Consider the following 56,790-nt stretch of genomic DNA (forward strand, 5'->3'; position numbering starts at 1 on the left):
ATACAAAATAAACAAAAAAAATAAAAGCTAGCCCAAAGCTGGGCTAGCCGTATTGATGTACCATGGATGCGATGGATCGTTACTGGCTCGAAACCTAATCGATTTTTTAAGCTGATCACAGAGGTTTTTATATTCAGAGTTATCTCTATTTATCAGGCTTTCGATATTTGAATAAGTATTTTGTATCTCATCAAAGAAGATACTATACTCTAGCTCATTTGGCCTGACCGATAGCAGAACTTGCAAGATTCGCATATTCTCTTTGATATTTTGAGACCTCTGAATGTCTGCAATCAAATTGCGAATCGCCATAAGCTGTACTTCGGTCGTGTAAATTTCAATAACTCTGGGCAGGATTTCTGTATCGCACAGACTATTCTTGAATTTATTTTTGCAGTATAGCCTAGCATATAGCATCGGCTTAATTAAGGAATTATCTATCCTTTTTTCTAGCTCTCTAGCGACTGAAATAGGGGAGAGCCTATGTAGGTTTCTCATATCCCAAATATCCTGCTCGATAGATGCTAGTATTTTAGCTGCAAAGCGCCGGCGTTTTTGCATCGAGCCCGCACTTACACCTTCATTGGCAATTTGAGCATCAAGCCTGCTTGCCATGGCGGTGAATTTTGCATTCGCCGCACCCGGGTTTAGCTTGCCAGTGCTATCCGTAAATCTAGGAATCGTCTCGAAAACTTCTTTTATCGGTTGAGTCTCACGGTGCTCGATTGCCGCTCTTAGCCTGGTAATCGAATCCTGTATCTCATTAATATTATCCTCCGAAAGCCTTAGCTCTTTCCAGTTATTAAGCACTTTATGGCGAGTATTGAGAATAAAATCTAGGTAGTAGATGTATTCAACTCGAGTAGCTTCAATCCTGGACGCTGCCTGAAGACCACTAGTAAAAAGAGTGGGGAGGTATAGTGACGAGGTATAAGGTTTTTTGCCTTTCGGCATAACAAGGGTTATGATTTCGCCAATGATATTAGGATTATCGCACCTTGTTACGACTTCGAATTTCCAGCCGCTTCCAGGCTCACCAATACAGTGAATAGCCCTAGAAGATATATGCATATTTGCATATTCACTTCCCGGCGTAATTATGGCTCTCTCATCGCCAAACCAAATCGTTGAATTTTCCAATTGATATCCTTTTGTAGGGAACGTTTGCAGACGCAAAACTATATTATTGTACAATATTTTATTACTTTTTACAAATAAAAAGCTCCGATGATCCGGAGCTCTAACCGAAACTTAATTCGGTCGATATTTTCTGATATTCTTTCTTTGTCTGTCGCTAGTGCCACCCCAGACCCCAATTTCGTAGTTTTCGAGAGCAAATCTCAGGCAAATATTAATTACTGGGCAGTGTGAACACATCGCTTTAGCAATATTTTGGTCTTTTGTGCTGCTCGAAAAAAATATTTCTGTACCTGAGCTTCTGCAAGCACCCATTTCCATCCATTGAGAAATTAGGTTTTCGTCATAAGGTATTGGTTTGGTCGACATTCCTCCTCCTTGGTACTTAAGCAGCTTAGAAAAAAAGCTGAATTTCATTTAATATATTAAAACAAATATTTGTATTAGTCAAGAATTTAAATCTTGACCAAATTAATCTCAACAGATATAATCACTTGGTATATATGAATATTCCGGAGTAGCTCAGTGGTAGAGCAGTTGACTGTTAATCAATTGGCCGCTGGTTCGAATCCAGTCTCCGGAGCCAAGAAAAAAGACGAGATTTTCCTCGTCTTTTTTCTTTGTCCTGTAGCCCTGGATTCGAACCAGGAATAGAGCGAAGCGGTGGTCGGTAGAACGATACAGCGCACAGAAACTTGTTTCGAGCACTGTTGAGTGGCGGTGGCTTTAGCCACTATCCAGTCTCCGGAGCCAAGAAAAAACACCAGATGATTCTGGTGTTTTTTCTTTGTTCGAGAACTGGCTCGAACCAGGCTTTTTGTGTAAGCAAAAAGTAGTTCGGTGAAGTAAGGCAACGCACAGAAGCTTGCTTCGAGCATTGCCGAAACGAAAAAGGCTTTAGCCACAATCCAGTCTCCGGGCTCAGCAAAAAATCCAGATAGAACACCAATTGCCCCAACTTGTATGTACCAACTATAAAGACCCAGCATAGGGTCTTTTTTTGGTATGATATATCTATGAAAGATGCACTTGGAATTCTGGCGGTTGTAATTGGCTTTATAGGCTATGTGCCGTACTTTCAAACGATATTTAGCGGTAAAACAAAACCCCATGCCTTTACTTGGTTGGTATGGGGCACACTTACTGCCATTGCTACTGCTGGCCAGGTTGCAGGTGGCGGTGGAGCAGGAGCGTGGGTGACTGGCTTCACGGCCTTAATTAGCTTCATAATCTTTGGATTGGCGCTGGTAAGGGGAGTGAAAGACTTTCCATTATCAGATTGGCTATGTCTTGCGGGCTGTATTCTTGCAGCAGTATTGTGGCTTGTTACTGATGATCCACTAACTGCGGTCTTATTGGTTACTATTATTGATGCAGTAGCCTTTATTCCAACGATTCGTAAATCGTACTCTAAACCCAATAGCGAGCCAGTATTCACATATGCGATGAGTGGACTCAAGTTCGTTATAGGTATACTCGCACTTCAGCAGCTATCGCTAATTACCGTTCTATACCCTGCTTCATTAGTGCTAGCAAACGGCGGGTTTGTTATAATGCTGTGGGTTCGGAAGAGAAGCCTGAATAAATAGACAGATTTTAGTTGGCTTCTATTGCTTTTAGTAACCAAAAAAGCATAGAAGGCTTTAGCCGCTATCCAGTCTCCGGAGCCAAGGAGCCATGCTCAAAACGCTAGAGTTCTTTTGTGTTATTATAAAACTATACATTTTATAACTTGAAAGAAGGAACAATGCCTCTTATACGATGCGACTACTCAGAACATCACTTTAGTGACGAAAATCTTAAAATCTTGGTTAAAAAACTTTTTGATGTAAGTGCAGATTTGTGCAACTACAGCGAACAGGACGCTCAAAATAAAATATCTGTATTCAGCAAGCCATTTGGGAAATTTGATCACTCGACTGCATCAGCCGAAGTAGAAGTACTAGCTAAGATCACTGAATTTGATCAATCAGGCAAAACTCGCCAAGATGTTCGTGCCGAGTGGCTAAAGGCATACGAGTCTGCATTGATTCCCTTGGCTTTGCAAGCTAAGCTTTCTGCACCAATAATTTTTACAGTCACATTCCAGGACTGGGAAGTAGTAGTAGTTAGCTCGCAGGGCTCCGTACCTAATTAAGCTAGTTCTACCCCCCCCATTCGCTGGCCAGCGAACTAACCGGCCATCAATAATTCCAGATAGAACACCAACTACCCCAAAGTGGGCTCTTATCTAAAGAGGCCCGAAAGGGTCTTTTTTGATATAATTAGCAGATGCTAGACGAATATCATCAAAAATATGCAAACCGCTCTGATGAGGAAATGAGCGACCGAATTGCCGAGAAAGAAAAAGAACTTATTTTAATTCGTGATGCCGTTAGTCCTAAATTCTCATCGGGTATTCTAAATATCGCAGTGATGGGCTGTGGCGAGAAGCGGTTTGTTGCAGGGCATAGAGAAATATTTTCAAAAGTTTTTGAGAAACCGGTGAATATTACTACTTTTGATATTACAATTAATCACTTAGCCGGTGAAGAAAATATCATCCAGCACGACTGTACGCAGCCATTGCCGGGTGGACCATATGACATTACCTTTGCTCATGTATTATTACGATTTATTCCAAAAGAAAAACAATGGGATTTATTTAAAAATTCATTCAATGCACTTAAAGATGGCGGTATTGCGATACATGTTCTTGACCCAGAAGATTATGAGACAACAGAATTAGTCGACTTACCAGCAATAGAAGAAAACCTCAAAAAAGAAGGTATATCTTCAGCAACAGTGAAATTGCCTATTGGGCAAGCACTTGTGCTGATTAAATAGTTACATTTCAATTCGCTGGCCAGCGAACTAGCCGGCCAGCAATGATTCCAGACAGAACGCAAACGACCTAAAGTGGTCGCTCGAGCAAAAAAGACCCTATCCTGGGTCTTTTTTGGTATGATAGCAATATGAAGATACCAGGAATTATAGGCGGTCTTGGCCCCGAAACAACAGCCAACTTTTATTTGCAGATGAACCAGCTCGCTATTAAAAATAATTTTTCTATTAGGCCGGCTTGTCTTATATGGAATACCCCAATTCCTTACAATATTGAACAGCAATTACTTTTGGGTAATACTGGGATCGAAAAATATGAACCGTATTTAGTCGATGCTGCTAAACATCTAGAAAGTGGTGGGGCTGACTTTATAGTTATCCCCTGCAATACAGTACACTTGCTGATAGAAAAAGTACGCCAGGCAACAAGTTTGCCGGTAATTAGTATTATTGACGAAACAGCTCTAGTCTTACAGCTAAATGGCGTGAAAAGAGTTCTCGTACTAGCTACAGAACAAACCGTATCTAGTAATTTATATAGCAAGCAATTAAAAAGTAGGGGCGTGGAAGAGATCAATATTACACAGCCACAACAGGCCGAAATTAATGAAATAATTTTGAGACTGGTACATAGTAAGCAAACCGATACAGACAAGCAAAAGCTAATAGAGATTATTCAGAGCTACAAAACAAATGCAGACGCCACCGTATTTGCTTGCTCTGATTTACATAGTTTAGTAGCACCAAGCGAAAAGGCAAAAGTCTTTGACAGTATGGAAATATTAGCCGAAGCAACTATTAGAGAAATTCAAAAAGACTAGTTCTGACTTCCATTCGCAGGCCAGCGAACTAACCGGCCATCAATAATACCAGATAGAACGACAACCACCCAAAGTGAACGTTCGAACTAAAGCGACACAGGTTGGTCTTTTTTGATATGATAAAGCTATGAAGCCAAGATTGTATTTTATTGCCGGTATTTCGGGTTCGGGTAAAACGACAGTAGGTCGTAGGATAGAGCAATTAGGCGAAGTTGCTTTCGATAGCAAAATTCAAAAAGGCTTGTTTCGCTTTGCAGACAAAGATGGCAATCAGCCAGATGACTATCAGCCAAACGATAGCGACTGGATGGAAAAATATCATTGGGTATTAAATAAACCCATGCTTGATAACTTAATGGAACAAAATAAGACTGCAAAAAGAGTGTTTCTTTGTGGTGGTGCAGATGATTTAATGCAGTACTGGCCACTGGGTGAAAAAGTGTTCTTACTAAAAGTTGACGGCGAAACAATGCTAAAAAGGCTTCGAGAAGAAAAAAGAGATAATAGTTTTGGCAAAGATAAACAAACCCAAGACAGATTGTTAGAACGACTTGACCGTTATCAAGACAAGACGGTGCGTCTTGGTGCTATCCCGATAGATGCAAAAAAGTCAGTTAATGAGATTATCAAGAATATATTAGAGCAATCCAAATAAGTTTGTTCTAACTCACATCACCACGCGGCAATAGTACCTATGCCTAAAAGACTCGACGGGTCTTTTTTAGCATGATATATCCATGAAAGATGCACTTGTAATTCTGGCGGTTGTAACCAAAGTAGCACCATGGGCTGATATATTGTGTTAGTAACTAAATAATTTTAACAATAGGTATAATTAATATGAAAAAAGAAGAAGCTAAAAAACCAGAAAATCAAAAAGAGCCAAAAGTGAATAATAGCGAAACTAGCCAAAATACACCTCCTGTAGCTACATCCGGCACTCAAAAAGACTTTATGGCAGCAGCAATGCTGTCACTTTTTTTAGGATGGTTTGGGATAGATAGATTTTACCTTGGATATGTCGGTTCAGGAATACTTAAACTAATAACTTTTGGTGGTTGTGGTTTATGGTATCTTATCGATTTAATATTAATTCTCACCGGGTCGCTAAAGTCTGTAGATAAACAAGATTTAAAGGATAGACAAAAGAACATAAAATTGGCTTTAATTATCACAGCCGTTGTATTTGGTATTGGCCTACTGATGAGTATTGTTTCTAGTGCCACAAGACCACCTACAACATCAAACACTCAACCGCAACAACAGGTACAGAAGACAGAAGAAGCCAAGAAAGATGAACCAAAAAAGGAAGAACCTAAACAGCCTGAAGTACCTACAGAATATAAATCCGCACTTTCTAAGGCAACTTCGTATGCTAACAACCAACACATGTCAAAACTAGCTGTTTATGACCAGCTTACATCAGAGTATGGTGAAAAGTTCTCTGCTGCTGCGGCACAGTATGCTGTAGATAATGTTAAAGCCGATTGGAATGCTAATGCTCTGGTAAAAGCAAAAAGTTATCAAAGTATACAGAATATGTCGCCAGAAGCAATTCGTGACCAACTAACATCTCAGTATGGAGAGAAATTTACACCAGCAGAGGCAGATTACGCTATCCAAAACCTTAACAATTAGGTAAATTATGGTATTAATTTCGTCAAGTTATGAAGAATAGGATACTAAATATTATTGGTCTACAAACACCAATGGCTCGCCTTACGGTATTCACCGGAACAACCATTTGTCTATATAGTATTAGTTACTCTTCACTTCTGCAAACCCCAACTCTCTCACTATTCTCTAGGCTAAACATACCTTCGCCATCAATAGGTTTAACTAGGGCATATTGGTTATTAATCCACGGCGATTTGAATGGTGCATGGCAAATGAATAAGCTAGTGTATCTTGTCGCGTTAGTCTTAGCTGGAATAATAGTAGTCGATGGCATAGCACTTTTAAGAAAAGTAGCTAGTACCAAGGATGGTAAATTATCATTAAATAATAGTTTGTAAAAAGGCAATCATCCTAAATCGTATATTCCAACTAAAGCGACACAGGTTGATCTTTTTTGATATGATAGTCAGATGAATTACAAAATTATTATTTTAGCCCCATCTTGTGGCGGCAAATCGTCATTAATGCGCTATCTTCGTGAGCACACAGACTTACATATTGCCGAAACCGATGAAGAAGTTATGAAAGCGAACAATGGCGTTTGGCCAGACAACGAATTAAAGAATAAAGTACTTGTACCCAAAACCACAAATGAAATTATTACTCGTGAAAATGTTATTTATTTTGCAAGCTATATACCAACCGAACTTTTGCAAAAAGCAAAAGAGAAGGGCTTCAAAATTATTGTTTTAGAAACACCCCTTGAAGTTCTAAATAAAAGAAACACTAATAGAATGAAAGTAGAGGGTTATGATGATGTTTCGCAGTGGTTTAAAGGACAGCTGGATAACTATCAATCACTTGCCGAGAATCACATAGTAGACCAAGTAGTAAACGGCAACCAGACCGTTGAAAAAGTTGCCGATGAAGTTAAGAACTTAACACAGTAGCAGTACTAACTTCCGGTCGTTGGACTCAAAAAGTACCTGCCATTTTAAATAAACAAAACCTATATTTTTTTAAGTGGTCCGCTAGTTTTGTCGCCAATAATGCGCTTGTAGAGCAGCTCGGCGCTAATAAGTGTGATAGGCATGCCAATACCAGGATTTGTTCCAGCCCCAACATAGTAGAGGTCGGCAACTTTCTTGCTGATATTCTTAGGTCTAAATATAGCTGTTTGTCGTAATGTGTGGGCTAGACCAAGAGCGGTTCCTTGGTAGCTGTTATAGCGAGCCTTAAAGTCTTTAACAGAAAAGTTTTTCTGGTAAATTATATGCTTACGAAGATCAGGCAGATCCATTTCTTTTTCCATTGTTGCAAGAATTTTATCTGCGTAGGCATCAAGCTGTTTTTCTGTGTAATCAAGGCCAGCTGCTATTGGTACAAGTACAAACATATTTTCCATTCCTTTTGGAGCAACAGAAGGGTCTGTTTTGCTTGGAGCACAAATGTACACGCTTGGGTCGTCTGGCCACTGAGGCTGATCAAATATATCTGCAAAGTTCTTTTTCCAATCCTTACTAAAGAGCAGGTTATGATGCGTTAATGAATCATATTGCCTGTCGACACCCAAGTAAATAATTAAAGCGCTTGGAGCCAGCGTTCGTTTTTTCCAATACGACTCAGAATATTGGCGATATTTTTCGTCTAGCAATTTTTGCTCTGTGTGCTGGATGTCGGCATTGCTTATGACGATATCGCCTCGAAGCTCTTTGCCGTTAACTTTTACACCAACTGCTTTGCCATCTTCGACAATTATTTTCTGGACATCACTATCAGTCTTGAATGTAACGCCGTATTTCTTGGCAACTGCCACGAGAGCATTGGTAATTTCGTAGATGCCACCTTGGGGATAATACACGCCCATATCAAAATCAATATGACTCATAATATTATAAATTGCCGGGGTGTTATAAGGACTTGAGCCAAGAAATATTAGCGGGTACTGCATAATCTTTTGAAGCTGTTCGGTCTTAAAGTAGCCACTTACATACCGATCCATATTCTTAAAAGCTGACAGTTTACGGCCTTCAGTTGCAACTTCTTTGGTAAAGAAGTCACGAAAAGAGTCATAGTTTTTGTACATAAAGCGGTCTTTGGCAACTTCATATTGGTAGCCAGCTTGATCTAGGTATTTTTCAAGTTGTGCACCTGCTCCTTTTTCAATCTTCTCAAATGTTGGAATATCTTTCTTTAGATCAGAGTAAATATCTACTTTTTCATCTAGGTCTTTATAGAATATTCGATAGCTCGGCATTAATTTTTTAAGTTTCAGGAGCTTAGTGATATCTTCATCGAAAAGTTCAAAAAAGTGCTCAAAGACATCGGGCATTAAATACCAGCTTGGCCCGCGATCGAAGGTAAAGCCCTTAGCCTTGAAGGTAGTGGCACGACCACCAATAGATTCATTTTTTTCTAGAACTGTAACTTTCCACCCAGCTTTACCTAGTATGCAGGCACTTCCAAGAGCCCCAAAGCCAGCCCCAATAATAATTGCGTGTTTTTTCATATGCCTATATTCTACTATTTTTCAGTGGCAATTGGTATGAAATAGCAAAATTAAGCCTCAGATAGCCGATGGATTTTAGGGGTTTTTTCTGTAATTTATTGCTACAATCAATGCATATGATTCGTTGGCTAATCAAAATTTCTCGACCTCGTTTCTGGGTATATATCACCGGACCATTTTTAATTGGAGTTGTTGCAGCTAGTCCAGTACAGAGCTGGCCATTGATTATCTTGCTTGGTGTTTACTTCACTTTTCCAGCTAACCTTTTAATTTACGGAATTAATGACATCTTTGATTATGAAACTGACAAGCATAATCCGAAAAAAATAGCTTACGAAACATTAGTAAGGCCAAAAGAGCAGAAACAACTGTGGCGCTGGATAGCAATTACTAATGCACCGTTTCTTCTACTTCTTCCGCTACTTGGCAATAACGGAAGGTGGGCGATAGCGGGCTTCTTGTTCTTTGGTGTCTTTTACTCAATGCCACCTATTCGTGCCAAGGTAAGACCACTTTTAGATTCTATTTTTAATGTTCTTTATATTTTTCCGGGTATTGTTGGCTATGCGGTGGTTTCAAAAACATTGCCATCATTATATCTTTGCCTTGCAGCAGCATTTTGGTGCGTGGCGATGCATGCCTACTCAGCAGTGCCAGATATCGGGGCCGATAGAAAAGCAAAAATTGATACGATTGCAACCAAGCTTGGAAAAACTGGCACGCTGCTGTTTTGCCTCGCGTGCTACGGGCTTGCCGCAGGCCTCACGATATCGGTATTAGGGCAGTTTTCAATTGCAGCAGGATTACTATATGGCTTCATGATGATCATTACAGTGCGGGCTAAAAATGCCAACTCGGTCATGCAGCTCTATAGTCTGTTTCCGTATATCAATATGGGGGTAGGAATGGCTCTATTTTTATGGGTCCTGTTTGTTCTAAAATAATCATATCAAGGCACAATTTGGATATTGATAAAACCCACTTTCGCCTTATGAAGTTCGTCGATTATTGTTTGTACATCATCTTTTTTGATATAATTTAGTTATGAATAAACCAAGAGTTATTTTGCTTCACGGAAATGGTGGCGGTAGTGGTTCTGACAATTGGCTACCTTATATTAAGCGTGAGCTAGAAAAGCTTAATATTGTCTGCCTTGCACCAGACATGCCTGACCCTGTGCTAGCTAGGGCAGAGTATTGGCTACCTTTTTTGAAGATTGATATGAGTGTAGATGAAAATACTATTTTAGTTGGCCATTCTTCTGGGGCAATAGCTGCAATGCGATTTGCCGAACAGAACAAGATTCTAGGTTGCGTGCTTGTTGGCGGCTACCATACCGACCTAGGCATGGAGGCAGAAAAGAAGAGCGGTTATTTTGATAAACCGTGGGACTGGAAAGCCATTAAGGCGAACGAAAAATGGGCAGTTGTCTTTGCATCTATCGATGATCCGTGGATTCCGATAGCTGAAGCTCGCTACATCAAGAATAAGCTTGATGCTGAATATCACGAATTCACCAATCAAGGACATTTTGGCGGAGACAGAGAAAAAAAAGATTTTATTGAGCTACTCGACGTGCTCAAACAAAAACTTTTCGATTAAATTAGTACTTACTTCCACTTACTACTGTTAATACACCTAGACTGTGTCAATTGGATTATATTAAGCCTTTTGGTATTATTTATTTATGAGAAAAATATACATCATAGGCACTTCGCATCAAAAAATAGATGCAAAACTAAGGCTCGAATTTTATGATCTATTTTTGAAAATAAATCCAGACCAAATTTTTATTGAAAAATTAAGTACTGAGGTGGCCACAAAGAATTTTAGAAATGACAGGCCCGAGATGGCATTGGCGTATCAATGGGCCATAGACAATAATAAAATCGCCACAGCTTTTGACTACAAGCTAAACTTTATAAAGAGAAGTGTTAGCAAACTAGAGTTAGATAATATAAATTTTGAGTTAACTAAAATAACCCAAGAAATTGGCTGGAAGGAGCTTAATAAATTTAAAAATATCCAGCTATTAGAGGTAGCATTAGGGAGAGTCATCGATAGGGGAAAGTATAACAAGCGGGAAACCAGAATGCTTGATAAGATAAACAAAAATATCTTAAAAGAGGGGAATATACTTGTATTGTGTGGAACACTTCATGTTCCATTTTTGAAAAAAAATATGAAGGAAGCTTTTTTGCTTGCGGATATACGATAAAATATTTATTTTTAAGCAGTGCATTATTAGAATAAGAGTATAATTATATTATGCAAAATAATCCAAGTACTATAACCGGCCAAATAAACCAAAAAGCTATTGAGCTACTAGAAAAACACCCAGAAGGTATTCGCTGGAGTGAAATGCTAAGCTTGATCCAAGAAGCCTTTCCAGATTTCCACCCCAAAACTATCAATGGAGTAGTATGGAAGCTAGTAGAAAATTTCCCCGATAAAGTCTATAAGCCAGAAAAAGGTTTATTTAAAATAAAGAGAGCTGAGTAGGTAGCACTAGTAAAACCATTACCCTTACTATTGTATTTCCTAAAAACCAAATAGAGCTGCTGTATAAATAGGACAAAACTTTAGCTGTATTTTTTAATCTTTAGGCATGAAAAGTTGTACAATATTTGTGTAATGACAAACAATAGCTTACAACAAGACATAGACGACCAGACCAAAGAACATTTTGCTAATGCATTGTGGATGAGTAAGTATGACGAATCTAAAATTCCACCTGCTATTCTAAAGAAATTCAAAGACCCAAAAAATACTAATAGTGCTATTGGCCAGCGAACCAATGCCCACCTAGACTGGCTACTGCAAAGACCCCAGTCTTTTAATCCAGACTATACCAAGCGGTACAAGATGCTCAAAAAGCACTGCCAGAGCCTTTCGCCAAGACAAGCCTATGTTTTTGCCAGTAAGTTTTTGGGCCTAAATGGCTCTCAGGGCTTTGATAAGGTACCCGCAGAAGCAAGCCTAGAATTTATGCGGGACCATATGCCCAAGCCTAGAAGTCAGGTTGGCTGGCACTTTTTTATAGGCTCAGCCTGGGGTGAAGATGGCCAAGAGTATGGCATAGAGTGTATGTTTTTTAGATTTGCACTTTTGCCGCCTAGGCTAGCCAAAGAGCTTGGTCTAAGTGAGCAAGATAATCAAGTTGTAGAGCTGCAGCTTAGTATTAGTGTAGCCGGCAAGCTACACTACCAGGCTGACCCAGTTGTGGTATCTGGTACAAGTGGCCTTATTGACTGGAAGAGTAAGCCTTTTAGCTACAGTCTAGGAAAAAATACAATTTCCTCTAGCAGTAAAGACAAACTTTGGCCGTTAAGTGTTCAGGCCTGGGGTATAGACAAAAACCCAGAAAAAAATATTGAGCTTAGTATTGATCTTGAGTTTGCTAGCGGCAAAGAATTTCTTCTGCAGGGAGATAACGGCGCCATGCCAAGTCTAGATGGCTGGGGAACGCTGTATTATTCTATTCCAAATATTATCTTAAAAGCTGGTAGCAGTATTAGTGTGGCTGGCAAGAAGATAAAACTAAAAAAAGGTACATTTTGGTTCGATCATCAATGGGGTTTTTTAACTGGTAACACTAGGCTGCCTGTCTTGCGAGCCTCTGGAAACATTGGTAAGCCCTTAGCTACGGGCTGGGATTGGTACATGGCTCAATTTGACGGCGATCGGCAAATAACAATGTTCGCAGGCCATACTAAGGCCCTAAAAGATTTTTATTTTAGAGATGGCGCTAAGCCACCAGGCTTGATGCAGGTAGATGTAGCGGGCAAGTATATGGACGAGAATAAGAAGCTGCACAATACCTGGGGTACTCTCAAGGTGACACGCTGGATAAGAGCCGAAAAAACTCCAAACCCCAATATTTACCCAGCTACACATACCTGGCACCCTTGCAGATGGGAATTTAGTTTTGATGATACTATGCCAAAAGACATTCGTAAATTCAGCATGACACCTGTAGTAGAGGGTGGCCAAATAAATTTCTTTGCCAATGGCTCCCAGTACAACGAAGGCGCGGTTATTATAAAAAACAGAAACAATATTGACATTGGCAGAGGCTTTGCTGAGGCAGTGCAATATGCAGACACTATCAAAAATTCTTATGCCATTGCTGGCATTACAGACGCTCAAGATCAAAAGCTTCTAGAAAATAATGGAGACAGCTTGTTTGGTAGAGCCCTTAGCCTTATTTATGTTGTTATGCATCAAAAAGAGCTTAAGAGCGCACTATCTAAATCTAGAGGCCTAGAGTTTTTTAGTAAACCAAAATCTAAAAAGTAGCTGCTATCTAGTTAGGGGTTTTTTAAGTATGATTGATCTATGATTATAAGTAATGACTATAATAAACTTATTGCAGACCCGCAAAGATTTGCAGAGCTAATGAAATATAACGAGTCTAGCCCGGTCTACTCAGAATGGGAGCAAAAACGTCGATTTATTGCAGATACTATCACTGGAGATGGCACCATTCTAGACATTGGCTGTGCCGGCGGGTTCTTTTTGAAAAGTCTACAGGAGTGGTCTGGTCACAAGCTCGTGCCTTATGGCGTAGACATTATAGATGACTATATTCGAGCCGCAAAAGATTTATTCCATGATCAAAAAAATAACTTTGCAGTTTTAGATGTAAAAAATATTGCCAAAATAGAAGAGGTTGGCCTACCCAAACATTTTGATTTTGTATTTTGGAATTTTCTTGGCCCAAAATATTTTAATGACCCAAATCTAGAACAGACAGTAAGTAGCATTATTGCGCTAGCAAACAAGCGAGTAATTATAGGGTTTTATCGAGGCAATCCACCAGGTGCTACCGAGCAACAAAGACTAGAAGATAGAAAAAAGCTAAAAGAACGCGTTGATAGCTTTGCCAAAGACAGGCCAGTGAGCGGTATTGAGTACAACCCAAGCAAATTTAATCAAGCGGTTGTCTGGATAGATAAATAATTATAAGTAACAGTCTTATAGAGTTGATAAATATACATATTGAGTATTAGTGATTTTGGACATTTTGCCTTGAGCAATATACCGTACTGGGGTAAGCTTGGATTAAATCAATAAATTTATGGAGGTATACTATGGATTCAAATAAAACACCTGAAACAAAAAAGATATCAAGCGAAGATACAGCTAGCTCTAATAATGACAATAAAACCAGCGGCCTAGCAGTAGCGGCCTTAGTAATGGCATTTATTGTGCCTCCATTAGGCCTGGTGTTAGCAATAGTTGCCCTAGTACAACTAAAAAAAAGCAAGGAATCAGGCAAGGGCATAGCGACTGCTGCGCTAGTGGTGTCTTCTTTACTTATTTTGGTATTTATAATGGTATGGGCACTATTTATAGGACTATTATTTTCAGTCGACAAAGCGGCTAAGGACAGCGTAGGCACTACTACTAACAAGGCAGAAGTAACAGTCAAAAACAATGATACACAATCATCAGTAAAGAGTAATGCCGGACTACCAGAAGGATTTCCAAGCGACTTCCCAATTTACCCTGGCGGAAAAATCAGTGCATCAAGTAAGACAGACGGAACCTATACCGTCAGTTTTGATACAGACGACTCTAAGAGCAAGGTCGAGGCTTATTATAAGTCTTACCTAGCTAGTAATGGCTGGACAAGTGGCGAAGGCACATCTAGTAATGACTTTGGAACTAGCAGTACTACAACCCTAAAAAAAGATGACTCATATGTGAATGTAATAGTGAGAGAGTCTACCCAAGATACCCCGACTTCAGCTAGCATTATCATCTACAAAAAAATATAAATATTTAGTACCATTACTGCCTAGGTATTTTAGACATTAGATTTTTTAGCCTTACAGTTTTTGCTAGCCCGAAATGTAGATAGCCTGATTTTTAAGCGTATTCTCAGGTATTTTGGGTTAGAATAGGGCCTATGAGAATACTAGTTATTGAAGATGAGAAAAAAATAGCCAAGGCAATCAAGCGAGGTTTGACGCAAGAATCTTTTGCTGTCGGCATTTGTTTTGATAGCGAAGAGGGCATAGAACTCGACCACTACGCCAAAGAATTTATGCTTTTAGAGTATCCCATGCGTATATCCAAGCAGTAAATGTGTATTTACCAGCACCAGATTACGAAACAGCCGTTTGAGGTTGTGAATTTTTTAGTTGTCTTGGCGGACTCATTGCCTAGATCATCATATGCACTCACACCTACGCTATATGTAGTCGCTGCCCTAAGGTCGGTCAGGCCGAAGGAGTAAAAAGGAGTCTTTCCGACAAGCTTATCATCGAGATAGATATTATATCCAGATACAACGAAGTTGTCGTAGCTAGCACCCCAGGCGACGATTAAGCTGGTGTTAAATGCGTTCCTGAGAACTAAATTACTAGGTACGGTAGGTGGAGTAGAGCTAGTATTACCTACAGGAGGCGGGGTGTAAGGGGGCTCTGGGGTTGGCGGCACAACTGGCGGGGTAATAGGAGGTGGGACTGTTGGCGGCACAACTGGCGGGGTTGTGGTTGAATTCCCCCAGGCATAAGCCTTGCTACCGTCGTCCTTCCACTGAGGTTGCAATATTTTAATTTTGTCCCAAGGAATAGCTTTGAACTGGAAGAAGTCGCCGTTCGGTGCCCCAGCATTTTGGTAGACATTGCGCCCCGTTCTATCCAGCTCTACGCCAAAGCCGAACTTGGCCGAGGTATCATCTGCATAGGCACCGTATTTTTGTAGTGCTTTGGCAATTATTTTTTCCATCTTGGTAATATTAGGGATTTCGTCGACATTAACATTTGGGTCGAGCTGGATGCGCGAACCAATAGGAATACAGGTTGCCTGATCCTCAGTAGTCCCATCGCTATTTAGGGCTGGATAAATTGGCTCCCCTTTACAGGTGTTAGCAGTCGCGAATGCAATTGCGTGTTCTATCGAACCTTGTTCAATTTCGTAGGTTCTAATTACGCCGCCAGCAAGCGAAGCCACATTGGTTCCACCACCAACTCCATTGCCATCAATGCTGGCAACACCAGCTGAACCAGGGCACCAGCTGGCATTGATAAAGTTTGGTTGTAAAAAGCAGTTTTTCCACAGCCAATAATCGTATATTTTTCTGGTAGAGTTATCTATCACTGTCAGGTGATGGTCATTGCCAAGCTGTCTAATGGGGTTATCTGGGATTGGAACTGGGCTAGAGGATATGGCATCGCACGCATAAACATAGCAGAAAACAGTTGATTTGTTTGTGGTGGAATCCACATCGTAGATCGGCAAGGACCAGGTCAGAAGAGAAGTCACTGCTGGTGGCTGGGCGTCTTGGATACGAAGCTGCCCGTCCGCGCGGTATCTAACATCGGCTGGGATGATTTGGTTGAGTGGGCTATCGGCCGTAAACATCCTGCCGGACGGTTTTTTTGTGGCATTATCATAGCTATATTTCATAGTGCTAGCCATGCCTCGGTAGATTAAAAATATGCCAGCGAAAATTACCGTAGCAATAATTATTATCGCTAATACTTTAGATGTTTTGATTTTGGCCAAGCTTGTCGATGTTGCGCGGGACTTTGTACTGACTTTTTGTTTTTTTGTATTTTTCATAATATTTATGTTTATAATACACTAAAAATAATTTATCAACAATATTTTTTAAGAAAAAATATTACCGCAGCTCAGTACCTGCGCCAGCAAGAGCACTATTTATTCTTTTTTCCGAATATGAAGCGTTTTGCTGGCGCTACGCATAGCCTTGCGGGGGTCTATCGCGGGTGCTGGCGACTTAATTACTGCAAGATCTAATTTGACCTTGCTTAGGCTAATTACAAACATTCCTACTGGAGCAGCTGCAGTCAGCCAAAAGCTAGAAAACGCCGTACCCTTGCCAAAGACCTTACCAAGCCTAATCGCGATGGCAACAGAGTAGACAGTACCCGCATAGGGAACAATGGATGCTCCATACCAGGATTTAGGTAGCCCCAGTGCGTTGATAAGACTGAAGTAATTTATCATCGGTATAAAGGCTCTCCACCTTGGGGTACTAAGTTTCTTAAATACCAACGAAAGCCCTATACAGTAAACCAAGTACAGAAACATCATCGCAGCTATTACGAGGATACCAGCACTAATTATTGCTTTGATCATGTACTAATTATATATCATCGAGAGGCCTTATTGGCGTGCTTAGCTAATAATTTTCCACAGGCTGTTATAAAGTAATTTGCTGTTTTGTAGCAAAATTCTAGGCATAAGACATATGTTACTATTGTATTAATGAAAAAAGTTATCAAAACTTCTAAATCCTTCTTCATTCGCCATAAAATCATTAGCTCATTGATTATTATTTTAGCTGTGCTGGTCGTGGGCGCTACTATTATAAGCCTAATCGACAGATCTAAAACGGCCATATATCAGTCTTCGATAGCTAGCTTTTATGATACTTCCAATATTGACATTGATGGGCCAGTTGGCCAGATGGTAAGATCCGAGCCAACAGCCACTAGCCTTAAAAACGGTACGGCTACAAGGGTAATTTATAGAACTCAAAAGGCCGATGGAACCAATACCTTTAGCTCTGGCATGGTATACATACCAAGTACAAATTCACCTACCCCTAGGCCAGTAGTGGCCTGGGCTCACGGCACACTGGGGATGGGGGATGATTGTGCCCCATCAAGGCAACAAGATACTATAGCGAGCACTGGAATGGGTTGGGTCGATACAATGCTACAAAGAGGCTGGGTGGTTACCGCAACAGACTACGCTGGTTTTGGCACACCTGGCATTGAGGCATATTTAGTTGGGCAGGCAGAAGCTCATGATGTACTTAATAGCATTAGGGCACTTAGGGATTTGCCCGCAGCAAATGCTGGCAGCAGGTATGCTATTTGGGGGCATTCACAGGGAGGGCATTCGGCATTGTTTAGCTCGGATATGTCCACAGCCTACCTGCCAGAATATGAGCTAGTAGGTACCGCCGCCACGGCGCCAGCTGCTCAGCTTGAGTCGCTCTTATCCCAGCAATTTACAACTGCCGTTGCCTGGCTAATAGGCCCAGAAGTTGTGGTGTCTTGGCCCAATAATTATAGCGGCTTGAGCCCTGAACAAGTACTGACCAAGCCCGGGCTCAACAACTATAAATCTATGGCCCAAGCCTGCATCAAGTCTGTAGCCATAGATGGCATCATTAGACAGAAGATCGGACAAGATTTTTTTTCCCCCGAATTATTAAAATTGCCAGCCTGGAAGCAAGTTATTGCTGAGCAAACTGCACCAGTTCTAGGATCCAATCGGCCTCTTTTGGTAGGCGAGAGCCTGACTGATCAAGTGGTGCTGCCCAATACCACAGCTCAATACATACAGCGAGCTTGCCAATCGGGATCCGACTTGACTTCAATATGGCTAACTGGTGTCGGCCATGTACAGCTACAATCAGTTATTTCCCCGAGTGTAATTAATTGGCTGGGCGATAGATTCGCAAACATACCCACATCACCTACCTGCAATCAGCCCCTGCCTATTACCCCGTCGCAGTCTTAGCTATTTAATATGTTTTATATAAACATATATTTAGTAGTACAATATATATATGAGTTCAAATATTAATGAAATAAGCAATAATACCATTGTTAGGATTCTGGCCATCATAGTGGCCTTTGTCATAGCTGTTTTTTTGATTGTCACGCTTAGGCAGCCACTTGTCTGGGTGGGTATATCTTTCTTTTTTGCTCTCGCCCTGGAGCGTCCTGTAGATTGGCTAAGTAGCAAGCTACCTCGTAAAAGCCGAGGTTTGGCAGTACTTATCGTGGTCGCTGGGGCAATCCTCGGAATCGCATATTTCGTATCTACGATAGCACCCCCACTATTTCGGCAGTTTAGCGAGATGTTAAAAAATTTGCCAGGATACTATTCAGACTTTCTAAGTAATGATAACCCAGTTTCGGACTATCTTGCTAAGAATGATATCAGCAATACATTATCTTTAAATGGCGAACGCATAACGAATTTCTTTACAACAGCCAGCGGCGGAGTTGTTAATGTCTTTACGGGGATATTCAGTAGTATTTTTGCATTTTTCACGATTATTGTTTTTACATTTTTTATGGTTTTAGAGTGGCCTAAATTCCACGATCTATTCTGGCGATACCAAGACCCAAGCAAGCGCAGCCATCGTAAGCACCTGTATTCCCGAATGCAAAAGACAGTTAGCGGGTATATTGGTGGCAACTTACTGACTAGCTTAGTGGCAGGTGCTGTAACGCTGATATTTCTATTATTACTGAAAAACCCATATGCATTTTCGCTGGCATTTACAGTCGCTGTTCTGGACCTAATACCGATGTTCGGAGCACTGCTGGCATCTATAATAGCAGTTTCTGTGGTGCTGGTTTACGGTGGTGTCCCCCCAGCTATCGCTGCAGCTATTTTCTTTCTGGTGTACCAACAAATAGAGAATAATATTCTGCAGCCCTATGTATTTTCCAAAACCGTCAATATATCTCCGTTAATTGCCGGGATAGCGGCCTTGTTTGGCGCCAGCCTCGGCGGGCTAGTGGGGGCCTTGGTCGCAATACCAATCGCCGCATCCTCACAAATACTAATTAAGGACTACCTCGAGAGAAAGTACCCAAATAAACATAGCAAATAGTTTATTAGTTGCTTGGGATCTAGTATAATAATTATCTAATGACAACTAATAGCTCACCAAACTACCAACAACTCGCCCTAGAACTCCACAAAAAACTAAAAGGCAAAATCACTAGCCAAAGCAAGTTAGAGGTAAAAACTGAAGCTGATCTTAGCTTGGTCTACACGCCGGGGGTGAGTGCAGTATCGCAGCTATTGGCAGAGAAGCCAGAGTTGGCCCCAGATTACACCATAAAACACAATACTGTAGCAGTTATTTCAGACGGCTCAGCAGTACTTGGCCTTGGTAACATCGGCCCACTTGGTGCATTGCCTGTGATGGAAGGCAAAGCTATGCTTTTTTCTCAGCTAGCTGGGCTTAACTCTTTTCCTATAGTACTAGACACTCAAGACACAGATGAAATAGTACAAACCATTATAAACATCGCACCAGCTTTTTCTGCTATCAACCTAGAAGATATACAGGCGCCCAAATGTTTTGAGATTGAAAAACGCCTGCAAGAAGCTCTAAGTATTGCCGTTGTGCACGACGACCAGCACGCTACCGCCATAGTAGTGTTAGCCGGGCTAATAAATGCTCTCGAGGTGGTAGGCAAAGCCGCCAATACAAGTAAGGTAGTGATATTGGGTGCTGGCGCGGCTGGTGTGGGCGTGGCGAGCTTGCTTGTAGAATACGGCTTTGAAGATATTGTTGTGGTAGACAGCAAAGGAATAATATCTAGCTCACGAAATGATCTTAACAAAGAAAAACAAGTAATAGCTGGGCTAACCAACAAACATGACCAGCAGGGTGATCTAAAAGATGCACTAGAAAACAGCGATATATTTATTGGTCTTTCTAGTGGTGGCAAGTTGCCTTCAGAACTCATTAAAACTATGAATCCAAAAAGTATTATTTTTGCTCTAGCCAATCCAGAGCCAGAGATTTTGCCAGATTTGGCCCTAGAGGCTGGGGCTATGATTGTTGCGAGCGGAAGATCTGACTTTGCGAACCAAATAAATAATGTACTGGTTTTCCCAGGTCTTTTTAAGGGTCTTATAGACAATAATATAGTAAAGGTTTCTAGCAAGGTAAAGATTGAGGCCGCCGTGGCTTTAGCTGGCGTCGTAGAACAACCTACAGCGGATAATATTATACCTTCTGTATTTGACCCATCAGTTGTTGGGGCTATTGCGAAAAGTATTCTATAGTATTACCATAATAAGTAAAGTATCATCAAGATTAGTAATATAGAAAGTTAAAATAATATATGTCACCAGAAAAAGAGCCAGATAATATTTCGAAAACAGAACCAATAGAAACTCAAACTCAAGAGCCAGCAACAGTATCATCCACAAATGAAAAAACTAGCGGACTTGCCATCGCCGCTCTTGCAATGGCGTTTTTAGCTCCGGTAGTTGGCTTCATACTGGGTATCTTAGCCCTAGGCAGTATTAAGAAAAATAAAGAAGCTGGCCGAGGCTTGGCTATCTCTGCGATCGTTGTTTCAGTGGTAATTACACTTGTTACTATAGCTATAGGGCTTTTTTTCGTGATAGTAATAGGCGTAGCCAGCAACGAAGATAGCCTCCGCACAGAAAATAACAGCGTTTCAATAAGCGGGGAGAACGGCAATGAGGCCGAGATTGGTTCGTCCAAAATTCCAGATGGCTTCCCGAAAGATGTCCCTATATATCCTGGTGCCAAAGTACTGGCTTCTACTAGCATAGATGGCAACTATAGTGTCGCCCTTAGTACTCCAGACTCTAAAAGCCAGGTAGAAGCTTATTACAAAACAACCCTAGCAAATAATGGCTGGGTGTCTGAAAATGGTAGCTCAAGCGCAGAATTTGGGGGCTTTAGCTCGCTAGCATTGGTGAAGGATGGCTCTAGGGTTGGCGTAACCATTGGCGAGAGCACCGATAAAAATCAAACCACAGTAACTATTTCGGTATCCCAGATTAAAGACTAATCAGTAGAGTTATAAGCAAACTGGTGTAGATTATTTTAGAGCTCCTAAGGCCAGAAGTAAGCTTGAGCCAAATAACCAAGTATAGTAGAGTTAAGTGTATAAATAATAATGAAACATAGAGATAAAATATTAGATACAGCACAGCCCAAAAAGGCTAAAAATGCCTGATCCAGCCAAACAGGGAGCTCCGAGTTTTAGATTTATAGTGTGGCTTACTGCATTTTTGTTTGCGGGAGTACTGATAATAGCTTTTATTACTTTATTAAAACCCAATAATCAGCAAAAAGAGCTTACAGGTACAATACAAAACGGTAACAATAACAACTCTGCAAAGTCTTCGCAACAAAATAATAATAATGTCGATTCTACTAGCCTGCCAGCCGATTTTGCAAAAGACATCCCAATATACCCCGGTTCACGCGTCATAGAATATAGCAAAGAAAATAATCTGACTGGCCTTAAGCTAACTAGTAAAGATTCCAAAGAGCAGGTGGATGGTTATTATAATTCTGCACTAATAGAGAGTGGCTGGACAGCTGAGCCAGGGGCATCCACTTTTGATTTGGGCGGGCTAAAAGCTAAATCAGTGACTAAAAACAGCTCTCGGCTGACCACTATATCTGCCACAGATCCCGCAACAAAAACTACTAATATAATCATATCGGTCAATAGGCAGTAGCTAGTGAACATCACAAAGCAAGACTTACTCAGAATATTAATTCCTAGCAAGCGTGAGGCATGGATAATCATCTTTCTGGTGCTGCTTGTTTTTGTGGTTTTTGAGGGAAATTTGGTGTATTTAAGATTAACTCAGGAAACAATATTTTCTGACACAAAACTGCAGGATAGCTTTAGTGCCCAGATAGATGCGATATTCGCCGATAATAAATTTGCCAATACAGCCAGCTTGGTCGTATTTTGGGCCGGAGTCGGCCTGGTGGCTTATAGCGTAATTTGGTCCATCCATTCTTTTTTTGCGGAGGCAAGAGGGGAGGCTGAGGTAGGCCAGAAATTTATAAACCAAAGCGCCAAGCAAGATCAGCTCCATAGATCTCTAGTACAGGCAGGCGCGCTAGCTGGCATAATCGCCCTGGGCCTGCTCAGCCTTAATGTTACAGTCCCGTTCTTTATAAGTATGTGGACTGGGGGCATATTGACAGTCGGCTATGAATTGATTTTTGGCTCACTGCAGATTATCGCTGGATTTATAGGTATGTTTGTCAATTTTTATTTATTCAAGGTGTTGATGGATTGGATAATTATACTGGAGTAGCGAAAGGCTCCTAGTACTTGCGAATTAAACCAATAAGCACGCCTTGTATCTTTATTGGGGTCCCCTTTTCTACATATATTGGCTCCATAGTAGAGTTAGCCGGCTGTAGCCTGATTCTATTGGGCTCCTTATAATATCTTTTGAGCGTTGCTTCGTTATTATTGACTAGCGCTACCACGGTGTCCCCATTACTAGGAACTGATTTTTCCTGAACAACCACATAATCCCCATCGTGTATGCCATCTTCGATCATGCTTTGGCCCTTCACCTGAAGCACATAAGAGTTCTTGCTACCCACCATAAAAGCGGGGACTTCTAGGGTCTCCTTGTGGCCTGTGACAGTTTCTATGGGGCTTCCCGCGGCAATCATGCCTAAAATTGGCAACCCTATACCAGGCTCATTGATGGAGGACTGTACCTCAAGTACTGGGATAAGTGACCGAGCCGAATTTGCACCTTTCTCTAGGAAACCCTTATCTACAAGAGTATCTATATGCTGGGCCACGGTGGCTACGGAGTTGAGCTTAAGCCCGTTAGCGATCTCGCGGTAGCTAGGGGAGTATCCCTTCTGCTCTATAAAGGTCGTTATGAAGTCGAGTGTCTTGCGCTGTTTTTTGGTTAATGCTGGTTTCATTTATATTTACCTCCAAGTTTTATATCGCTTTTAATTATAGCGAACATAGAACGAACCTGTCAAGCACTATAGCATAAGTTTCTTGCGGTTAATTCAGCCCTAATCAATATTCCAGATACAGCCTTGCAGCTGTGTTTCCTCTGCGATGCCTGCAATCACCACCAGTAGCCGATAAAAATTCAGGCTCTTTCTATTGACATAAGATTGTACCTGGAATAACCTAGACTACATAGTAATATTTAATGGAGGAAACAGAACAATGGCATTTTCACATGTTAATTCAAAAGGTCAGACATATTATCTTCACTCACGAGAGGTTACTCTTAAGGGTGGACGATTGCAAAGGATATTCTTTTTTGGTCGCGAAGCCAAAGAAGGCGCAATAGATGCACTTCCAGAGGGCTATATCATTGTTGAAAATACTCGAACCGGCCTACCTATCTTGAAAAAAGACAGATAGTCTAGATAAAGTAGCACTTAGCTACTGGCAAAAAAGCACCAACGCAAGAAGGTGCTTTTTGCTTATATAGATAATTTGCGGTAATATACCAGCTGGTATTTATTAAGTTCTTTAGCTTGAAAAATATGTCAATTTACTTGATAATTATATCAAGGGCCCGTAGCTCAGTGGTTAGAGCAGTCGGCTCATAACTGATTGGCCGTTGGTTCAAATCCAACCGGGCCCACCATAGTAGAATAAGGTCGCTTATGTGATCTTTTTTTATTGTCTAAAACTTGCCCTTACAACATAAGCCCTTTACAATAAATAGTCTATGGTAAAAAAACAAAACACACGGGCAGCTTATAAGCCAGATCATCCCTACCTCAAAACGCTTAGCATACAAAAGAGCTCGGGCTTCGGCCGAAATAAGATGCTGGCCATGAGGTCTGCGGTAATTATAGCTTTATTCTTGCTGGAAGGGGTGGTGATGTTAGCCGTGGTTGATTCGAAGATCAGCCATAGCCCTATAAAGAGTGATGTAGCGGTGGTCGCTAAATCCCCCAAAGCCAAGCCTAAGACCGAAGTAAAAGCAGTTTCTGAGCCAGCCCTGCCTGCCCCAGCCTTGGCTGTATCCGATATGTCCTTAGTGATACCTAAGCTATTTATTAACGCTCCAATCGACCCTGTTGGGCTCAATACAAAAGGCGAAATGGCTACTTCACCCAGCCTTCAAAGGCTGGCTTGGTACAAGGATGGTGCAGTACCGGGCCAAATAGGCACTGCAGTTTTTGCAGGCCATTATGGCGGACCCAACGAAATAGGGGTGTTCAGATCGCTAGATCAGCTCAAAAACGGGGATGTTTTAGAGGTCAAAAGCAAGGCCGGCAAAATACAAAAGTACTCGGTCTATAATATAGGTAAATACGCCTTGGCTGATGTGCCGCTGCAAGAGCTTTTTAATAAAAATGACGGCAAATATCTTAACCTTGTGACTTGCGTGGGGACTTGGAGTAATGGCACTAGTAGTTACGACCAACGCTACATTGTTTTTTCTAGGCTAATAGAGTAGTTGACAACCCAAAGCAATTTGAATACAATTAATCATAAGCGTAATTATAAATCTAAGTAGAATAGGAAAAAATGAAAATCAACATGACTCGCCGTACAAATATACTATCCTTAGCGGTATTAAGCCTCCTTATACCAGGAATGTTCTTGCTCGCGAAGCCAGCTAGCGCGCAGTATAGTGGCACTAATGGCCGAATAGTATTTTTGCAGGAGCGATCAGCTGGATTACCAAATACCGTGGAGGTCTGGTCTGCTAACCCAGATGGTAGCGCTTTGGTTCAGCTCACTAGCGATGATGAGGCCAATGGTTACCCAGGGGTCTCTAGTGATGGCACAAAGATAATTTATACAAGCTATGACGCTACTACTTCTGGTACTTATAGAATTCGGATGATGAATATTGACGGCTCTGGCAAGGTAATATTGCAAGGTACTCAGTCGGCCCCCAATGATTATTATGGGGAGCCTAAGTTTAGCAAGGACGGCTCTAAGATTGTTTTTGTAGCAGCAGCAGTTACTGGTTTGGCTGGCAATGAAGTGTTTACCGCCAATGCCACAGTAGGTGCAACCAAAACCCAGCAAACCTCTGGCAGTTCTAGCTCCAATACATCTATGTACCCGATCTTTAATAACGCCGCAACCAATATCTACTACTCCGCCTCAAATTCTGGTACTCCTGGCCAAACCAACATATGGAGAGTTGCAGTAACTACCTCTACAATCAATTCCCCATTCCTTTTAACGCAGATAAACTTTGGTGGTGTTCAGATATCAGCGGCACCAGATTTAAGCCCGGATAATACTAAGCTCATATTCCATAAGAATACTTTTGCCGACCCCGGCATTTATCGTCTATTTTATTTAAGCAATCCAGAAACTATATCCACTACACAAAATTCAGCGACGCTTGTCACTTTTTCTACACCCCTAGGTGCAACAGACTCTGTTGCAAATCCTATCTTTTCGCCTGACGGAAATCGAATAACCTACACCCTTTCAGATAGTACAGGATCAGGGTACCAAGTTCAGTTTGCCGATTACTCTTCAGCGAATGTAGTAACTAATCGTAGAGCGTTGATTTTAGGCAATGACCTTACTGACCCGAACACTATATTATCATACTGGGGTGCAATGCCTGCAATTCTGAATTGGCGTGGTGATTATTCGGCCACACTGCTTTATGCGCCCAATGATGTTGTGTTTTATAGTGGTTCTTCCTATGTTTGTGTCACTGCAAGCTGTTCTGGTAGTACACCATCTAGCACATCTACCGATTGGGATCTTATGGCTTCGCAAGGGACCCCTGGAACCAATGGAACCAATGGAACCAATGGAACCAATGGAACCAATGGAACCAATGGAACCAATGGAACCAATGGAACCAGCTTTACATGGCTGGGGACTTTTAGCCCCACGACAATCTATACTGCCAGGCAAACGGTATTTTATAATGGGTCTTCATATGTTTGCGACCCTGTTTCTCCGGCAACTACATGCCCAGCGGGCACCACACCTACTACTGCAAACGGCTGGGACCTATTGGCTCAACAGGGTATTGCTGGCCCAACTGGCGTAGCTGGCCCAACTGGCCCACAGGGTGCGACGGGTGCAACAGGCGCAACAGGTTCTGCTGGTTCTGCTGGTTCGGGCAGTTCCGCATCTGGTTCATCTACCCCCGGCGCTCCCAACGCATCTGTGGCTACATTGGTCAGAACTAGCTCCCCGGTGGCGTTAGCAGGAGTCGCAGTAGCTATGGTTATTGGTCTAGCTGGGTTCTGGATTAGTATCGAGATCAAATCCTCTAGGTTGGCTAAGCGATAATAGCCGATAAATGGCGGTATCTCGCGACCAGGCTACCCGCCCCAATTATCAAGCACTACATTAAGTTGATAGGAGACTAAAATATCTTGAAGGATGGCAGGATTGATCTAGCACATAGCCCCCTTTCTGGTGAGTTAAATCAATCACAGAACAAGCCTCTGGGTGCAGGATCGCAAGGCAACCAAGTGCCAGCTGGCTCGCCATCTGAAAGCCTCGGCTCGGGCAGTGACCCGGCACCAAACAGTGATGCGGCGCTGGAAGCCGAAATATCTGCGCGCGTTAGGGCTCGCGAAGCAGACAACCAAGCCAATAATGCATTTAACCCTAGCGTGAGGCGATTTAATAAGACCCCTAAAGCAAATAAAATCTTAAAGTATCTTCTTGCCGTGGTGATAACTATATCTATAGTTGCTAGCGCAGTGTTTGGAGCAATGTATTATATGAGTATTCGCAAGCCAACCCAGCCTGTGCCGGCAAACAACAAGCCCCAATCTGAAGAAAACTCATCACAGGATAATGCGGCAACTAATACCGATCCTAGCAAATATACTCCTGAACAGATCAAGGCAGTGTCGAAAAGCGAACTGTTTTTATCGTCCCTAAAGGCTCAAGAATACGACAAGGCCTTCGCCCAGCTGGCTCCAGAACTTAAAAAAGAGTACACCGATGGCATCGAGGGCTTTGCTAGTGACGCCAAGGGGGCAAACCTAAGCCTTATCGACGGTTGGCAGATCGCATCTGTGAGTACTAACGATTCAGGCGACCGAGTCGTGGTAAAGGGTACGCTTAGCTTTGCTCAATCCACACCTGATGGTAGTTTCGAATTCGGTTTCTACAAAGACGGCTCCGATTCTGTATTTCTTTTTCAGTGGCAGATAACCCCCGGGGCTTAGCTAGGTACCAGCCTAAGCCAGCTTATAGACAGCAGGGTGGGCTGTGGCTTAAAATAGCAGGATATGATAATCCAAACACTGGAATTAAAAATAAGCGAATCCGTCCGTATCTTGGTTTTGAGTGATATACATTTGATGCTGCCCACTACACCCGAGCTTGATTTGATTGAGAAATCATTAGTAGCAAGGATTGTCGACTTGTCCAAAAGCAAAGATGCGATATTAGTGCTTAACGGGGATATATTTGAGCTGTGGGAGCAGAAGGACCAAACTATCGCCGACATAATCGCTGGGTTCGAGGCCCTTGATGCTGCCATTAAGAACTTCAGTGGCGGAAGGGGGCACAGATTACTTTACTGCGTCGGTAATCATGATGAGCTTTTGGCCACCAGCGCAAATGATAGGGCGGTACTACTAAAGCAATGGGGTGCCGAGATAGCCAGCTCCATAGAGCTCAGACAGGGCCGTAGGCTTATCAGGATTGAACACGGCCATGAGCACGACCATTACAACAAGACGAGTCCAACAGGCGTGTCTTATGGCAAGAGGCTAGTTCAGCACACCCTTCCTATGCTTCAGCTATATGCCCCAACTTTATTTAAAGGTATCGGGGATGTTGTCGGTCGTGAACTTCTCCCGAGCTATGTTTTGAGCAATCTAGTGTACGGCCTAGTTGTGCCACTGCTAGTTCCACTCGTGCTGGGGTTGTCCATGGCGGCGGCACTGTATGAGCGAGACCCCAGATATTTGTTTTCAGCATTGGCTGTGCTTGTGGCGGCATGGCTAGCGACCTTACTTTTCGACAGAGTCTTGAGGCTATTAGCAGCTAGAGTTTTTGGGGGTGGGACACGATTCATGGATTCTATATTTGAATACCAGAAGCGTAATCGGTATGATGTTTTGATTTTAGGCCATACACATAGGGGAGCGGTCGTTAAGCGAGGCAAGTATTACTATGCCAATAGTGGCTGTAACGATATCATTGCAATTCCCAAAAATGGCTGGCTGGGGCTTGTAAAATTTAATCGCTTTGTGCAGATGAGCGATATCAGACTTAACAATAAGCAAAAAGAGTTCGTTAAATACCACGAAGATATTATAACTTTGCTAAAATAGGTGTATGCGTAAGTATCTAAAATCTGGAAAAATAATATTGTGGGCTGGCGCGATCGCCCTAGTCTATATGTTTGTGATCTTAGCGAGTGAAACCAGCCGTAACTATCAGCTTAGAAGTAAGGCCGACGAGCTAGATTCGCAGATTTCCAGGCTTGAAGGGCAGGTTGAAGATCTTGGCTATAAAATAACATATTATAAGACCGATTCATTCCGCGAAAAACTGGCTCGGGAAAAGCTAAATGTTGCTGGAGCCGGTGAGTCGGTCGTGATTATTAAAGATGATAAGCGCGACCGAGCCGAAGATTCGAGTCAGTCCAAGATAGAACTAAAGTCCGACGAACAGGTGCTTTCCGAAAAACCCAATTACCAGCAGTGGTCGATTTTTATTTTTGATAAATAAAATACCTCTAGATAAGTTTAGAGGTATTTTATGGTGGCTGGAGGAGGATTTGAACCTCCGACCTCAGGCTTATGAGTCCCGCGCTCTAACCAACTGAGCTACCCAGCCTAACTACCATTGATGAAAAAATCCTAAAAAAGACTGTTTTCAAGCTGTTATTATTACATATTGACCCTGTAATTTCAAGCTAGTAGGGGGCATATCGCCAAAGTAAAAACCCAACGCATAGGTTGGGTTTTTACTTTGGTAGCGGGGGCAGGATTTGAACCTGCGACCTCCAGGTTATGAGCCTGACGAGCTACCAGACTGCTCTACCCCGCGGCATTTTAGAGAATGGTAATTATTTTAGCCCAAATATAGCAATTGGTCAAGCTAGTTAAGCTGGTCGGGGCGTTTATTATATTGCCCATATCCTCTACAATAGAAGCATGCTAAGTAATTTACATAAACACTTGCAGGATCGTAAACTCCTACCCAAGCATAGCAAGATATTGGTAGCCGTTTCTGGTGGTGTCGATTCGGTTGTTTTACTCGATCTTATTAACGGCCTTAGAGCAGAATATGGCTGGAAGCTGGCTGTCGCTCACTATAACCACGGCATGAGGCCTGATGCTAGCCAGGATGCCATGCTTGTAGGGGAGCTAGCCGACAAGTACGGCATTCCTTATTATATGGGCAAGTATGAATATACTAATTTCACCGAAGCCACCCTGCGCAAGTATAGGTATGAGTTCTTAGAAGAAATTCGCCGTGACTTAGCCTTTGACTATATTATCACCGCCCACCATAATAACGACTTCATAGAAACTGCAATATTTAATACCATTAGAGGCTCAGATAGGGAGGGCATGGTGGCCTTGAAGCCAAGGAGAGGCTCGATTATTAGGCCACTCCTGCCGTTTTCTAAGGCAGAGATTATAGTTTATGCCGGCCTTAAGGGCCTTAAATATCGCGAGGATAGCACCAATAGCGACCTCGGGTATAGCCGTAATTTCGTACGCAATATCCTTATCCCTCACGGTAGTATTGCGTATCGTAATTTTCACCACAACATGAATCGCAGGCTATCTAGCCTTACGGACATTAACAGGAAGGTTAACCTTGGGCTGGGCCGAGTCGCCCGAACGCTGGTGGAATATGAAGATGATAAATCTCTGCAGATATCGGCTCAAAGGTTCGGCCAGCTACCATATTCTATCCAGAAAAGCCTACTCGTTTTCCTGGTGAAGCGACTTAGGCCTGTGCACGGTCTGTCCAGTGTTGGCGTAACCAAGGCTGTTAAATTTATAAACACATCCAAGACGGGCTCGCAAATGTCCCTGCCAGATGGCTTGCAACTAATTAATACCTATGATAAGTTTGTAATCACTTCAGATAAAAAAGACTTCTCCAGTGAAGCCGATGATAGCCTTCATATCTTCAGAACAGATAGGCCATTTCACAACAAGCTGTTTCGCCTTTCCATAAGCACTAAAGGCAGTGCAGGAACGAAGATCCCAGCGCGAAAATTATATGTTAGGTATAGGCAGGCAGGGGATAGGGTTAGGCCCATGGGCATGTCTGGCTCAAAGAAGCTCCAGGATGTTTTCGTGGATGCTAAAGTGCCTAGGCACCTGAGGGCTATTTGGCCAGTCGTCGTGACTGCTTCAAACGAAATCGTATGGGTCCCTAATGTAGTCAAGGATAGAAGATTTTTTGATGTATCAACCGATAATTATCAGTATTTAAATTGCGAGGTAGTATGAAAAAAGTTCCAAAAAATGTCTGGTATGCAGTTGCGGCTTTTGTAGTACTAGTGGTGCTTGTTTTGAGTATGGGCAATGGCTCTTTACTGACCAAGGCCCCAGAAGAAGTGCCTTTTAGCACTGTTCTAGATGAAACCAAGCAAGACAAGGTAGAAAAAATCCAAGTATCCGGTGATGAGATAATCGTTACACTTAAGGATGGAACAAAGCAAAAATCTTACAAGGAATCATTCAAGAGTCTTAGTGATTTTGGCGTGGACTATAACAAGGTAAAGGTAGAGGCTAAGAACCCAGACGCAGGCGGCGGCAGATGGCTGGACGTGCTACTAGCTATTATTCCTATTGTGCTAATAGCAGGATTCTTTTATGTCATTATGCGTCAAGCTCAAGGCAGTAATAGCCAGGCTATGAGCTTTGGCAAATCTAAGGCCAGGGTATTTGGTATGGAAAAAAACAAGGTTAAGTTCAAGGATGTTGCAGGCGTACAGGAGGCCAAGCTGGAACTAGAAGAGATAGTGGAATTCTTGAAGTTTCCGGCTAAGTTCGAAGCCTTAGGGGCCAAGATACCCAAAGGGGTCCTGCTTTTCGGACGCCCCGGCACAGGTAAGACCTTGCTGGCTCGAGCAGTAGCAGGAGAGGCCGATGTACCATTTTTTAGCATCTCTGGATCAGAGTTCGTGGAGATGTTTGTGGGTGTGGGGGCGAGTCGCGTAAGGGATCTATTTGCCCGCGCAAAAAAGAACTCCCCCTGTATTATATTTATAGACGAAATCGACGCAGTTGGTCGGCAGCGCGGAGCTGGAATGGGGGGCGGAAACGACGAAAGAGAACAGACTCTAAACCAAATCCTTGTAGAGATGGATGGGTTCGAGCAGGGCACGAATGTAATAGTAATTGCCGCTACTAACCGACCCGATGTATTAGACCCAGCCCTACTTCGACCAGGCAGATTTGACAGGAGAGTTACCCTAGATGTGCCAGACATGAAGTCTCGGCAGGAGATTTTGGAGGTTCATACCAGGAAAAAGCCACTAGAGAAAGGCATAGATTTCAAGGAAGTTGCTCGAAAGACCCCAGGCGTATCTGGTGCTGATTTGGCTAATATAGCTAATGAGGCAGCTATATTTGCAGCTCGCTCCAACCGTAAAAAGATATCCCTAGCCGACTTCCATGAAGCAGTCGAAAAGATAGCATTAGGGCCAGAGCGCAGAAGTCATATTTTGAGCGATAAGGAAAAGAAGGTGACTGCATATCATGAAGCTGGCCATGCACTTATTGGCTATTTGCTACCTAACTGCCACCCAGTACATAAGGTATCTATTGTTAGTAGAGGGATGGCAGGGGGTGTAACCTGGAGTCTTCCTATTGAAGACAAGCACCTTCATTCACTGGCTGATTTCAAGGATGATATCGCCATGTCGCTAGGTGGCCGAACAGCAGAGAAGATTGTCTTCGGCGAACAAAATATCACTACGGGAGCAGAGAGCGATCTTAAGCACGCCAATGGTCTTGCTAGGCGTATGGTGACAGAGTATGGCATGAGTAAGTCTTTGCAGAATAGATTTTTTGGGGACGATCAAGGCTCAATGTTCATGGGCCGAGCAATGCCACAAGAGCGAGGCTACTCCGAAGATATGGCGCGAAAGATAGATAGCGAAATAGAAAAAATCATTAATGAAGCAACCAAGCTTGCCGAATCGACTATATTAAAGTACCGAAGTGAGCTAGATATTATTGCCACCACCCTGCTTAAAAAGGAAACTATTGAAGGCAAGGACTTCGATAAGTTGCTAACATCGGTTAAGAACCAAATCAAAAAAGAGACCGCAGCAACCAAAAAACCTAAGAATAAGACCACCTAAGGAGCTAGTAGGACTATCTCGGACAATCTAACACAATCGAGCCAGCAAGGGGCTTGTTCGGCTATTGTAGGTTATATTGCACTCCCATCTGGTAGTATAATAAACTATCGTGAATAATTTATTAAACAAAATCAACAAATCGCGGACCATGGGAATGGCCGCATTTGTTATCTCGTTTTCTTATTTTCTGAGTAGGGTCCTGGGGCTTGTCAGGGATAGATTGCTAGCTAGTAATTTTGGAGTTAGCCCGCAAACCGATGCCTATACGGCAGCCTTTAAGATCCCCGACCTCCTATTCACGCTGATCGTTTCTGGGGCCTTTGCAGTATCCTTTATACCAGTATTTATTGGTTATCTGGAAAAAAAGCAAGAGCGAGAGGCTTGGGTGGTGGCCAACTCGGTACTAAACATACTTCTACTGACTGTGGGCTTTGCCAGCATCCTGGCCTTTATTTTCGCTAGCCCACTCGTAACACTCTTGACCCCAGGATTTGATACTTACAGGCACGATTTGACAGTTAATATTACCAGGATGATGCTTGCAGCACCGTTGTTTTTTGTGATATCGAGTGTGTTTGGAGCAATCCAGCAATCCTATAATCGTTTCTTGATTTACGCTATGTCGAGTGTGTTTTATAATTTCGGAATAATTATCGGTATCATATTCTTTAGTAGGTTCTTTGCAGGGGAGCCGATATATGGCGTAGCGATCGGCGTGGTCGCCGGAACCGCAATGCAGGCAGTATTACAATTTATTGGTGCATTTGGGTTAGGTTATAAATACAAGCTTACCATGCAGTATAAAAACAAGGGTGTGATTAAGATAATTAAGCTGATGATACCAAGATCATTAGATCTTGCAATAGATCAGATCAATTGGATAGTCCAGACAGCAATAGCTTCCAACCTAGCTTCAGGCAGTTTGTCATCATACTATTACGCCAATAACCTTAAAAATGTACCTGTGGCATTATTCGGCGCCGCAATGAGCACTGCTTTTTTCCCTTCTTTGGTAAGGGCCGCTGGGAACAAGGATAAATCTAAGCTGGCATCGGCTATTGTTAAGGACCTCAGCATCCTGATGTTTTTTGTAGTGCCATCAGCCTTTATCGCTATAGTGATGAGAGGCTACATAGTGCGCATTTTATTTGGCTTTAGCGATCAAGTCACCGCAGATACACTAGGCTTACTAGCTGGCTCAATAATTGCCACTAGTTTGTTTTTTATGGTAGCCAGAGTGTTCTATGCTTTGGAGGACACCAAAACTCCTCTGTTCGTTAGTTTGGCATCGATTATATTAAATGTATCTATCAGTATTCCACTCTCCAGGATGTATGGGGTCGCGGGCCTTGGGCTGGCGCTATCTATAACTGGTTTTGCTGAACTAATAATATTGCTGGCGCTACTAAGGCGCAAAATAGGCGATTATGGCCTATCTTCTATTTTTAAGTCAGCATTAAAAATAACTACAGCTTCCCTTGCTATGTCGACCCTGATGTATCTGATGGTGAGGTACTTGTTCCCGCTGAATAAATCCGATATTGGGTTCTCTCAGCTCGCACCGCAGTTTACCCTAATTTGTTTAATCGGCTTAATATTGTTTTATATTTCAGCCCGATCTCTGGGTGTTCCCGAAATACAGACCGTAACTAAGATTGTGCGTAAAAATATCAATAAGGTGGTGCATCGTGGATAAGATTAGGAATTTTTGCATTATAGCTCATATTGATCATGGCAAATCCACTTTGGCAGATCGCCTACTTGAGATTACAGGAACCGTAGCCAAACGCGACATGAAGGCCCAGCTACTCGACACTATGGAGCTGGAACGAGAAAAAGGAATAACCATCAAGCTGCAGCCTGCTCGCATGAATTGGAAGGGACACGAGTTAAATCTAATTGACACCCCTGGGCATGTTGATTTTAGCTATGAGGTAAGCCGATCGCTTGAGGCCGTCGAAGGAGCAATCCTAGTGGTGGATGCAAGCCAAGGTATACAAGCCCAGACCTTAGCAAATGTGTATATGGCTATTGAGGCTGGGTTACATATAATCCCGGTAATGAACAAAATCGATCTTCCTGCGGCTGAGCCAGAAAGGGTTGCGCAAGAAATTGGTAATCTTTTAGGGGTAGATCCACTGAGCGTTAGCAGTATATCTGCAAAGACCGGAGAGGGAGTAGATGATCTTCTCGACAGAATAATAAAAGATGTCCCGGCACCTACACACGAAGAAGGTCCAACCAGAGCTTTAATATTTGACTCAATCTATGATGGCTATCGAGGGGTAATACTCTATGTGCGAGTAGTTAGTGGTACTATTTTTACCAATTCCGAGATCACTCTGATGCAGTCTGAAAGCGATTCTCTGGCCTTGGAGGTTGGTCATTTATCGCCAGCTAGAGTCGAGGATCCCGAGATAGGCCCCGGTCAGATAGGATTTATCACCACCAATATTAAGTCGGTACAGTTCGCTAGGGTTGGAGACACTGTGACCTTGGCCGAGAATAGAGCAACCGAGCCTTTGCCGGGCTATAAAAAAGTTCAGCCTTTAATCTTTGCTAGCTTCTACCCAATTAGCCAAGAGGAGTTTCCTAAGCTCAAAGACTCGCTTGAAAAACTCTCGCTAAATGATGCCTCGCTATCCTATACTACTGAAAACTCAGCTGCCCTGGGTTTTGGCGTGAGGATCGGTTTTCTTGGGCTGCTGCACTTAGAGATAATTAAAGAGCGACTGGACAGGGAGTTTGATCTGGATCTAATCGTCACAAGTCCAAGTGTTAGCTATGAGGTTTCGTTGACCAACGGAAGCAAGGAGAGGGTCGAGCAAGCCAGTGCTCTGCCAGATGAATCCCAAATACTGAGCATTGCAGAACCTTGGGTAAGAGGGGAGATCGTAACTCCCTCGGAATATATTGGCCCTGTACTAGGGCTTATTATTGATGCTAGAGGCAAGCAGACCAAGCTCGAATACTTCGACCAATCGCGCGCCGTAATCGGTTTCGAAGCCCCATTGGCTGAAGTTATAACTGATTTTTATGATGTCCTTAAGAGCCAATCTTCTGGCTTCGCATCGCTGACCTATGAATGGGACAGATACGAAACTGGTGATCTTGTAAAAGTAGATATTCTGCTGGCGGGGGAGAAAGTTGATTCCCTCGGTGTAATTATTGCTCGAGCCAAAGCAGAAAACTATGGCCGAGATCTTTGCGAAAGATTAAAAAAGTTGATCCCCCGTCAAAATTTTGAAGTGGCCGTGCAGGCCGCAATTGGAGCAAAATTCATCGCCCGCGAAACAATCTCGGCAGTCCGAAAGGATGTCACGGCAAAGCTCTACGGAGGCGATATTAGCCGCAAAAAGAAGCTTTTACAAAAGCAGAAGAAGGGTAAGGCCCGCATGAAACAAATAGGCAAGGTTTCTATACCATCTAGTGTTTTTATGGACCTTATTAAGAAAGCTTAATTGCGATAGAGGCTGAACTCTTTTATAATTACTAATCAAAGGAGGTATAAATGGAAGATCAAAACTTAGACAATACTACTGAAACAAACATAGCCGAGCGAAAGGTCGATAAGAAAACAGTGATCACACTCGTGGTTTTATTGGTGCTAGTTGTAATGGGTGGAGTTGGGTCGTGGTTTTGGCAACAGAGAATTATCAATTCCCAGAAGGCTAGTTCCCAAAAACAAATAGATGATCTTAGCGCAGAACTGAAAGCTGTACAGGCAGAGCAAGCCAACGACACTAAAAAAGACCAAGTGCTGGCCGAGGTGGATCAAAAAGCCATAACAGATCAAGTTCAGGCTATCTATAAGTACTGGATAGATAATAAGGACAAAGATATTAATTATCTATTAAAAAATAATCTTATTACGCCTGCACTTGTGGAGCAATATAACTCTGGCTTGTCTTACGACCTAATATCGTGTAGCCAAAACACATTAGACAAATCTAGCGACTATACCTTTAGCCTGCCCACAATTACATCCCCAACCTCCGCTTCGATGCAAATAAGCGGTGAGTACCCGGGCGCAGGTACCCCATCTACACTCATAATAAATCTCGATATGAAAAAGGATAGCCAAGTATGGAAGCTTAATAAGGTCTCTTGCCCCAAAAGCTAGAAAAACAGAATAAATTATTTCTTATTAGCACTCTTGACATTAGAGTGCTAATTTATTATTATGGTTATACATTAGCACTCTAATGTGTTGACTGCCAATAGTACAAGTACTATTATTAACATTATGACAGATAGACAAAGCAGCATCCTAGCCGAAATAGTAAGGCTTTACGCTGATAGTGCCGAACCAGTTAGTTCCCGTGAGCTGGCCAGCCACTTCGGCCTTAGTTCTGCTACGCTTCGATCTGATATGTCGACGCTAGAGGATTCGGGGTATATTTACCAGCCTCATGTGTCTTCTGGGCGTGTTCCCACCGACGCCGGCTATCGACATTTTGTAAATGAAATAGCCGATCGGCCAGCTATCAGTGGCCGTAGCATGCAGACCATATCTAAGCGGGTTGATAGCTTCAAGGACCGCACCGATGGTGCAATCAAGATCGCCGCCGAGACGCTAAGCGATATGACAGGAAATATGACCTTTGCTACACTTAGCGATTCAGTTTATTTTCACGGCATGAACCAGCTTTTTAGCCAGCCAGAATTTACCGATATAGCCCAGGTTAGCCAGGCCGCCAAATTACTTGATTCTATGCAAACCTGGCTAGCTAGTGCTGATATAGAGAACATGCAGGTATATATAGGACAAGAGAACCCCATAACCCGTAGCAGTGGCCTAACTATGGTCCTCAATCGGTTCAGAAGCCCCTATTCGGATCGAAGCTACATCGGTATCGTCGGCCCCACCAGGCAGAGTTACGAGAAAGTTCTTGACTTAGTAGAGGGCACTAGCAGAGCCCTGCAGGAAGTATTTAGCGAGTAAAGGAAGGCAATATTATGACAAAGCAAAACCCAAGCCCAAAGCCTAAAAAATCCAAGACCAAGCTAACAGTTGATTATAGACTGCGATCAGTGGAGCTGACAGAGGCTCTCCAGAGGCTCCAAGCCGAGTTCGAAAACTACAAAAAACGACAGCAGGAGGAGCAGGCTAGCACTATGTCCAGGGCAAAAGAATCCGTGCTCAATGAGCTACTTCCAGCTCTAGATAACTTTGACCTTGCATCGTCACATTTGCCAAAAGAGCTGGAGTCCAACTCTTGGGCGCAAGGTATGCAATATATTGGCCAGCAGCTCACCCAAAAGCTAGATGATCTAGGGGTTATAAAGCTTAATCCTATTAGTGAGCAATTTGATCATAATATCCACGAAGCAATCGACCATGTCCAATCTGATAAACCGGAGGGGATCATAACCGATGTGCTCACTCCGGGCTACCAGATTGGAGAAAGAGTCGTCCGCCCGGCTCGTGTAAAAGTAAGTGGCGGAAATACTAAAGCTAGTAATTAAATAGTAAAAAATAACTTAAATTAGGAGTAACTATGGGAAAAATAATTGGAATCGACTTAGGTACAACAAACTCGGCAATGGCCGTAATGGAAGGTGGGGAATCAACGATAATAGCTAACGCTGAGGGTGGCAGGACTACTCCTAGTATCGTGGCGGTTAATAAGAATGGTGAACGGCTCGTTGGCCAGACAGCCAAACGCCAGGCTGTAGTTAACCCAGACAACACCATATTTAGCGTAAAGAGGTTGGTCGGGCGATCAATAGACGACCCCGAGGTTAAGCGTGATATAGACCTTATGCCATACCAGATTATCAAGGCCGATGGGCATGTTAAGGTTAAGATGTCCGATAAGGACTACACCCCAGAAGAAGTCTCAGCCATGATCCTAAGTAAGCTCAAAGCAGATGCCGAGAAGTTCCTCGGCCAGCCTGTTACGGAGGCAGTCATTACTGTGCCAGCCTACTTCAATGATGCTCAGCGCCAAGCGACTAAAGATGCTGGAAAGATTGCTGGGCTTGAAGTAAAGCGTATTATCAACGAGCCAACCGCAGCAGCCCTTGCCTACGGACTCGATAAAAAGAAGGAAGAAAAGGTTGTTGTTTATGATCTCGGTGGCGGCACATTTGATGTGTCGGTTTTAGAGCTCGGCGATGGGGTATTTGAAGTTAAGAGCACAAATGGTGATACCCACCTTGGTGGTGATGATTTTGATGTTGTGATTATTAACTATCTCATTGATGAGTTCAAAAAAGATCAAGGGATTGATCTTAAGGCCGATAAAGCTGCTATGCAAAGGCTCAAAGAGGCCGCAGAAAAGGCTAAGATAGAGCTGTCAGCAACCAACGAGACTAGTGTTAATATCCCATTTATTACGGCCGATGCGGAAGGGCCAAAGCACTTAGACATGTCGCTCACAAGAGCTGATTTCGAGAAATTGGTGATTGAATTGGTTGATAAAACCTTAAAGCCATGCGAGGCAGCACTTAAAGATGCTAAGGTCAGCAAGCAAGAGATTAACGAAATAATACTGGTCGGAGGAATGACCAGAATGCCACTAGTACAAAAGAAAGTAGAAGAGTTTTTTGGTAAGAAGCCCCTTCAAGGCGTTAACCCAGATGAAGTAGTAGCAACGGGCGCTGCTATTCAGGGTGGCGTACTTGGCGGCGATGTAAAAGATGTACTGCTTCTAGATGTTACCCCACTTAGCCTTGGCCTGGAGACACTCGGTGGCGTCAGCACTAAGCTTATTGAGCGCAATACCACTGTCCCTACTAGTAAAAGCCAAGTCTTTAGCACAGCCGCAGACAACCAGACTAGTGTAGAGATAAATGTTCTTCAAGGCGACAGGGAGATGGCTGGTGATAATAAGTCCCTAGGTAGATTCGTTCTGGATGGCATACCTCCATCACCTAGAGGCGTACCACAAATCGAAGTGAGCTTTAATATCGATGCCAATGGTATCGTTAATGTATCGGCTAAGGATAAGGCTACTGGTAAAGAACAAAAGATAACTATCACTGGTGGTGGCAGCTTGAGCGATGAGGACATTAAGAAAATGCAGGAAGACGCCGAAACTCATGCAGAAGAAGATAAGAAGAAGAAAGATCTTGTAGAGGCCCGAAATCAAGCAGATACGCTAATATACACAGCCGAAAAAACACTTGTAGATGCTGGCGATAAGGTAAATGAAGAGGATAAAAAGGCTATCACCGATGCCGTATCTGATTTGAAGGAAAAAAAGGACTCAGATGATGTCGAAGAACTTAAGAAAATCACCGAGGATCTTAGCACCAAGCTCATGAAGGTCGGCGAAGAGATGTATAAGCAGGAAGCCGCAGACGCTAAGTCTAAGGAAGCAGAGGGAAAAGATACTGAAAAGGACAACGAAGATAGTCCTGCAGAAGAGGGTGAGATAGTTGACGATAAAAAGGATCAAGACAAAGAGCAAGACAGCAAGAAAGACCAGGCCTAGCCTTCTTAGGCTAATATAGACGCCAATGAACAAGCGTGATTACTATGAAGTACTTGGTGTAAGTAAGACAGCCACCCAAGAGGAAATTAAAAAAGCCTTTAGGAAAAAGGCAGTTGAGCTCCATCCTGACAGAGGTGGTGATGAGACTAAATTCAAAGAAGCTAATGAAGCCTACGAAGTACTCAAAGATACCTCCAAAAGACAAGCCTACGATCAGATGGGCCATGCCGCAGGCGCCGACCAGGCCGGGGGCGGTAACCCTTATTCTGGCTTCCAGGGCGGTCAAGGATTCGACCCCAATGAAATTAGATTTGATTTTGGCGGTGGCGCAGGTGGGGGTGGCCTAAATGACATATTTGATATGTTTTTCAGAGGAGGCAATGGCAACCAAACAAGAGATGTCGAGCTGTCATTGACGATAGACTTCAAAGAAGCAATTAGCGGTGCCACAAAAGAGCTCAGCCTCAGGGTTGCGGACAATAAAAATGGCGGTCGCAAACAGGAGAATATAAAAATCAAAATACCTGCAGGCATAGACACCGGCCAAGCTATTAAGCTAGAAGGTAAAGGGGAAATAAACCAACAAGGTATGCGTGGAGATTTGTATGTAAGATTTCTAGTTAGGCCCGATAGTAGGTTTGAGCGCGATGGCGATAACATTTTATCCAAGATAAAAATAGATATGGTTCAGGCCGCACTTGGAGTAGATTATCCGATCGAGACTATATGGGGGGATGTGAAGCTTAAAATACCTGCCGGTACTCAGCCGAATAAGATATTTAAGCTCACTGGCAAAGGGATGCCACTTATAAACTCAGAGCGCAAGGGAGATCATATAGTCATAGCTGAAGTGTCGATACCAACTAAGCTCAGCAGTAAGCAGAAAAGTATTCTCCAGGAATTAGCCAAAGCATCAAGCAAACATCGTTTTTGGTAGCCTTACAATATCCTGGCCGTAGGTCTATAATAAGCTTATGAACATTGGTTTTGATATTATATTTTTGTCCTTGGTAGCAGTGTCAACTGGTGCAGGATTCCTGATTGGCGACGAAAGGTCACAGCGCATGGCGGTAGGGGTTGTGATAGGTACACTAGCTGCACTGGAGTTTGCTAAGCCGATCACAGAACTGACAGCTAGCAAACTAGACTTCATTAGCCCAGCCATAGTGGCAATCTGCCTATTGGTACTGTCTGTGGCGGCCTGCCTAATAGGCAAAAATGTCCGCGACCCAAAGTGGCCAAAAAATAAGATCAAAGCCCTTGTATCTGGGTTTGTATCTAGCCTTGTAGCTGCTGGAGTAATAATATCTAGCCTCGAACCTTCGGTCAGGGAAAAGCTGGTGACTGATTATAACCTAGCGGCGCTAGCTTACGACTTAAGGCTTATCACTCTTGCGGCTCTGATAATATCGATAATAGTGGGGTATCTGGCCATCGGCAAGGCAAAAAAGTAGTTGACTAGAAGGTGTTTTGATCTGTATTATTGCTAGGTTAATTAATAAACTATATTTTATACTTATTTTGAACTAGAATTATAGATGAGTATTAAAAAGAAAGGCCAAGATGAAGATAATAGTATTAGCCCGGCCTAATCGCAAAAACGGAGCCGAACGACTACTAGAAGCTGCTACCAAGCGAGGCCATGATGCCCGAATAGTGAATTACACTAAGTGCTACTGTAATGTCGTAAAGAGCAAGCCACAGGTATATTACGAAGGCAAGCCGCTAGAGGGAATTGATGCAATCATACCTAGAATTTCGATAGCCAGCCAGGCATATGGTAGTGCAATAATTAGGCAGTTTGAGATGATGAATGTATTCTCTACGACAGGTTCACTTGCCTTCATTAGAACCAGAGATAAATTACGAAGCATGCAACTTTTAGCAAGGCACGATATCGATATCCCCAAGACAGTTGTTGCCAATAACACAGATGCGCTCGACGAGCTTATTGCGATGGTTGGCGGCGCACCCTTAATTGTCAAAGTTGCCAGGGGAAGCCAAGGAATGGGGGTTATGCTAGCTGAAACTCGCAGTGCAGCCAAAGCGATAATCCAGGCGTTTTATTCCCAGAATGTAAATATTTTGGTTCAAGAATTCATTAAAGAATCTAATGGTAGCGATGTCAGAGCTTTTGTTGTCGATGGCAAAATAGTCGCAGCCATGAAGCGACAGGGCCCAGAGGGCGAGTTTAGATCTAACATACATTTGGGCGGCGAGGGTGTACCTATAAAACTAACTAGGGCAGAGAGGCTCATATCCTTAGGCGCTGCCAAGGCTATGAATCTTAACATCGCCGGCGTGGATCTTTTACAGTCAGAGCGAGGCCCCTTGGTAATGGAGGTCAACGCATTTCCGATGTTTGGCGAAATAGAATCAGTTACTAGCCAGGATATTGCAGGGGAGATAATTGAGCATGTCGAAGACCATGTGCCTCGCAAAAGGAAGAGAGATAGAGTAGGGGCTTAAACGCTGCGGCTGGGCCAATTAACTATTCAATACTCCACCCTACAACGGCTAATATAGTTAGGTTAAAAAATTGAAGTTACTACTTATAAATAATAATACATACTACAAGAATAGGCTTAAAGACCTACTCATTAAGCATGAGCTGGATATCATAGATTATGATGAATTGGCTGGGTTTGACTTACAAAAATACGATATAGTAGTGTTGTCTGGCGGCGGGATAAAGGTTGAGGGTAAAAAGCGATCTCTCAAGAGATTTAGCCACCTTTACGAAGATCAAATTGAGCTGGTCAGAGAATCCAATAAGCCAGTTGTCGGGATTTGTTTAGGATGCCAGATCATTGGCCACAGTTATGGGGCAGAGCTGCATAGGTTTTTTACCACTCGGCGCAAGGGTTTATTCCCTATAGTAGCCATTAAGAAAAATAAGCTCATGGCTGGCAAAGATGAAGCTATGGTTTTCCAATCTAATCGCTGGATGATTACTGAATTACCCGAGGAACTAATCTGTATAGCCGCCTCCAACGAAGGCGCTGAAATAATCAAACACAAAACAAAACCCATCTATGGCGTCCAGTTCCACCCTGAGAGAGAGAAGCCAGGTGGCGAGGGGCGTAAAATATTTAATAGAATTCTCAAACAAATTTACGATGAAGAGGTTTCTTGAATTCAGCGCTTAGATGGTAGAAGTTATAAATTATCTTCTCAGCAACTTCAGGGTTATACCTCGGAGGCATATCTATGTTCGTGAACCATCTGAATGGCACTCGGTGTTTTAGCCAGCTATTGACCTTAAGTGTGCCCCGATGCGCAGTATATTCCGGGTGGAATTGCACGCCAAATATTGGCTTATATTTATGCTCATAAGCCTGGATATTTTTACCATTAGATAGAGCAGTTAATCTAAGTTCTGGGGGTAGATGAACTACATTTGAAGTGTGGCTCTCGAAAGCATAGAACTTTTTCGGGATATTCCTGAACAGTCGAGATGGGCTAGTCTGGTATATTTTAGTCCACCCAATCTCGGGGTTTTCATAGTGTTCGATGCTAGTAAAATCTGAGAGAGCCGCGACAATAGCTTGAAAGCCAAAGCATATACCTAGGATTGGTATGCCTTCTCTTTCGGCCTTTTGTATCAATGGCTTTAGCCTAGAGTATATTATGCTACTTTCGTCGACGCTGCTGCCCGAACCAGTCAGGATTATATGACTATAGCGGTCTAGCTGCTGAGGTAGTGGCCCTTCAATACTATGCAGTACGCTGGTCTTGGCACTGAAGTGCCTATGGAATTGACTGCACTTAATACACTTGTGTTTAAAGGAGTTATCAACAATGAGGATTTTTTTATTCATACATAACAATTATAGCAAGTATATTTGGCAAACACAGATTTAAGTTAGCTCGGGCTAACACTTGATTTGTATGCTCGAGAGAAGTATACTCGTTTAAATTTGTATTCTGCAAGTTTGTACCTTCAGGAGGTTAACATGATTTTTGCAAGTTATGTAGATTTGAGCTTAGACAGTGCATATCGACGCCTAGGCATCCAAGAGCCAAGCTTTGGAAACCCAAGGATTAAGATTTTAAACAACTGTAAAATTGATCGCTGGAAGTTTGTTTATTCTAGGCCGCCAGGCCTCGAGCAACAGCAGGCCACAGCCGACATCAAACCAAGCCTTGAGGACTCACTAATGGTTATGGTTATGGATATTCCCAGCACGCTTATCGATAGGCTCTGCCTTGCTAATGGGGTTTACTCTGGCTTGCGACGCTTCGATAGCGTTTATACCGAGAGTGAAGATATAGCAGTATTGCGTTTTTGCAAGCCAATCGCCTTAAAGCCATCTGTTACCTATGTAGCTAACCTGGTGGCAAATCTTTTAGAGGCTGGGATAACCCCGAGCTATGTAGAGACCATTATTTCTAATGCTGGTTTCGATAAATCCGACATAGAAACAATGTTTTCCGAAACCAACTACAAAGATACTGCCGAGTCTGGTAGTTTTATGCGCGAATGGGCGCTCAAAAATCTGTGCTAATTCTTTAGCCCAGCCAAATCACCTTGGCTGGGCTAAAAAAATATTATAATTTAGTAGGTTTTAAAAAAATACCCAGCCTGAGTATCGGCGTAACAGATATCAAAGGTGCCTTTGGGGGCCTGAGACTCTGGGAGATAAAATTCAACCTCTTTTCCAGAGTTTAACCTAGGGACTAAAACGCAGTCTTTCCCAGTAATCTTGGTAGGCCCGGGCACCTTACCGTTACCCGTGGCGTTTATAGTGAAGCTCTTACCTGACTTATCTAGCACTACTATTTGGTATTGGCCAAATGATGTTCGGGATAAATCGTACCTTGCACTAACAACTTTGCCTTTTATGCTAGGCTTCTTTGAAAGTAATAGTATGGCAGAGATTATACCTACTATTAAAATTAAGCTCGCAGCTGCGATGAAAAATATTTTTTTATTCATAATCTATATTATAGCAAAGTCTGACACCACATGCTCGTAGTCGCCGCCCTACCTTTTGGCTCAAGATAAACTAAGGTCTTTTGTGGTATAGCGCCAGTAAGCAATGATAAGTAAGACCATACTCAGCCCAAAGAGAGCCAGCATATACCAAATATCTGCACTACTAAACTTATATCCTGCAGTAGTAGCTTCAAATACAAAAGTAGGAGCAAGGTATTTTAGTTTTTCTTGTTGGGGCTGTATTTGTGCATACACCCCAACTAGGAAGCTGATAAAGAAGGCCGCAACTACCACCATATTTCTTTTTGATGTTCGCCTAGATATCGCAGTTAGTGAAAATGCTAAAGTGCCAAAGAATAGGTAAACCAAAAATGTCTTGATTGTAAGCCTTGTTAGCTCATATATAAATGGGCTACCATCTTTATTGAGCGCAGGTATTAATATGCAGCCGACGATAAATAAACCCAGTGTAATTAATATAATGAATGTAACCAGAGCTTTGTATTTGGCCAGAATAATGGAGCTTTTCATTATTGGCTTAGTCGCAAGATAGTCTATATGATTTTCATTATTTTCTTTGGCCAAAATGTTGGAGCCAAGATTTATCGAATATATAATTATCGCTATAACAAAAAATTGGCTCATATAGCTAAAAAAGAAGAATATGTCTTGAAAGCTAACACCCGTGATGCCGCCGAGCCCAAAGGCAGCACCAAATCCCTTGGGTAGTGCATTAATTTTTGCATTTACTAGTTCAAGGTAGTCTGACGATTTGAAAGAGGGGAAGGTGAGCATGAACAAGGTCATTATGATTAAGATAGCTGCCAACCAAACTAAAAATGGCTTATAGTTTTGCTTTATTTCAAATTTATATAGGTTCCAGTAGCTTTTCTGGCTTTGTCTCATTGGGCTGCTCCTTCGTAGTATTCATCGAATATATCTTCGAGCTTAACATCTGAAATTCTTAAATATTCCAGCTTATATTTAGATAGGTAATAGATGAGTTCATTGACATTGCCTTTATAGGCAAAGGTGATGGCGCCGGTGCCTATCGAGCCATGTTTAATATTGTGCTTTTGAAGGAACCCAGGGTTGAGCTTTTGTTTTGTTTTGATAGTGATTTGTACGCCATTAGCATCGATTATCTTTTTGACATTGTCCTTTTTAATAATTTTCCCCTCACGGATAATAGCGATATTCTTACAATATGTTTGGACTTCTTCTAGGTTGTGACTAGAGAAAAATATAGTCGTGCCCAGCTTGTTTAGTCTTATAAGTTCAGCAAATAGAGCCTTTTGCATTATAGGATCTAGACTATTGGAGACTTCATCGAAGACAAGTAGCTTGGGTTTGTTCATCAGTGCGCAAACTATCGATACTTTCTTTTTGTTGCCAAGAGAAAGTTCAGATATTTTTTTTCTATCATCTACAAGGAACATTGTTTTGAGTTCATTAAGATAGCCCTGATCTATCTCATCGAAAAATCTACCAAAATAGTTTATTTGATCTTTAACCCTCAGGTTTTCGTACAGATTGGCTTCGCCCGGAACATAACCGATGTTCGCCTGAAATTTATTTTGTTTAATATCTTTACCGAATAACTTAATTTCCCCATCGTATGGGTTTAGCAGATTAAGCATAGTTTTTATAGTGGTAGTTTTTCCGGCACCATTAGGTCCGATGAAACCAAAGAAATCTCCATAGCTGATATCCAGATTAATATTATCTACGGCGGTTAGTTTGCCGTATTTCTTGCTGAATTGATTGATGCTGATAGCTTTCATATTTATTAACCTTAAGTATTATATTAACATGCCAGGGTAGTTAAAATAACATAAGCCCTCCAAATAAAAAACTCCCTAAAAGGAGTTCTTTATTTGGAGGGCCCAGTGAGACTCGAACTCACGACATGCTGCTTAAAAGGCAGCCGCTCTAACCAACTGAGCTATGGGCCCTCGTCGAACTATTGCTTAAGTTTATGTAAAATTAGTATAAACTAATTTACTTCAACCACCGCAACAGTTCTCCTCTCGATGTAACAAACAGAATTTAAGGTCTTGGTTTGTTCCATCGTAGAAAAGGTAAACCTTCAAAAGCTTGCACCAGCGCTTTATTTCTCGTCTCGATTTACGAAACAGACTTGGGGTCTTGGTTTCATAAATCGTTTAAGAAAAATAATCTAAAAAAAGTTTAGGAGCGTATATTTTAAGCTATTATGTATCTTTTATAACCTCAACATTATAAGTTTTATGTAATAATAAATCAATATCTGTACAGCCCTCATGCTTGGCCGCAACGAGCTTAAGCCGATAGAGTAGAGATTATGCGAAGGCCAACTATAATAATATTATCCTGCATGAGCTTCATAGCTGGAACTATAGTTGGCTATAATTTTTTGTTCAGCCCTAACTTTTGGTGGACTGTATTCTGTATCTTTTCTGCGTTGGCCAGTCTGCTATTGTCGCGCAGATTAAAGTTTATACCGATTGTCCTATGCGGCGCTGTTCTGGGGCTGGCAATCATAACATATCAGCAAAACTATATATCGCAATATGGCCTTTCGGGGTCGACCTACAAAAAGCTAGAGATTTCAGGGGATGTTAAGGGCGACCCCTATTGGGACAAAGATAGAAATTATGTTTTTACATTAACAAATCTTAATGTCGATGGATCTAGTAGGGTGGGCGATGTACGTATAAAAACATTTTCATCGGCCGTAAAAGAGGGCTATAGGGTAACGGTGGTCGGTAAGATATTCCCGATTATGGCTAAGCCAGGCTATCAAATAAGTTATGGCACAGTAAAGATCGCATCATTTAATCAGCCAGTAATGGTGATGGCCAAGCAGTTGTTCTATTCTGGGATAGATAGATCTCTCGAGGAATCCCCAGCCGGCTTTCTCAAGGGTATCCTAGTTGGAGCTAGGAGCTCATTGCCTCTACCCCTACAGCAAACATTAAATGAAGTAGGCCTCTCGCATATTGTTGCGGTATCTGGGTATAACCTAACAATATTGGTGGTAATTCTCCAAAGACTATTAAAAAAGCGCTGGCTTTGGGCGAGCTTAATAATATCGCTCGCACTTGTCTGGAGCTTTACGATTCTAACAGGAGCCTCAGCTTCTATTTTGCGAGCTGCAGTAATGGCCACAGTGTTTTTGATAGCCAGCTACTATGGCCGGCCGTTGAGTGTTTTTACATGTATAAGTATTACCGCGGCTATAACATTATTAATTAATCCATCCTCTGCGGTAGAGGACATAGGCTGGCAATTATCATTTTTATCACTCACCGGGATAGTGGTACTGGCCCCAATTATAACTACCATACTTCCCAAAAAGACCCCATTACTTAGCGATCTTGTGGCTGTTACTTTTGCCGCTCAAATTGCTACCGTTCCGTATTTACTATACTTATTCGGTAGCTACTCTATTGCCTCAATTATATCTAATATGGTACTAATGCCCATCATTCCGCTAATGATGTTGGCCGGCTTTCTTATCGCTATTGTGGGTATACTAGCCCCTAGCTGGGGGTATATATTGGCGAGTCCACTGGCAAAGCTGATAAGTATTATCTTCGATTTCTTACAATATTTACAGTCTCAAAAGGGGTTAATAGTGGTTGTAAGACCGCAGACCTATGTATTAGTTATATGGTACCTACTTATTTGTATACTTGGGGCTATAGTCTATCACCACAATCTCGATACCAGCCTTGCATCTTTCCAAATGCCAGATCGCTTGGTAAAATAACACCATTCTAATCTGTTAACAGAAAGGCTTACAATGTCAGGACATAGCAAATGGGCCAGCATTAAACATAAAAAGGGTGCTACAGATGCAAAGCGCGGTAAGATTTTTACTAAAATGGCTGCCGAAATCGCACTTGCCGCACAGGGTGGCGCTGATCCTACGATGAACTTCAAGCTTAGGTTGGCTATTCAGAAGGCCAAGTCTGCGAATGTTCCGGCCGGCAATATCGAGCGGGCAATTGCCAAGGGTAGCGGGCAGGGTGGGGCCGCCAAGCTAGAGGAACTGTTGTATGAGGGGTACGGACCAGCCGGCGTGGCGATTATGGTTAAGGCTCTAACTGATAATCATAACCGCACCGGACCAGATGTTAAATCGACCTTCACCAAGCACGGTGGCAATCTTGGCTCGCAGGGCTCAGTGGCTTATATGTTTGAGCAAAAAGGTGTAATCGTATGCAGGCCAAATATCGACAATGACAGTGCAGAGCTCAGCGCAATCGATGCCGGCGCCGATGATATCGACGATAGCGGCGATCAGCTCGTGGTGCTAACTTCGCCAGGCAAGCTCGAGGCGGTGCGTGATGCAATCGGCGAAGACAATGTTGAGAGTGCTGAAGTACAGCAAACACCCAGCCAGAGCGTGATGGTCGACGACGAGTCTAAGGCCAAGACTCTACTAAACCTCATAGACTCACTCGAGGATCTAGACGATGTGATAGAGGTTACAGGCAATTTTGACATTCCCGAAGACATATTGAATAAATTGCAATGAAGATTTTAGGTGTGGACCCGGGTACTGCGACAACCGGCTTTGGTCTAATAAACAAGGTCGGCCATAAGCTCAGCTTACTAGATTGTGGGGTAATTTTGACTTCTAAGGATTTAGAAATGCCGAACCGACTTAAGATAATATATGATGACCTAGCTCAGCTAGTGGCTCATCATAAACCCGATGCGATAGCGGTTGAGAAATTATTTTTTACAAATAATATCACTACAGCTATGACCGTAAGCCAAGCTAGAGGCATAATATTGCTCGTTGCCTCTCAAAATAATGTGCCAATCGCCGAATACACCCCCCTGCAAGTCAAGATGTCGGCCACTGGATATGGTAAGGCGACAAAAAAACAAGTCCAGGAAATGGTAAAAAAAATTCTTAAACTTAATGTTATCCCGAAGCCCGATGATGCAGCAGATGCCATAGCAATTGCAATTTGCCATGGGGCAAATATAGCTTGACCATCTTGGGTCTCTACATCATACTTAGCACATGGACGCAATTACTATTTTTGGGACACTCTCACTATTTATACCCTTTGCCCTTATAGCCTTAATCGTATATTTGGCAGTTAATTTTTCTAAGCCCAATTTCTCTTTACTACGCAATATGATCATCACCACCACCATACTGTCCGCACTATTTAGCGGCGTTACAGCCTTTTATTATTTTCCAACAGAAGTACTAGGCTCTACAGAAGGTTCTCTTAGCTTTGGTATAAGAGTTGCTTTCGGGGTGGCAGTTATAATATCAGGCCTGTTCTTGAGAAATGGCATACAGAAGTATTTCTTACTGGTATTTGGCCTCATACTGTTGGCTCTGCAGGCGCCATACATATTTGATAATTTTGGCACTTTGGGCGCATTATTTGTTGTGATAATGGCATTTGTAGCCTTAACTGGGGTGACGGTATGGCTTACAATGAGGCCAAAACATGAATAGATTCGTCAAAATTATTCTTGCCATCGCTATAGGCATTATGTACCCAGTACTAATATTCACCCTATCTTTAAATCTTTTCCCGGACATAAAGCCGCAACCTAACAGTGCCAATGATAATACATTCCAGGATACATTCGAGGAATGCGATGCCATACGCCGGGTTGAAAACGCACCCAAAAATAATTATAAATATAATAGCGATGAATACGATAATTGCATTAGAGTCGGAGACGAAAAGCGTGATGCCCTCGTCAAGGCCGAAAACGCGCTCAAAAATAATGTGGTAATAAATAGGATTAACCTCGCTCTTGTATCAGCCTTGATAGGCTTTACTTTGGTTATTGTCCTGAGCTCAGTTTCACCGTTAGCCGCTGGTATGTCTGGTGGATCGATGATGATTATAATTATATCCACGGGCCTTGCATTAAGTGTAAAATCAAATGGTAATCTTGGCCCTCTACCGGTCGCATTGTTTACCACCTGCTTTGCTTTCCTAGTTGTAGTTTTGTTTATGATAGATACCAAGTTTCCCAGGCTCAATAAACCCGAGGCGAGCAAAGATATGAACAACACAGCACCGTATGCCAATCAAAGCCCGGCTGATTCCCCGCAGGTAAGTAGCAGTACAACTCATGAGCTAAAAGAGACTATAATTCCTCCAGAAAAACCCGAAGCCAAATAGGCTACCCGTGCCTTGTTGAAATTATCTACCAAAATATGTTCGGCATATGTTTAATCTACTGTTATAATTATCGGTATGATAGCCAAAATAACAGGTGAAGTAGAAGATAAATTGCCCCAAGGTGTTGTCGTCGGAGTCGGCGGAATAGGCTATGAAGTTGTGGTACCGAGTAACTATTTGTTGGGGATATCTATAGGGGATAGAGTTAGCTTCCATATCGCCGAGAATATCAAAGAAGATGAATACACTTTATTCGGCTTTCCCGATATATCTTCAAAAACAATATACTATAAGCTCAGGAGCGTAAACGGTATTGGGCCAAAGGCGGCAATTGCAATATTGTCGGCCAACAATGCTCAGCAAATACAAGATGCAATTATTAAGGACGATATCATGGTGTTTAGTAGTGTAGCAGGTGTAGGCAAAAAAACTGCCCAGAGAATAATCCTAGAATTAAAGGGCAAATTAGTGGAGGCCGAAACTTCTGGATCAAACCCTGAAGATCAGGCATATCTTGCCCTCATAAGCCTAGGTTTTTCCGCTAAAGACGCCAGTACTGCGCTAAGAGGTGTGAACACAGAATTATCTACCCAGGATAGGATTAAACTAGCCCTAAAAGGTGCAACAAAGTGATAGAGCGCCAAGAACAGCTCGCCCACCCTGCCAAAGAAGTTGCCCAGGAAGCTGTGTTCGAGTTATCCCTGAGGCCTAAAACATTCCAACAGTACATTGGGCAAGAACAGATTAAAAAAGCTCTTAAAGTGGCTATTGAGGCTACAAAAAAGCGTAATGAAGCGCTCGACCATATTTTGCTATACGGGCCACCCGGGCTAGGCAAAACTACCCTTGCTCATGTTATCGCCAACGAGCTTGATGGTAATTTGAGGGTAACGAGTGGACCCGCTGTAGAAAAAGCCGCCGATCTAGCATCCCTACTCACTAGCCTGGAGGATGGAGATATATTATTCATCGATGAGATACATCGGCTCCCCAGGAATGTAGAAGAGATTCTATACTCTGCGATGGAGGATTATGTTATAGATATAATGCTAGGAAAAGGCCCTTCAGCTCAAAACCTACGCCTTGATCTGCCCAAATTCACTCTGATTGGCGCTACCACACGCTATGGAGCATTATCATCGCCGTTGCGCGATAGGTTTGGTATTGTTAATAGGCTTAACTATTATCTGGAGGAGGAAATAGAGGAAATTATCGCTCGCTCTGCGAAGTTAATGGATATACAGATCGGCAATGATGCCCTGGCAAAGATGTCTCGTCGTTCAAGGCTAACTCCCAGAATAGCCAATCGGCTTCTAAAGCGCGTGAGGGATTGGGCTCAAGTACACGGCGATAATACTATAAATACCCTGGCGCTAGAAGGCACACTGGCTATTCTCGAGATAGACAGCAAGGGTCTCGATCAGTCTGATCGGCGGATATTAGACACAGTTATTAGTAAATACTCGGGTGGTCCGGTTGGGGTCAGCGCTATAGCTGCCGCTTCTGGAGAAGAGCGCCAAACTATTGAGGATGTTAATGAGCCCTATTTGATACAGCTTGGATTCCTGGAGAGAACTAGCCGAGGCCGCAAGGTCACGAAGAGTGGCTATTTGCACCTTGGGCTGGAGCCCCCAGAAGATACTTCATAAGATGAGCTTATTAGGATAAAATATTAGTATGAAACAAATGATTCCAAATAAAATAACTTATCCTGGCCAGCCAGAAGGGGAGATTACCCAAAGGGTGGTGTATAAAAGCATTATGACTATTGGGCCAATACTGGCCGCTATGGCCCTAGTATTATTGGGGTATATAGTAGTCGTAATAGCTTACGATAAGAACTCAGCCCAGATAAATGCCATTATACCTAAGGGCTTTATTAGCGTCCTAGGCTTTTTACTAATTGGGTCTGTAGTATTTTTACTACTTGGAACGGTCTGGATTTGGCGTCGTAATAAGATAATTATAACCAACTCTCATGTTGTAGATATGGATCAAATTGGGCTTTTTAATATGTCTCTATCGACTCTGAGCCTATATGAGATACAAGATATCAAGTCTAGTATCAAAGGGCCCATCCAGACATTTCTAAATTATGGAACTGTTGTGATCCAGACTGCTGGAGAGACAGAGAATTTTGTATTCGATTTTATAGCAGATCCAAATGAACTAAAGCAGTATATCTTGTCGGCTCGAAAAATATTCTACTCTTCTAAGGCCGTCCAGAAATCCACCAATACAATAGTTTAATTTGTGCTAGTGACTCTATAAATACCCTTAGCCTGGTCACTACCTAAAGTCTTGAGGTCTTTATCATTTTTGTTCTCTAGTTCGGCGTCTAGATAGAAGCTACTAGGGGGAGTGCCACTAACCACATAAATGTAGTCATTCCCTGATTTTGGGTCTTTGGGCAGTTTCTTGATAAATGGCACAGCGCCACTTTCTAGCTCTGCAAGAGTTGCTGGGTATGAGCCCTTTTCAGTGTAGTAGTTTTCTAATGAAGACTTGATTACCCTCAAATCGCTCTTGCGTGAAGAATCGCGAGCCCTAGATGGCCCGCTAACTAGCCCTGGTACTATAAGAACCGCAAAAAACCCAACCACAATAGCCACAACCACTACATCTAATATCGTGAAGCCAGCCGGCTTATTTGAGAATCTTTGTTTCAATGAAAACATGATACAGCTATTGTATAACCCTTATGATTTATAGGTCAATAGCAGTTTTATTTTTGCTATGCTTTACATTTTACTTTGATAGACCTATCATGTCGCCATGAAGCATATAATAATATCATTGATAGTAGTTATGACGGTAGTTGTAATGATGCCATCTAGAGCTCTATCAGCCTCTAAGCCAGTACTGATTAGTGAGGTTCAGACTGGCTCTTTGATATCCGCAGGGGAAGAGTTCATCGAGATTTTCAATAGTAGCACCTCAGCCATAGATGTAACTGGCTGGAGCCTTTATTACCGATCGGCTACCGGCGTTGTATGGTCCAAGAAAGGTACTATAGCGTCTGGCAGTGTAGATCCTGGAGATTTTTGGGTCTTGGCGGCCAACACTGTGGGTAATAGCCCGTTTACTAGCGGCCTAGCACAAAGTGGGGGTAGTATTGAGCTTAGGGACAAACAAGGCGCAGCAGTGGATCAGTTTGGCTGGGGTACGGCAAATACTGCACTTATAACTCCCGGAAGTGAATCGAAGCCTGGCGAGAGCATGTATCGTTTGTATGATTTTGGCTTAAAGGAAATGGTAAATAGTGATAATAATTTCGCTGATTTTGATATATCTAATTCCCCAACACCTGGCATGGCTCCAGCTCAGGAAATAATAGAAGTAGAGGAGCCAGTACAAACATACCCTAACTTAGAGCTAAGCGAACTATTCCCTGATCCAGTCTCACCTTTAAGTGATGCGAGCGATGAGTTTATCGAGATATACAACCCCACAGCAGAGGCCGTAGATCTTTCGGGCTGGAAACTAAGAGATGAATCGGGGGGAGAATACTTAATAAAAGGCAAGACAATCCTGGCATATGGCAGGATAGCAATAATGTCGAGCGAATCAAAGATTACACTTAACAATACAGGGGACATAATACTTCTGATCGACCCTAACGATAAAGTGGCTGATGAATCTAGCAATTATGGAGCAGCTGAAGAAGGCTTAGGCTGGACAAAGCAAGCTGGACAATGGCAGTGGAGCATCAGCCCGACTCCTGGTGCAGCTAATTCCGCCATATATATAGATAGCTCTCTTAGCCCCGCCTCATCTGTTGCAAACATTAAGAAGTCATCAACCAAAAAACCGTCTTCAAAAACTATAACCAAAGCCAAGGCCAAAGCCAAAGCTAAGACCAAGATAAGCAAATTGAAGGCATCACCAAATAGTAGCTCCAATCCAGCGTCGTACCCTACCGATGCTAATAAAACGCCAGCTTCAGGTTTGTGGCCCTGGTTGCTTGTATCGCTAGGAATCGCTACCATAGGTTATGGAATATATGAATACAGAACAGAAATTCAGCTTCAATTCAAAAAACTTAGATCAAAGTTTTAATCTCGGAACTAAGCTAGCCAAATTAATCCATCCGCCAATTCTTATTGAATTAGTCGGTGATCTTGGCGGTGGAAAGACCGCACTCGTAAAGGCAATTGCCAAAGGCCTAGGTATAACTCAGACAGTCACTAGCCCTACATTTAATATTCATCGGGGTTACGAAGCACCCTCTGGAATTCGCTTAGAGCACTTCGACCTGTACAGATTAAACGACGATGAAATCGTAGAAAACGAACTGCAAGATAGTCTTGCCAGCTCAAATACGATAGTCTGTACCGAATGGGCTAATCATTTCAGTAAGAATATGGCAGAAGATAGGCTAATGTTGGAGTGCCACTATATAGACGATAATACGCGGCGCTATGACTTTACCTCAACCGGGCCGATATCTTCCAAGATAATAAACGGACTTAAGCAATGATACTGGCGCTAAGATCCGACAAGCCAGAGGCAGAGCTATATCTATTTGATGATGGCAAAAAAATAGCTGAAATAAAATGGGAGGCTCATCGCGAGCTTGCCGATACAATACTAGGCAAGATAAAAGAAATTTTAGTAAATAATAATATCGCTGATAAAGATATAACCGGAATTATCATGCATACTGGCGAAGGGTCTTTTACTGGGCTGCGCATCGGAACGACTGTGGCCAATGCTATGTCCTATAGTTTGGGTGTTCCAATCGTTGAGGCAGAAGGCGACAATTGGATAAATGAGGGCCTCGGCAAAATTACAAGCTCAAAGCCAGGGAATTTAGTAGTACCAAAGTATAACGCCGAACCAAATATCTCTCAGCCCAAAGACTCTTAAGCTTGAATATAGGCCCAAATAGTTGTTAAATAGTAGTAGTCTTATATTGTTATTTAGAATTTAATTTTAGAAAATCAGTTTTTACTTTAATACGGGTGAAAACAACTACTTAGAAAGGTAGGTGTTTATGGAAATACTCTTTGCAGTACTTGCCTTAGCTATAGGTGGGGGAGCTGGCTATGGTGCTAATTCCTATATCTCAAAACAAAAAGCTTCTGATGCAGACTCAAAAGCCAAGAAGCTTTTAGACGATGCCAAGGAAGAAGCAAAAAATAAAGTTTTAGATGCCCAGCAAGAGGCTGTCAAAATTAATGGTGAATTGAAACAAGAAGAACGCGAAAGGCGTAATAAAATTGATGCTTCAGAAAAGCGCGTAGCCGACCGTGAGACGCTATTAGATAATAAGCTCGATCAAATAGAGAAACGCACTGAAGCTCTGGGTAGATCCGAAAAAGAGATTGAAGCTATTAAAGAAGAGATTCGGGCAATTAGAACTCGCCAAGAAAATAATTTAGAAAAAATAGCCAAGCTTAAAAAAGAAGATGCTCAAAAGAAACTTATGGAAATGACCGAGCGCGATATTAAAAATGATTTAGTAGAATACATAGAGAAAAGAAAGCGCGATGCGACTGAAAATGCTGATGAAATAGCCAAG

General features: G+C 42.4%; 64 protein-coding genes and 5 tRNA genes (1 of these 69 only partly in view). 55 read left to right on the plus strand and 14 right to left on the minus strand.

Features of this window, described 5'->3' with window-relative positions; all coding sequences use genetic code 11:
- Window positions 1-27: 27 nt before the first annotated feature.
- On the minus strand, window positions 28-1,140 hold the full coding sequence (locus tag NT111_01630; protein MCX6804700.1) for a hypothetical protein: 1,113 nt from the start codon (window positions 1,138-1,140) through the stop codon (window positions 28-30).
- Between the two features lie 111 nt (window positions 1,141-1,251).
- Window positions 1,252-1,506 carry a WhiB family transcriptional regulator gene (locus NT111_01635; GenBank protein MCX6804701.1) on the minus strand — a complete coding sequence of 85 codons (255 nt, stop codon included), beginning with the start codon at window positions 1,504-1,506 and terminating at the stop codon, window positions 1,252-1,254.
- Window positions 1,507-1,648: 142 nt separating this feature from the next.
- Here NT111_01635 and NT111_01640 point away from each other — a divergent pair.
- The 9 genes from NT111_01640 (at window position 1,649) to NT111_01680 (ending at window position 7,348) form a co-directional block, all read left to right on the plus strand.
- Window positions 1,649-1,723: transfer RNA gene (locus NT111_01640), tRNA-Asn, on the plus strand.
- Window positions 1,724-2,153: 430 nt separating this feature from the next.
- Window positions 2,154-2,726, plus strand: a complete 573-nt coding sequence (locus NT111_01645) for a hypothetical protein (protein MCX6804702.1) — start codon at window positions 2,154-2,156, stop codon at window positions 2,724-2,726.
- A gap of 158 nt (window positions 2,727-2,884) precedes the next feature.
- Window positions 2,885-3,274 (plus strand): hypothetical protein, encoded by a 390-nt coding sequence (locus NT111_01650; protein ID MCX6804703.1) that lies wholly within the window; start codon window positions 2,885-2,887, stop codon window positions 3,272-3,274.
- A 134-nt stretch (window positions 3,275-3,408) separates the two neighbouring features.
- Window positions 3,409-3,963 carry a class I SAM-dependent methyltransferase gene (locus NT111_01655; protein MCX6804704.1) on the plus strand — a complete coding sequence of 185 codons (555 nt, stop codon included), beginning with the start codon at window positions 3,409-3,411 and terminating at the stop codon, window positions 3,961-3,963.
- Between the two features lie 128 nt (window positions 3,964-4,091).
- Window positions 4,092-4,781, plus strand: a complete 690-nt coding sequence (locus NT111_01660) for an amino acid racemase (GenBank protein ID MCX6804705.1) — start codon at window positions 4,092-4,094, stop codon at window positions 4,779-4,781.
- A gap of 127 nt (window positions 4,782-4,908) precedes the next feature.
- Window positions 4,909-5,436: an AAA family ATPase gene (locus NT111_01665; protein ID MCX6804706.1), complete on the plus strand. Its 528-nt coding sequence runs from the start codon at window positions 4,909-4,911 to the stop codon at window positions 5,434-5,436.
- 185 nt (window positions 5,437-5,621) lie between these two features.
- Entirely contained in the window at window positions 5,622-6,419 is a 798-nt protein-coding gene (locus NT111_01670) for an Ltp family lipoprotein (GenBank protein MCX6804707.1), read from the plus strand.
- 29 nt (window positions 6,420-6,448) lie between these two features.
- Complete coding sequence (locus NT111_01675) at window positions 6,449-6,796, plus strand: DUF2752 domain-containing protein (protein ID MCX6804708.1); 348 nt, start codon at window positions 6,449-6,451, stop codon at window positions 6,794-6,796.
- A gap of 72 nt (window positions 6,797-6,868) precedes the next feature.
- A complete protein-coding gene (locus NT111_01680) occupies window positions 6,869-7,348 on the plus strand; it encodes a hypothetical protein (GenBank protein MCX6804709.1) in 480 nt (159 codons plus the stop codon).
- Window positions 7,349-7,407: 59 nt separating this feature from the next.
- On the opposite strand, the gene crtI is transcribed toward NT111_01680, so the two are convergent.
- Window positions 7,408-8,907 (minus strand): phytoene desaturase family protein, encoded by a 1,500-nt coding sequence (gene crtI / locus NT111_01685; protein MCX6804710.1) that lies wholly within the window; start codon window positions 8,905-8,907, stop codon window positions 7,408-7,410.
- Window positions 8,908-9,023: 116 nt separating this feature from the next.
- Between crtI and NT111_01690 the strand changes: the two genes are divergently transcribed.
- The 8 genes from NT111_01690 (at window position 9,024) to NT111_01725 (ending at window position 14,998) form a co-directional block, all read left to right on the plus strand.
- A complete protein-coding gene (locus tag NT111_01690; GenBank protein ID MCX6804711.1) occupies window positions 9,024-9,851 on the plus strand; it encodes a prenyltransferase in 828 nt (275 codons plus the stop codon).
- A gap of 100 nt (window positions 9,852-9,951) precedes the next feature.
- On the plus strand, window positions 9,952-10,509 hold the full coding sequence (locus tag NT111_01695) for an alpha/beta hydrolase (protein ID MCX6804712.1): 558 nt from the start codon (window positions 9,952-9,954) through the stop codon (window positions 10,507-10,509).
- 85 nt (window positions 10,510-10,594) lie between these two features.
- Entirely contained in the window at window positions 10,595-11,125 is a 531-nt protein-coding gene (locus NT111_01700; GenBank protein ID MCX6804713.1) for a hypothetical protein, read from the plus strand.
- Between the two features lie 50 nt (window positions 11,126-11,175).
- Complete coding sequence (locus NT111_01705) at window positions 11,176-11,409, plus strand: hypothetical protein (GenBank protein ID MCX6804714.1); 234 nt, start codon at window positions 11,176-11,178, stop codon at window positions 11,407-11,409.
- A 132-nt stretch (window positions 11,410-11,541) separates the two neighbouring features.
- Entirely contained in the window at window positions 11,542-13,206 is a 1,665-nt protein-coding gene (locus NT111_01710; GenBank protein ID MCX6804715.1) for an ATP-binding protein, read from the plus strand.
- A 39-nt stretch (window positions 13,207-13,245) separates the two neighbouring features.
- Window positions 13,246-13,869, plus strand: a complete 624-nt coding sequence (locus NT111_01715) for a class I SAM-dependent methyltransferase (GenBank protein ID MCX6804716.1) — start codon at window positions 13,246-13,248, stop codon at window positions 13,867-13,869.
- Between the two features lie 131 nt (window positions 13,870-14,000).
- Complete coding sequence (locus NT111_01720; GenBank protein ID MCX6804717.1) at window positions 14,001-14,690, plus strand: DUF4190 domain-containing protein; 690 nt, start codon at window positions 14,001-14,003, stop codon at window positions 14,688-14,690.
- 131 nt (window positions 14,691-14,821) lie between these two features.
- Entirely contained in the window at window positions 14,822-14,998 is a 177-nt protein-coding gene (locus NT111_01725) for a hypothetical protein (GenBank protein MCX6804718.1), read from the plus strand.
- A gap of 8 nt (window positions 14,999-15,006) precedes the next feature.
- Here NT111_01725 and NT111_01730 read toward each other — a convergent pair whose 3' ends face one another.
- Window positions 15,007-16,482 carry a fibronectin type III domain-containing protein gene (locus NT111_01730; protein ID MCX6804719.1) on the minus strand — a complete coding sequence of 492 codons (1,476 nt, stop codon included), beginning with the start codon at window positions 16,480-16,482 and terminating at the stop codon, window positions 15,007-15,009.
- Between the two features lie 99 nt (window positions 16,483-16,581).
- A complete protein-coding gene (locus NT111_01735) occupies window positions 16,582-17,022 on the minus strand; it encodes a DUF5684 domain-containing protein (GenBank protein MCX6804720.1) in 441 nt (146 codons plus the stop codon).
- A gap of 129 nt (window positions 17,023-17,151) precedes the next feature.
- On the opposite strand from NT111_01735, the gene NT111_01740 reads away from it, so the two are divergent.
- The 6 genes from NT111_01740 to NT111_01765 all read left to right on the plus strand — a co-directional run bounded on the left by NT111_01740 (window position 17,152) and on the right by NT111_01765 (window position 22,749).
- Window positions 17,152-18,417 (plus strand): hypothetical protein, encoded by a 1,266-nt coding sequence (locus tag NT111_01740; protein ID MCX6804721.1) that lies wholly within the window; start codon window positions 17,152-17,154, stop codon window positions 18,415-18,417.
- Between the two features lie 49 nt (window positions 18,418-18,466).
- Window positions 18,467-19,525 carry an AI-2E family transporter gene (locus NT111_01745; GenBank protein MCX6804722.1) on the plus strand — a complete coding sequence of 353 codons (1,059 nt, stop codon included), beginning with the start codon at window positions 18,467-18,469 and terminating at the stop codon, window positions 19,523-19,525.
- Between the two features lie 38 nt (window positions 19,526-19,563).
- On the plus strand, window positions 19,564-20,715 hold the full coding sequence (locus tag NT111_01750; GenBank protein MCX6804723.1) for an NADP-dependent malic enzyme: 1,152 nt from the start codon (window positions 19,564-19,566) through the stop codon (window positions 20,713-20,715).
- 59 nt (window positions 20,716-20,774) lie between these two features.
- On the plus strand, window positions 20,775-21,476 hold the full coding sequence (locus tag NT111_01755; GenBank protein MCX6804724.1) for a DUF4190 domain-containing protein: 702 nt from the start codon (window positions 20,775-20,777) through the stop codon (window positions 21,474-21,476).
- A 160-nt stretch (window positions 21,477-21,636) separates the two neighbouring features.
- Window positions 21,637-22,155, plus strand: a complete 519-nt coding sequence (locus NT111_01760; GenBank protein ID MCX6804725.1) for a hypothetical protein — start codon at window positions 21,637-21,639, stop codon at window positions 22,153-22,155.
- 3 nt (window positions 22,156-22,158) lie between these two features.
- Window positions 22,159-22,749, plus strand: a complete 591-nt coding sequence (locus NT111_01765) for a hypothetical protein (protein ID MCX6804726.1) — start codon at window positions 22,159-22,161, stop codon at window positions 22,747-22,749.
- Window positions 22,750-22,759: 10 nt separating this feature from the next.
- Here NT111_01765 and lexA read toward each other — a convergent pair whose 3' ends face one another.
- Entirely contained in the window at window positions 22,760-23,383 is a 624-nt protein-coding gene (gene lexA / locus NT111_01770; protein MCX6804727.1) for a transcriptional repressor LexA, read from the minus strand.
- 259 nt (window positions 23,384-23,642) lie between these two features.
- On the opposite strand from lexA, the gene NT111_01775 reads away from it, so the two are divergent.
- The 7 genes from NT111_01775 (at window position 23,643) to NT111_01805 (ending at window position 29,123) form a co-directional block, all read left to right on the plus strand.
- Window positions 23,643-23,843 (plus strand): hypothetical protein, encoded by a 201-nt coding sequence (locus NT111_01775; GenBank protein ID MCX6804728.1) that lies wholly within the window; start codon window positions 23,643-23,645, stop codon window positions 23,841-23,843.
- Window positions 23,844-23,996: 153 nt separating this feature from the next.
- Window positions 23,997-24,072, plus strand: a tRNA-Ile gene (locus NT111_01780).
- Window positions 24,073-24,156: 84 nt separating this feature from the next.
- A complete protein-coding gene (locus NT111_01785; GenBank protein ID MCX6804729.1) occupies window positions 24,157-24,894 on the plus strand; it encodes a class F sortase in 738 nt (245 codons plus the stop codon).
- Between the two features lie 71 nt (window positions 24,895-24,965).
- Window positions 24,966-26,714 carry a hypothetical protein gene (locus NT111_01790; protein MCX6804730.1) on the plus strand — a complete coding sequence of 583 codons (1,749 nt, stop codon included), beginning with the start codon at window positions 24,966-24,968 and terminating at the stop codon, window positions 26,712-26,714.
- 86 nt (window positions 26,715-26,800) lie between these two features.
- Window positions 26,801-27,607: a hypothetical protein gene (locus NT111_01795; protein MCX6804731.1), complete on the plus strand. Its 807-nt coding sequence runs from the start codon at window positions 26,801-26,803 to the stop codon at window positions 27,605-27,607.
- Window positions 27,608-27,670: 63 nt separating this feature from the next.
- Entirely contained in the window at window positions 27,671-28,723 is a 1,053-nt protein-coding gene (locus NT111_01800) for a hypothetical protein (GenBank protein MCX6804732.1), read from the plus strand.
- A 4-nt stretch (window positions 28,724-28,727) separates the two neighbouring features.
- Window positions 28,728-29,123, plus strand: coding sequence for a septum formation initiator family protein (locus NT111_01805; GenBank protein MCX6804733.1), 396 nt, complete (start codon window positions 28,728-28,730; stop codon window positions 29,121-29,123).
- 31 nt (window positions 29,124-29,154) lie between these two features.
- Here NT111_01805 and NT111_01810 read toward each other — a convergent pair.
- Both NT111_01810 and NT111_01815 read right to left on the minus strand, forming a co-directional pair.
- A tRNA-Met gene (locus tag NT111_01810) sits at window positions 29,155-29,231 on the minus strand.
- A 136-nt stretch (window positions 29,232-29,367) separates the two neighbouring features.
- Window positions 29,368-29,444: transfer RNA gene (locus tag NT111_01815), tRNA-Met, on the minus strand.
- A gap of 107 nt (window positions 29,445-29,551) precedes the next feature.
- Between NT111_01815 and tilS the strand changes: the two genes are divergently transcribed.
- From tilS to NT111_01875, 12 genes are all read left to right on the plus strand, one after another.
- Window positions 29,552-30,868, plus strand: a complete 1,317-nt coding sequence (gene tilS, locus NT111_01820; GenBank protein ID MCX6804734.1) for a tRNA lysidine(34) synthetase TilS — start codon at window positions 29,552-29,554, stop codon at window positions 30,866-30,868.
- Window positions 30,865-32,730: an ATP-dependent zinc metalloprotease FtsH gene (ftsH, locus tag NT111_01825; GenBank protein ID MCX6804735.1), complete on the plus strand. Its 1,866-nt coding sequence runs from the start codon at window positions 30,865-30,867 to the stop codon at window positions 32,728-32,730. Before tilS ends, ftsH begins: the two co-directional genes overlap by 4 nt.
- A gap of 109 nt (window positions 32,731-32,839) precedes the next feature.
- Window positions 32,840-34,426: a murein biosynthesis integral membrane protein MurJ gene (gene murJ, locus NT111_01830; protein ID MCX6804736.1), complete on the plus strand. Its 1,587-nt coding sequence runs from the start codon at window positions 32,840-32,842 to the stop codon at window positions 34,424-34,426.
- Entirely contained in the window at window positions 34,419-36,191 is a 1,773-nt protein-coding gene (lepA, locus tag NT111_01835; GenBank protein ID MCX6804737.1) for a translation elongation factor 4, read from the plus strand. The genes murJ and lepA overlap by 8 nt, the downstream gene beginning before the upstream one ends.
- Before the next feature lie 50 nt (window positions 36,192-36,241).
- Entirely contained in the window at window positions 36,242-36,853 is a 612-nt protein-coding gene (locus NT111_01840) for a hypothetical protein (GenBank protein MCX6804738.1), read from the plus strand.
- Between the two features lie 123 nt (window positions 36,854-36,976).
- Window positions 36,977-37,675, plus strand: coding sequence for an HTH domain-containing protein (locus tag NT111_01845; GenBank protein MCX6804739.1), 699 nt, complete (start codon window positions 36,977-36,979; stop codon window positions 37,673-37,675).
- A 14-nt stretch (window positions 37,676-37,689) separates the two neighbouring features.
- Complete coding sequence (locus NT111_01850; protein MCX6804740.1) at window positions 37,690-38,199, plus strand: nucleotide exchange factor GrpE; 510 nt, start codon at window positions 37,690-37,692, stop codon at window positions 38,197-38,199.
- A 32-nt stretch (window positions 38,200-38,231) separates the two neighbouring features.
- The gene (dnaK, locus tag NT111_01855; protein MCX6804741.1) at window positions 38,232-40,172 is read left to right on the plus strand and encodes a molecular chaperone DnaK; all 1,941 of its coding nucleotides are present in this window, start codon (window positions 38,232-38,234) and stop codon (window positions 40,170-40,172) included.
- A 25-nt stretch (window positions 40,173-40,197) separates the two neighbouring features.
- On the plus strand, window positions 40,198-41,109 hold the full coding sequence (locus tag NT111_01860) for a J domain-containing protein (protein ID MCX6804742.1): 912 nt from the start codon (window positions 40,198-40,200) through the stop codon (window positions 41,107-41,109).
- Window positions 41,110-41,146: 37 nt separating this feature from the next.
- On the plus strand, window positions 41,147-41,626 hold the full coding sequence (locus tag NT111_01865; GenBank protein MCX6804743.1) for a hypothetical protein: 480 nt from the start codon (window positions 41,147-41,149) through the stop codon (window positions 41,624-41,626).
- A gap of 109 nt (window positions 41,627-41,735) precedes the next feature.
- On the plus strand, window positions 41,736-42,641 hold the full coding sequence (locus NT111_01870; protein MCX6804744.1) for a RimK family alpha-L-glutamate ligase: 906 nt from the start codon (window positions 41,736-41,738) through the stop codon (window positions 42,639-42,641).
- Between the two features lie 70 nt (window positions 42,642-42,711).
- Window positions 42,712-43,308 carry a gamma-glutamyl-gamma-aminobutyrate hydrolase family protein gene (locus NT111_01875; protein MCX6804745.1) on the plus strand — a complete coding sequence of 199 codons (597 nt, stop codon included), beginning with the start codon at window positions 42,712-42,714 and terminating at the stop codon, window positions 43,306-43,308.
- Here the strand turns inward: NT111_01875 and NT111_01880 are convergent.
- Window positions 43,277-43,993, minus strand: a complete 717-nt coding sequence (locus tag NT111_01880; protein MCX6804746.1) for a gamma-glutamyl-gamma-aminobutyrate hydrolase family protein — start codon at window positions 43,991-43,993, stop codon at window positions 43,277-43,279. The two genes, NT111_01875 and NT111_01880, sit on opposite strands and share 32 nt — an antisense overlap.
- A gap of 135 nt (window positions 43,994-44,128) precedes the next feature.
- Between NT111_01880 and NT111_01885 the strand changes: the two genes are divergently transcribed.
- Window positions 44,129-44,680, plus strand: coding sequence for a hypothetical protein (locus NT111_01885; protein ID MCX6804747.1), 552 nt, complete (start codon window positions 44,129-44,131; stop codon window positions 44,678-44,680).
- Window positions 44,681-44,730: 50 nt separating this feature from the next.
- Here NT111_01885 and NT111_01890 read toward each other — a convergent pair whose 3' ends face one another.
- The 4 genes from NT111_01890 to NT111_01905 all read right to left on the minus strand — a co-directional run bounded on the left by NT111_01890 (window position 44,731) and on the right by NT111_01905 (window position 47,066).
- Window positions 44,731-45,111: a hypothetical protein gene (locus tag NT111_01890; GenBank protein MCX6804748.1), complete on the minus strand. Its 381-nt coding sequence runs from the start codon at window positions 45,109-45,111 to the stop codon at window positions 44,731-44,733.
- Between the two features lie 60 nt (window positions 45,112-45,171).
- Window positions 45,172-46,017, minus strand: a complete 846-nt coding sequence (locus NT111_01895; GenBank protein MCX6804749.1) for an ABC transporter permease subunit — start codon at window positions 46,015-46,017, stop codon at window positions 45,172-45,174.
- Window positions 46,014-46,895 (minus strand): ABC transporter ATP-binding protein, encoded by an 882-nt coding sequence (locus NT111_01900; GenBank protein ID MCX6804750.1) that lies wholly within the window; start codon window positions 46,893-46,895, stop codon window positions 46,014-46,016. The genes NT111_01895 and NT111_01900 overlap by 4 nt, the downstream gene beginning before the upstream one ends.
- Before the next feature lie 94 nt (window positions 46,896-46,989).
- Window positions 46,990-47,066, minus strand: a tRNA-Lys gene (locus tag NT111_01905).
- Window positions 47,067-47,434: 368 nt separating this feature from the next.
- Here NT111_01905 and NT111_01910 point away from each other — a divergent pair.
- From NT111_01910 to NT111_01945, 8 genes are all read left to right on the plus strand, one after another.
- Window positions 47,435-48,865: a ComEC/Rec2 family competence protein gene (locus NT111_01910; GenBank protein MCX6804751.1), complete on the plus strand. Its 1,431-nt coding sequence runs from the start codon at window positions 47,435-47,437 to the stop codon at window positions 48,863-48,865.
- A gap of 33 nt (window positions 48,866-48,898) precedes the next feature.
- On the plus strand, window positions 48,899-49,636 hold the full coding sequence (locus NT111_01915; protein MCX6804752.1) for a YebC/PmpR family DNA-binding transcriptional regulator: 738 nt from the start codon (window positions 48,899-48,901) through the stop codon (window positions 49,634-49,636).
- Window positions 49,633-50,103 carry a crossover junction endodeoxyribonuclease RuvC gene (gene ruvC / locus NT111_01920; GenBank protein MCX6804753.1) on the plus strand — a complete coding sequence of 157 codons (471 nt, stop codon included), beginning with the start codon at window positions 49,633-49,635 and terminating at the stop codon, window positions 50,101-50,103. The genes NT111_01915 and ruvC overlap by 4 nt, the downstream gene beginning before the upstream one ends.
- Window positions 50,104-50,134: 31 nt before the next feature.
- Window positions 50,135-50,584, plus strand: a complete 450-nt coding sequence (locus tag NT111_01925; GenBank protein MCX6804754.1) for a hypothetical protein — start codon at window positions 50,135-50,137, stop codon at window positions 50,582-50,584.
- The gene (locus NT111_01930; protein ID MCX6804755.1) at window positions 50,577-51,266 is read left to right on the plus strand and encodes a hypothetical protein; all 690 of its coding nucleotides are present in this window, start codon (window positions 50,577-50,579) and stop codon (window positions 51,264-51,266) included. Before NT111_01925 ends, NT111_01930 begins: the two co-directional genes overlap by 8 nt.
- Window positions 51,267-51,341: 75 nt before the next feature.
- Window positions 51,342-51,899 carry a Holliday junction branch migration protein RuvA gene (gene ruvA, locus NT111_01935; protein MCX6804756.1) on the plus strand — a complete coding sequence of 186 codons (558 nt, stop codon included), beginning with the start codon at window positions 51,342-51,344 and terminating at the stop codon, window positions 51,897-51,899.
- Window positions 51,899-52,915, plus strand: a complete 1,017-nt coding sequence (ruvB, locus tag NT111_01940) for a Holliday junction branch migration DNA helicase RuvB (protein ID MCX6804757.1) — start codon at window positions 51,899-51,901, stop codon at window positions 52,913-52,915. The genes ruvA and ruvB overlap by 1 nt, the downstream gene beginning before the upstream one ends.
- Window positions 52,916-52,943: 28 nt before the next feature.
- Window positions 52,944-53,516: a PH domain-containing protein gene (locus tag NT111_01945; GenBank protein ID MCX6804758.1), complete on the plus strand. Its 573-nt coding sequence runs from the start codon at window positions 52,944-52,946 to the stop codon at window positions 53,514-53,516.
- On the opposite strand, the gene NT111_01950 is transcribed toward NT111_01945, so the two are convergent.
- Window positions 53,513-53,944, minus strand: a complete 432-nt coding sequence (locus tag NT111_01950; GenBank protein ID MCX6804759.1) for a type II secretion system protein GspG — start codon at window positions 53,942-53,944, stop codon at window positions 53,513-53,515. The genes NT111_01945 and NT111_01950 overlap by 4 nt on opposite strands.
- A gap of 97 nt (window positions 53,945-54,041) precedes the next feature.
- Between NT111_01950 and NT111_01955 the strand changes: the two genes are divergently transcribed.
- From NT111_01955 to rny, 4 genes are all read left to right on the plus strand, one after another.
- On the plus strand, window positions 54,042-55,325 hold the full coding sequence (locus NT111_01955; protein ID MCX6804760.1) for a lamin tail domain-containing protein: 1,284 nt from the start codon (window positions 54,042-54,044) through the stop codon (window positions 55,323-55,325).
- On the plus strand, window positions 55,270-55,746 hold the full coding sequence (tsaE, locus tag NT111_01960) for a tRNA (adenosine(37)-N6)-threonylcarbamoyltransferase complex ATPase subunit type 1 TsaE (protein ID MCX6804761.1): 477 nt from the start codon (window positions 55,270-55,272) through the stop codon (window positions 55,744-55,746). The genes NT111_01955 and tsaE overlap by 56 nt, the downstream gene beginning before the upstream one ends.
- Window positions 55,743-56,135: a hypothetical protein gene (locus tag NT111_01965; protein ID MCX6804762.1), complete on the plus strand. Its 393-nt coding sequence runs from the start codon at window positions 55,743-55,745 to the stop codon at window positions 56,133-56,135. Before tsaE ends, NT111_01965 begins: the two co-directional genes overlap by 4 nt.
- A 127-nt stretch (window positions 56,136-56,262) precedes the next feature.
- Window positions 56,263-56,790, plus strand: partial view of a ribonuclease Y gene (rny, locus tag NT111_01970; GenBank protein MCX6804763.1) — the beginning only. Its footprint extends 990 nt past the window's final position; only the first 528 of its 1,518 coding nucleotides appear in the window; the start codon lies at window positions 56,263-56,265; the stop codon falls past the right edge of the window.

The organism is Patescibacteria group bacterium (genome assembly GCA_026397045.1).
Classification (GTDB): Bacteria; Patescibacteriota; Saccharimonadia; order CAILAD01; family BJGX01; genus JAPLVO01.

Bases quoted from the DNA above. Each gene is read 5' to 3' on its own strand.
- ruvC (MCX6804753.1), top strand. From the start codon at position 49,633: ATGAAGATTTTAGGTGTGGACCCGGGTACTGCGACAACCGGCTTTGGT.
- NT111_01750 (MCX6804723.1), top strand. From the start codon at position 19,564: ATGACAACTAATAGCTCACCAAACTACCAACAACTCGCCCTAGAACTC.
- NT111_01840 (MCX6804738.1), top strand. From the start codon at position 36,242: ATGGAAGATCAAAACTTAGACAATACTACTGAAACAAACATAGCCGAG.
- NT111_01680 (MCX6804709.1), top strand. From the start codon at position 6,869: ATGAATTACAAAATTATTATTTTAGCCCCATCTTGTGGCGGCAAATCG.
- NT111_01885 (MCX6804747.1), top strand. From the start codon at position 44,129: ATGATTTTTGCAAGTTATGTAGATTTGAGCTTAGACAGTGCATATCGA.
- tsaE (MCX6804761.1), top strand. From the start codon at position 55,270: ATGAATACAGAACAGAAATTCAGCTTCAATTCAAAAAACTTAGATCAA.
- NT111_01805 (MCX6804733.1), top strand. From the start codon at position 28,728: ATGCGTAAGTATCTAAAATCTGGAAAAATAATATTGTGGGCTGGCGCG.
- NT111_01775 (MCX6804728.1), top strand. From the start codon at position 23,643: ATGGCATTTTCACATGTTAATTCAAAAGGTCAGACATATTATCTTCAC.
- NT111_01645 (MCX6804702.1), top strand. From the start codon at position 2,154: ATGAAAGATGCACTTGGAATTCTGGCGGTTGTAATTGGCTTTATAGGC.
- NT111_01955 (MCX6804760.1), top strand. From the start codon at position 54,042: ATGAAGCATATAATAATATCATTGATAGTAGTTATGACGGTAGTTGTA.
- NT111_01715 (MCX6804716.1), top strand. From the start codon at position 13,246: ATGATTATAAGTAATGACTATAATAAACTTATTGCAGACCCGCAAAGA.
- NT111_01915 (MCX6804752.1), top strand. From the start codon at position 48,899: ATGTCAGGACATAGCAAATGGGCCAGCATTAAACATAAAAAGGGTGCT.
- NT111_01670 (MCX6804707.1), top strand. From the start codon at position 5,622: ATGAAAAAAGAAGAAGCTAAAAAACCAGAAAATCAAAAAGAGCCAAAA.
- NT111_01880 (MCX6804746.1), bottom strand. From the start codon at position 43,993: ATGAATAAAAAAATCCTCATTGTTGATAACTCCTTTAAACACAAGTGT.
- NT111_01870 (MCX6804744.1), top strand. From the start codon at position 41,736: ATGAAGATAATAGTATTAGCCCGGCCTAATCGCAAAAACGGAGCCGAA.
- NT111_01965 (MCX6804762.1), top strand. From the start codon at position 55,743: ATGATACTGGCGCTAAGATCCGACAAGCCAGAGGCAGAGCTATATCTA.
- lexA (MCX6804727.1), bottom strand. From the start codon at position 23,383: ATGAAACCAGCATTAACCAAAAAACAGCGCAAGACACTCGACTTCATA.
- NT111_01720 (MCX6804717.1), top strand. From the start codon at position 14,001: ATGGATTCAAATAAAACACCTGAAACAAAAAAGATATCAAGCGAAGAT.
- NT111_01945 (MCX6804758.1), top strand. From the start codon at position 52,944: ATGAAACAAATGATTCCAAATAAAATAACTTATCCTGGCCAGCCAGAA.
- NT111_01755 (MCX6804724.1), top strand. From the start codon at position 20,775: ATGTCACCAGAAAAAGAGCCAGATAATATTTCGAAAACAGAACCAATA.
- NT111_01890 (MCX6804748.1), bottom strand. From the start codon at position 45,111: ATGAATAAAAAAATATTTTTCATCGCAGCTGCGAGCTTAATTTTAATA.
- NT111_01950 (MCX6804759.1), bottom strand. From the start codon at position 53,944: ATGTTTTCATTGAAACAAAGATTCTCAAATAAGCCGGCTGGCTTCACG.
- crtI (MCX6804710.1), bottom strand. From the start codon at position 8,907: ATGAAAAAACACGCAATTATTATTGGGGCTGGCTTTGGGGCTCTTGGA.
- NT111_01900 (MCX6804750.1), bottom strand. From the start codon at position 46,895: ATGAAAGCTATCAGCATCAATCAATTCAGCAAGAAATACGGCAAACTA.
- tilS (MCX6804734.1), top strand. From the start codon at position 29,552: ATGCTAAGTAATTTACATAAACACTTGCAGGATCGTAAACTCCTACCC.
- NT111_01740 (MCX6804721.1), top strand. From the start codon at position 17,152: ATGAAAAAAGTTATCAAAACTTCTAAATCCTTCTTCATTCGCCATAAA.
- NT111_01650 (MCX6804703.1), top strand. From the start codon at position 2,885: ATGCCTCTTATACGATGCGACTACTCAGAACATCACTTTAGTGACGAA.
- NT111_01635 (MCX6804701.1), bottom strand. From the start codon at position 1,506: ATGTCGACCAAACCAATACCTTATGACGAAAACCTAATTTCTCAATGG.
- NT111_01665 (MCX6804706.1), top strand. From the start codon at position 4,909: ATGAAGCCAAGATTGTATTTTATTGCCGGTATTTCGGGTTCGGGTAAA.
- NT111_01845 (MCX6804739.1), top strand. From the start codon at position 36,977: ATGACAGATAGACAAAGCAGCATCCTAGCCGAAATAGTAAGGCTTTAC.
- NT111_01730 (MCX6804719.1), bottom strand. From the start codon at position 16,482: ATGAAAAATACAAAAAAACAAAAAGTCAGTACAAAGTCCCGCGCAACA.
- NT111_01655 (MCX6804704.1), top strand. From the start codon at position 3,409: ATGCTAGACGAATATCATCAAAAATATGCAAACCGCTCTGATGAGGAA.
- NT111_01865 (MCX6804743.1), top strand. From the start codon at position 41,147: ATGAACATTGGTTTTGATATTATATTTTTGTCCTTGGTAGCAGTGTCA.
- ruvA (MCX6804756.1), top strand. From the start codon at position 51,342: ATGATAGCCAAAATAACAGGTGAAGTAGAAGATAAATTGCCCCAAGGT.
- NT111_01850 (MCX6804740.1), top strand. From the start codon at position 37,690: ATGACAAAGCAAAACCCAAGCCCAAAGCCTAAAAAATCCAAGACCAAG.
- NT111_01725 (MCX6804718.1), top strand. From the start codon at position 14,822: ATGAGAATACTAGTTATTGAAGATGAGAAAAAAATAGCCAAGGCAATC.
- NT111_01790 (MCX6804730.1), top strand. From the start codon at position 24,966: ATGAAAATCAACATGACTCGCCGTACAAATATACTATCCTTAGCGGTA.
- NT111_01705 (MCX6804714.1), top strand. From the start codon at position 11,176: ATGCAAAATAATCCAAGTACTATAACCGGCCAAATAAACCAAAAAGCT.
- NT111_01800 (MCX6804732.1), top strand. From the start codon at position 27,671: ATGATAATCCAAACACTGGAATTAAAAATAAGCGAATCCGTCCGTATC.
- NT111_01700 (MCX6804713.1), top strand. From the start codon at position 10,595: ATGAGAAAAATATACATCATAGGCACTTCGCATCAAAAAATAGATGCA.
- NT111_01925 (MCX6804754.1), top strand. From the start codon at position 50,135: ATGGACGCAATTACTATTTTTGGGACACTCTCACTATTTATACCCTTT.
- NT111_01735 (MCX6804720.1), bottom strand. From the start codon at position 17,022: ATGATCAAAGCAATAATTAGTGCTGGTATCCTCGTAATAGCTGCGATG.
- ftsH (MCX6804735.1), top strand. From the start codon at position 30,865: ATGAAAAAAGTTCCAAAAAATGTCTGGTATGCAGTTGCGGCTTTTGTA.
- NT111_01675 (MCX6804708.1), top strand. From the start codon at position 6,449: ATGAAGAATAGGATACTAAATATTATTGGTCTACAAACACCAATGGCT.
- NT111_01860 (MCX6804742.1), top strand. From the start codon at position 40,198: ATGAACAAGCGTGATTACTATGAAGTACTTGGTGTAAGTAAGACAGCC.
- NT111_01930 (MCX6804755.1), top strand. From the start codon at position 50,577: ATGAATAGATTCGTCAAAATTATTCTTGCCATCGCTATAGGCATTATG.
- NT111_01660 (MCX6804705.1), top strand. From the start codon at position 4,092: ATGAAGATACCAGGAATTATAGGCGGTCTTGGCCCCGAAACAACAGCC.
- dnaK (MCX6804741.1), top strand. From the start codon at position 38,232: ATGGGAAAAATAATTGGAATCGACTTAGGTACAACAAACTCGGCAATG.
- NT111_01695 (MCX6804712.1), top strand. From the start codon at position 9,952: ATGAATAAACCAAGAGTTATTTTGCTTCACGGAAATGGTGGCGGTAGT.
- NT111_01745 (MCX6804722.1), top strand. From the start codon at position 18,467: ATGAGTTCAAATATTAATGAAATAAGCAATAATACCATTGTTAGGATT.
- NT111_01690 (MCX6804711.1), top strand. From the start codon at position 9,024: ATGATTCGTTGGCTAATCAAAATTTCTCGACCTCGTTTCTGGGTATAT.
- NT111_01710 (MCX6804715.1), top strand. From the start codon at position 11,542: ATGACAAACAATAGCTTACAACAAGACATAGACGACCAGACCAAAGAA.
- NT111_01760 (MCX6804725.1), top strand. From the start codon at position 21,637: ATGCCTGATCCAGCCAAACAGGGAGCTCCGAGTTTTAGATTTATAGTG.
- NT111_01910 (MCX6804751.1), top strand. From the start codon at position 47,435: ATGCGAAGGCCAACTATAATAATATTATCCTGCATGAGCTTCATAGCT.
- NT111_01895 (MCX6804749.1), bottom strand. From the start codon at position 46,017: ATGAGACAAAGCCAGAAAAGCTACTGGAACCTATATAAATTTGAAATA.
- NT111_01785 (MCX6804729.1), top strand. From the start codon at position 24,157: ATGGTAAAAAAACAAAACACACGGGCAGCTTATAAGCCAGATCATCCC.